At 53.5% G+C, this 57,671-nt stretch carries 52 protein-coding genes and 1 pseudogene (2 of these 53 only partly in view); 24 read left to right on the top strand and 29 right to left on the bottom strand.

The window, feature by feature from the left end; genetic code table 11:
* The 5 genes and pseudogenes from HV340_RS20785 to HV340_RS20765 form a co-directional block, all read right to left on the bottom strand.
* Positions 1-827 carry the 5' portion of an amino acid ABC transporter permease gene (locus HV340_RS20785; protein ID WP_014171878.1) on the bottom strand. Its footprint begins 355 nt before the window's first position, so the window shows 827 of its 1,182 coding nt (coding positions 1-827); the start codon lies at positions 825-827; its stop codon lies beyond the left edge, outside the window.
* A 67-nt stretch (positions 828-894) separates the two neighbouring features.
* Positions 895-1,920 carry an amino acid ABC transporter substrate-binding protein gene (locus HV340_RS20780; RefSeq protein WP_014171877.1) on the bottom strand — a complete coding sequence of 342 codons (1,026 nt, stop codon included), beginning with the start codon at positions 1,918-1,920 and terminating at the stop codon, positions 895-897.
* Positions 1,921-2,407: 487 nt separating this feature from the next.
* The gene (locus tag HV340_RS20775; protein ID WP_008502867.1) at positions 2,408-2,629 is read right to left on the bottom strand and encodes a lipoprotein; all 222 of its coding nucleotides are present in this window, start codon (positions 2,627-2,629) and stop codon (positions 2,408-2,410) included.
* A 303-nt stretch (positions 2,630-2,932) separates the two neighbouring features.
* Positions 2,933-6,046: pseudogene (locus HV340_RS20770) on the bottom strand (efflux RND transporter permease subunit).
* A gap of 11 nt (positions 6,047-6,057) precedes the next feature.
* Entirely contained in the window at positions 6,058-7,197 is a 1,140-nt protein-coding gene (locus tag HV340_RS20765; protein ID WP_047355525.1) for an efflux RND transporter periplasmic adaptor subunit, read from the bottom strand.
* 383 nt (positions 7,198-7,580) lie between these two features.
* Between HV340_RS20765 and envR the strand changes: the two genes are divergently transcribed.
* Positions 7,581-8,300, top strand: coding sequence for an acrEF/envCD operon transcriptional regulator (envR, locus tag HV340_RS20760; RefSeq protein WP_074176919.1), 720 nt, complete (start codon positions 7,581-7,583; stop codon positions 8,298-8,300).
* Here envR and HV340_RS20755 read toward each other — a convergent pair.
* The 14 genes from HV340_RS20755 to HV340_RS20690 all read right to left on the bottom strand — a co-directional run bounded on the left by HV340_RS20755 (position 8,204) and on the right by HV340_RS20690 (position 21,146).
* Positions 8,204-10,297 (bottom strand): bifunctional diguanylate cyclase/phosphodiesterase, encoded by a 2,094-nt coding sequence (locus HV340_RS20755; RefSeq protein WP_181216203.1) that lies wholly within the window; start codon positions 10,295-10,297, stop codon positions 8,204-8,206. The genes envR and HV340_RS20755 overlap by 97 nt on opposite strands.
* Before the next feature lie 139 nt (positions 10,298-10,436).
* Positions 10,437-10,601 carry a DUF2556 family protein gene (locus HV340_RS20750; protein ID WP_020883498.1) on the bottom strand — a complete coding sequence of 55 codons (165 nt, stop codon included), beginning with the start codon at positions 10,599-10,601 and terminating at the stop codon, positions 10,437-10,439.
* Between the two features lie 180 nt (positions 10,602-10,781).
* Positions 10,782-11,078 carry a DNA-binding transcriptional regulator Fis gene (gene fis, locus HV340_RS20745; protein WP_000462905.1) on the bottom strand — a complete coding sequence of 99 codons (297 nt, stop codon included), beginning with the start codon at positions 11,076-11,078 and terminating at the stop codon, positions 10,782-10,784.
* A 23-nt stretch (positions 11,079-11,101) separates the two neighbouring features.
* Positions 11,102-12,067, bottom strand: a complete 966-nt coding sequence (dusB, locus tag HV340_RS20740; protein WP_014171871.1) for a tRNA dihydrouridine synthase DusB — start codon at positions 12,065-12,067, stop codon at positions 11,102-11,104.
* Between the two features lie 330 nt (positions 12,068-12,397).
* Positions 12,398-13,138, bottom strand: coding sequence for a carbonic anhydrase family protein (locus HV340_RS20735; protein WP_063925629.1), 741 nt, complete (start codon positions 13,136-13,138; stop codon positions 12,398-12,400).
* Positions 13,139-13,275: 137 nt separating this feature from the next.
* On the bottom strand, positions 13,276-14,157 hold the full coding sequence (gene prmA / locus HV340_RS20730; RefSeq protein ID WP_014171869.1) for a 50S ribosomal protein L11 methyltransferase: 882 nt from the start codon (positions 14,155-14,157) through the stop codon (positions 13,276-13,278).
* Between the two features lie 11 nt (positions 14,158-14,168).
* Entirely contained in the window at positions 14,169-15,620 is a 1,452-nt protein-coding gene (panF, locus tag HV340_RS20725) for a sodium/pantothenate symporter (RefSeq protein WP_020883501.1), read from the bottom strand.
* Positions 15,610-15,852, bottom strand: a complete 243-nt coding sequence (locus HV340_RS20720; RefSeq protein ID WP_006178860.1) for a YhdT family protein — start codon at positions 15,850-15,852, stop codon at positions 15,610-15,612. Before HV340_RS20720 ends, panF begins: the two co-directional genes overlap by 11 nt.
* Before the next feature lie 110 nt (positions 15,853-15,962).
* Positions 15,963-17,312 (bottom strand): acetyl-CoA carboxylase biotin carboxylase subunit, encoded by a 1,350-nt coding sequence (gene accC / locus HV340_RS20715; protein WP_020883502.1) that lies wholly within the window; start codon positions 17,310-17,312, stop codon positions 15,963-15,965.
* 10 nt (positions 17,313-17,322) lie between these two features.
* On the bottom strand, positions 17,323-17,784 hold the full coding sequence (gene accB, locus HV340_RS20710; RefSeq protein ID WP_014171866.1) for an acetyl-CoA carboxylase biotin carboxyl carrier protein: 462 nt from the start codon (positions 17,782-17,784) through the stop codon (positions 17,323-17,325).
* A gap of 21 nt (positions 17,785-17,805) precedes the next feature.
* Positions 17,806-18,258 (bottom strand): type II 3-dehydroquinate dehydratase, encoded by a 453-nt coding sequence (gene aroQ, locus HV340_RS20705; RefSeq protein WP_014171865.1) that lies wholly within the window; start codon positions 18,256-18,258, stop codon positions 17,806-17,808.
* Between the two features lie 234 nt (positions 18,259-18,492).
* Positions 18,493-19,092 carry a protein-methionine-sulfoxide reductase heme-binding subunit MsrQ gene (gene msrQ, locus HV340_RS20700; protein WP_014171864.1) on the bottom strand — a complete coding sequence of 200 codons (600 nt, stop codon included), beginning with the start codon at positions 19,090-19,092 and terminating at the stop codon, positions 18,493-18,495.
* Positions 19,093-20,094: a protein-methionine-sulfoxide reductase catalytic subunit MsrP gene (gene msrP, locus HV340_RS20695; protein ID WP_020883504.1), complete on the bottom strand. Its 1,002-nt coding sequence runs from the start codon at positions 20,092-20,094 to the stop codon at positions 19,093-19,095. It abuts the gene before it with no gap.
* 77 nt (positions 20,095-20,171) lie between these two features.
* Positions 20,172-21,146, bottom strand: coding sequence for an MDR family oxidoreductase (locus tag HV340_RS20690; protein WP_020883505.1), 975 nt, complete (start codon positions 21,144-21,146; stop codon positions 20,172-20,174).
* A 182-nt stretch (positions 21,147-21,328) separates the two neighbouring features.
* Between HV340_RS20690 and csrD the strand changes: the two genes are divergently transcribed.
* From csrD to tldD, 8 genes are all read left to right on the top strand, one after another.
* Positions 21,329-23,269, top strand: coding sequence for an RNase E specificity factor CsrD (gene csrD / locus HV340_RS20685; protein WP_014171861.1), 1,941 nt, complete (start codon positions 21,329-21,331; stop codon positions 23,267-23,269).
* Between the two features lie 281 nt (positions 23,270-23,550).
* Positions 23,551-24,594, top strand: a complete 1,044-nt coding sequence (gene mreB, locus HV340_RS20680) for a rod shape-determining protein MreB (protein ID WP_000913396.1) — start codon at positions 23,551-23,553, stop codon at positions 24,592-24,594.
* 61 nt (positions 24,595-24,655) lie between these two features.
* A complete protein-coding gene (gene mreC / locus HV340_RS20675) occupies positions 24,656-25,672 on the top strand; it encodes a rod shape-determining protein MreC (RefSeq protein WP_014171860.1) in 1,017 nt (338 codons plus the stop codon).
* Complete coding sequence (gene mreD / locus HV340_RS20670) at positions 25,672-26,160, top strand: rod shape-determining protein MreD (RefSeq protein ID WP_014071997.1); 489 nt, start codon at positions 25,672-25,674, stop codon at positions 26,158-26,160. Before mreC ends, mreD begins: the two co-directional genes overlap by 1 nt.
* Positions 26,161-26,169: 9 nt before the next feature.
* Entirely contained in the window at positions 26,170-26,763 is a 594-nt protein-coding gene (locus HV340_RS20665) for a nucleoside triphosphate pyrophosphatase (protein ID WP_014171859.1), read from the top strand.
* Positions 26,753-28,222, top strand: coding sequence for a ribonuclease G (rng, locus tag HV340_RS20660; protein ID WP_014885432.1), 1,470 nt, complete (start codon positions 26,753-26,755; stop codon positions 28,220-28,222). Before HV340_RS20665 ends, rng begins: the two co-directional genes overlap by 11 nt.
* A gap of 42 nt (positions 28,223-28,264) precedes the next feature.
* The gene (gene yhdP / locus HV340_RS20655; RefSeq protein ID WP_059305674.1) at positions 28,265-32,065 is read left to right on the top strand and encodes an AsmA2 domain-containing protein YhdP; all 3,801 of its coding nucleotides are present in this window, start codon (positions 28,265-28,267) and stop codon (positions 32,063-32,065) included.
* A gap of 84 nt (positions 32,066-32,149) precedes the next feature.
* Positions 32,150-33,595 carry a metalloprotease TldD gene (gene tldD, locus HV340_RS20650; RefSeq protein ID WP_014171856.1) on the top strand — a complete coding sequence of 482 codons (1,446 nt, stop codon included), beginning with the start codon at positions 32,150-32,152 and terminating at the stop codon, positions 33,593-33,595.
* 51 nt (positions 33,596-33,646) lie between these two features.
* Here tldD and HV340_RS20645 read toward each other — a convergent pair whose 3' ends face one another.
* Together HV340_RS20645 and aaeR are read right to left on the bottom strand one after the other, a co-directional pair.
* Complete coding sequence (locus HV340_RS20645; protein WP_020883508.1) at positions 33,647-34,261, bottom strand: YagU family protein; 615 nt, start codon at positions 34,259-34,261, stop codon at positions 33,647-33,649.
* A 218-nt stretch (positions 34,262-34,479) separates the two neighbouring features.
* Positions 34,480-35,406, bottom strand: a complete 927-nt coding sequence (gene aaeR, locus HV340_RS20640; RefSeq protein WP_014171854.1) for an HTH-type transcriptional activator AaeR — start codon at positions 35,404-35,406, stop codon at positions 34,480-34,482.
* 179 nt (positions 35,407-35,585) lie between these two features.
* Here aaeR and aaeX point away from each other — a divergent pair, with 179 nt between their 5' ends.
* The 5 genes from aaeX (at position 35,586) to HV340_RS20615 (ending at position 40,564) form a co-directional block, all read left to right on the top strand.
* Positions 35,586-35,789, top strand: a complete 204-nt coding sequence (gene aaeX / locus HV340_RS20635; RefSeq protein WP_003860416.1) for a p-hydroxybenzoic acid efflux pump operon protein AaeX — start codon at positions 35,586-35,588, stop codon at positions 35,787-35,789.
* A gap of 7 nt (positions 35,790-35,796) precedes the next feature.
* Positions 35,797-36,729, top strand: a complete 933-nt coding sequence (aaeA, locus tag HV340_RS20630; protein ID WP_059305675.1) for a p-hydroxybenzoic acid efflux pump subunit AaeA — start codon at positions 35,797-35,799, stop codon at positions 36,727-36,729.
* 5 nt (positions 36,730-36,734) lie between these two features.
* Positions 36,735-38,702 (top strand): p-hydroxybenzoic acid efflux pump subunit AaeB, encoded by a 1,968-nt coding sequence (gene aaeB, locus HV340_RS20625; protein WP_014171852.1) that lies wholly within the window; start codon positions 36,735-36,737, stop codon positions 38,700-38,702.
* Between the two features lie 89 nt (positions 38,703-38,791).
* Positions 38,792-40,246 carry an NAD-dependent succinate-semialdehyde dehydrogenase gene (locus HV340_RS20620; protein WP_025202906.1) on the top strand — a complete coding sequence of 485 codons (1,455 nt, stop codon included), beginning with the start codon at positions 38,792-38,794 and terminating at the stop codon, positions 40,244-40,246.
* Positions 40,247-40,291: 45 nt separating this feature from the next.
* Positions 40,292-40,564, top strand: coding sequence for a barstar family protein (locus HV340_RS20615; RefSeq protein WP_014171850.1), 273 nt, complete (start codon positions 40,292-40,294; stop codon positions 40,562-40,564).
* 67 nt (positions 40,565-40,631) lie between these two features.
* Here the strand turns inward: HV340_RS20615 and yhcN (HV340_RS20610) are convergent, their stop codons facing one another.
* The 3 genes from yhcN (HV340_RS20610) to argR form a co-directional block, all read right to left on the bottom strand.
* Entirely contained in the window at positions 40,632-40,898 is a 267-nt protein-coding gene (yhcN, locus tag HV340_RS20610) for a peroxide/acid stress response protein YhcN (RefSeq protein ID WP_014171849.1), read from the bottom strand.
* A 110-nt stretch (positions 40,899-41,008) separates the two neighbouring features.
* The gene (gene yhcN / locus HV340_RS20605) at positions 41,009-41,272 is read right to left on the bottom strand and encodes a peroxide/acid stress response protein YhcN (protein ID WP_014171848.1); all 264 of its coding nucleotides are present in this window, start codon (positions 41,270-41,272) and stop codon (positions 41,009-41,011) included.
* Between the two features lie 377 nt (positions 41,273-41,649).
* A complete protein-coding gene (gene argR / locus HV340_RS20600; RefSeq protein ID WP_014171847.1) occupies positions 41,650-42,120 on the bottom strand; it encodes a transcriptional regulator ArgR in 471 nt (156 codons plus the stop codon).
* 397 nt (positions 42,121-42,517) lie between these two features.
* Between argR and mdh the strand changes: the two genes are divergently transcribed.
* The gene (gene mdh / locus HV340_RS20595; protein WP_014171846.1) at positions 42,518-43,456 is read left to right on the top strand and encodes a malate dehydrogenase; all 939 of its coding nucleotides are present in this window, start codon (positions 42,518-42,520) and stop codon (positions 43,454-43,456) included.
* A 79-nt stretch (positions 43,457-43,535) separates the two neighbouring features.
* Here the strand turns inward: mdh and degS are convergent, their stop codons facing one another.
* The 3 genes from degS to zapG all read right to left on the bottom strand — a co-directional run bounded on the left by degS (position 43,536) and on the right by zapG (position 46,631).
* Positions 43,536-44,603, bottom strand: coding sequence for an outer membrane-stress sensor serine endopeptidase DegS (degS, locus tag HV340_RS20590; protein WP_014171845.1), 1,068 nt, complete (start codon positions 44,601-44,603; stop codon positions 43,536-43,538).
* A 92-nt stretch (positions 44,604-44,695) separates the two neighbouring features.
* Positions 44,696-46,063 (bottom strand): serine endoprotease DegQ, encoded by a 1,368-nt coding sequence (gene degQ / locus HV340_RS20585; protein WP_014171844.1) that lies wholly within the window; start codon positions 46,061-46,063, stop codon positions 44,696-44,698.
* Positions 46,064-46,232: 169 nt separating this feature from the next.
* Positions 46,233-46,631: a Z-ring associated protein ZapG gene (gene zapG, locus HV340_RS20580; protein ID WP_014171843.1), complete on the bottom strand. Its 399-nt coding sequence runs from the start codon at positions 46,629-46,631 to the stop codon at positions 46,233-46,235.
* A 189-nt stretch (positions 46,632-46,820) separates the two neighbouring features.
* On the opposite strand from zapG, the gene zapE reads away from it, so the two are divergent.
* From zapE to HV340_RS20535, 9 genes are all read left to right on the top strand, one after another.
* Positions 46,821-47,945, top strand: a complete 1,125-nt coding sequence (zapE, locus tag HV340_RS20575) for a cell division protein ZapE (RefSeq protein WP_040018734.1) — start codon at positions 46,821-46,823, stop codon at positions 47,943-47,945.
* 289 nt (positions 47,946-48,234) lie between these two features.
* A complete protein-coding gene (gene rplM / locus HV340_RS20570; RefSeq protein ID WP_003860434.1) occupies positions 48,235-48,663 on the top strand; it encodes a 50S ribosomal protein L13 in 429 nt (142 codons plus the stop codon).
* A 15-nt stretch (positions 48,664-48,678) separates the two neighbouring features.
* On the top strand, positions 48,679-49,071 hold the full coding sequence (gene rpsI, locus HV340_RS20565; RefSeq protein ID WP_003860436.1) for a 30S ribosomal protein S9: 393 nt from the start codon (positions 48,679-48,681) through the stop codon (positions 49,069-49,071).
* Positions 49,072-49,382: 311 nt separating this feature from the next.
* Entirely contained in the window at positions 49,383-50,021 is a 639-nt protein-coding gene (gene sspA, locus HV340_RS20560) for a stringent starvation protein SspA (RefSeq protein ID WP_014071978.1), read from the top strand.
* Positions 50,022-50,026: 5 nt separating this feature from the next.
* On the top strand, positions 50,027-50,518 hold the full coding sequence (gene sspB / locus HV340_RS20555; protein ID WP_025202910.1) for a ClpXP protease specificity-enhancing factor: 492 nt from the start codon (positions 50,027-50,029) through the stop codon (positions 50,516-50,518).
* 379 nt (positions 50,519-50,897) lie between these two features.
* Complete coding sequence (locus HV340_RS20550) at positions 50,898-51,581, top strand: DUF1120 domain-containing protein (RefSeq protein WP_020883513.1); 684 nt, start codon at positions 50,898-50,900, stop codon at positions 51,579-51,581.
* 120 nt (positions 51,582-51,701) lie between these two features.
* Complete coding sequence (locus tag HV340_RS20545; RefSeq protein WP_059305676.1) at positions 51,702-52,406, top strand: fimbria/pilus chaperone family protein; 705 nt, start codon at positions 51,702-51,704, stop codon at positions 52,404-52,406.
* A 9-nt stretch (positions 52,407-52,415) separates the two neighbouring features.
* Positions 52,416-54,836, top strand: a complete 2,421-nt coding sequence (locus HV340_RS20540; protein WP_063925628.1) for a fimbrial biogenesis outer membrane usher protein — start codon at positions 52,416-52,418, stop codon at positions 54,834-54,836.
* The gene (locus HV340_RS20535) at positions 54,833-55,393 is read left to right on the top strand and encodes a hypothetical protein (RefSeq protein WP_032680188.1); all 561 of its coding nucleotides are present in this window, start codon (positions 54,833-54,835) and stop codon (positions 55,391-55,393) included. Before HV340_RS20540 ends, HV340_RS20535 begins: the two co-directional genes overlap by 4 nt.
* Positions 55,394-55,498: 105 nt before the next feature.
* Here HV340_RS20535 and HV340_RS20530 read toward each other — a convergent pair whose 3' ends face one another.
* Together HV340_RS20530 and gltB are read right to left on the bottom strand one after the other, a co-directional pair.
* Positions 55,499-56,917, bottom strand: coding sequence for a glutamate synthase small subunit (locus tag HV340_RS20530; protein ID WP_014171835.1), 1,419 nt, complete (start codon positions 56,915-56,917; stop codon positions 55,499-55,501).
* Between the two features lie 9 nt (positions 56,918-56,926).
* Positions 56,927-57,671 carry the 3' portion of a glutamate synthase large subunit gene (gene gltB, locus HV340_RS20525; protein WP_032679060.1) on the bottom strand. 3,716 nt of this gene lie beyond the right edge of the window, so the window shows 745 of its 4,461 coding nt (coding positions 3,717-4,461); its start codon lies off the right edge, out of view — the gene reads right to left on this strand; it ends in the stop codon at positions 56,927-56,929.

Here is a 57,671-nt window from a genome sequence, read left to right as displayed (position 1 = left end):
ATAAATGCAGAGGTATAAATCGAAAGCGCCAGCGTCAGGGCTGCCAGCTCAGGAATTAAAACCATTCCGCCCTGGAAGTTAAAGCCACGCAGCTGCGGAATATCCCAGTGAAGGGCGGCCCCAAACAGCCAGTGTGTCAGGAGTGGAAGACCAATGATAAGGATGGCGGCGGTTGGCCAGGTTTTACGAAGCTGCCCGGTTTTGAACTGATGCTTGCGGTTATAGCGGAACATGGCGGCTGAGAGAGCAAGCGCTATTACAAGGGCGGCAATGAAGGCATACAACCCTTCACCCGGCTGCGGAGAAGGAATATACAACCCGCGATTACTCAGGAAAAACAGATCAAGAGCATCAATAGCCTGACGTGGCCCCGGCAGGTTGCGCAGCACGGCAAAATACCAGAAAAAGATCTGCAGCAGCGGCGGGATATTACGGAACGTCTCAATATAAAAAGTAGACAGTTTGCGCAGCAGCCAGTTTTCGGACAAACGTGCCAGACCAATAAAGAAGCCCAGTATGGAGGCAAAAACAATACAAAGTGCAGAGACCAGCAGCGTATTCAGTAAACCGACCACGAACACGCGTCCATACGTGTCGCCTTCCTGATAATCAATAAGGTGTTGAACAATGCCAAACCCCGCGCTGCGATCCAGAAAAGCAAAGCCGGAGGTAATACCGCGATTATTCAGGTTGGTTATAGTGTTATGGATGAGATACACGGCGATAAGAACAACCGCAATAATCGCAATAACCTGGAATAGCCAGGCGCGGACCGCGGGATGAGAAAAGGATAGCGATCCTTTTACGGCTGAGCGGCGATGGGACATAAAGAAACCTCGGTAACCATGACTCTGGGGCGGGCACTGCCTTAACAGTGCCCGTTACAGCAATGACTTAACGTACTGGTGGCGCGTACTGAATACCGCCGTTGTTCCAGAGATTGTTCTGGCCGCGTTTAATCTTCAGAGGGCTTTCCGATCCCACGTTGCGCTCAAAGATCTCAGCGTAGTTACCCACCTGTTTGATGATGTTGTAAGCCCACTTGTTATCCAGCTTCAGATCCTTCCCGAAATCGCCCTCTGTTCCCAGCAGATGAGCCATATCCGGCGTGGACGGTTTAGCGGCTTTCTCGTCGACGTTTTTCGAGTTGATGCCCATCTCTTCGGCATTCAGCATGGCAAACAGCGTCCAGCGAACAATGGAGAACCAGTCTTCATCGCCACGACGCACAACCGGTCCAAGAGGCTCCTTGGAGATCACTTCGGGCAGGACAATCCACTCCGCCGGGTTGCTCAGCTTAATACGCAAGGCGTACAGCTGTGACTGGTCAGAAGCCAGCGTGTCGCAACGACCGGATTCCAGCGCTTTGGCCGATTCATCGGAGCGATCGAATGTCACAGGGGTATATTTCATGTTATTTGCTTTGAAATAATCCGCGACGTTCAGCTCGGTATCGGTACCGGCCTGGATACAAACGGTCGCGCCATCCAGCTCTTTGGCGCTTTTCAGCCCCGCTTTATTGTGGGTCAGGAAACCGATACCGTCATAATAGGTCACGCCAGTAAATGCCATTCCCATGCCTGCATCACGTGAGGAGGTCCAGGTGGTATTACGGGAAAGCATGTCAACTTCGCCAGACTGTAATGCAGTAAAACGTTCTTTCGCCGTCAGCGGGGTATATTTTACTTTACTGTCGTCACCGAAAACGGCGGCGGCGACACCGCGGCAGACATCAACATCAATACCGGTAAATTTGCCGTTTGCATCGGCATAAGAGAAGCCAGGTAAACCGTCACTGATCCCACATTGAACAAACCCTTTCTTTTTAACGGCATCCAGTGTCGTACCCGCATGGGCCTGACCGGCTACAGCAAACAACATGCCCGCGGCGGCCAGGCTGGCTATCATCGTCTTTTTCATAATGCATCCTGTGTGGCGAAATTTATCGTTATAGAGGCGTTTTAAACGCTTTACCTGTCTGTGGCTTTGGCCAACGTTTATAAAGCAAACGTAATGCCAGGTTTTGCGCTCAACAAAATAGGTGACCAATGAACGCATAATGCTGAGTGTAGACAGGGTTAAATAAAGAGAGCGCCCCGAAACGGTGCGAAATTACAACCTGTGCCACAAATCGGAGCAAAACTTTCAGCGGCTATACCTTAAAAAGAAGAGATAGTTTCTGGGGTGAATATTGGCAGGGTATTAAATATAATTAATATGTGAAAATCATCACGATAGAATATGTAATTTAACGCTGTGCATTAAAAATATGTGACTGTCCGCAGGATGAAATAAACAAGGTGGGTAAAGACAGGGCTATTTTTTTACTTATCTGAAAACGCTGCACTCTTTAAAAGCAAAAGCGCGGACAGAGCCGCGCTTTCTACACACATGATACGTTCTGATGTTACTTCGTCAGAGCAACGATACCCAGCGTCAAACCTGCCACTGCGGCAGCACCACCGGCGATAGCACCTGCTGTTTCCCAGTTGTCCTGAGTGGTGCCTTTCATACAGGTATTGGTATGAACCAGTCGGCCTTGATCGTCGTATACCGGTACACATGGAGAGTCGTGCGCGCATCCAGCAAGCAGCGCAGCGAGTAGTGCAACGGAAATGAATCTTTTCATGATGTTACCTCAGTATTAATTCTCATTCGCTATACAGCTAGGAGGGCTATTAACGAACTGGAGACTATTTTACCACCGGGATAAGGCAACGTTGCACGGGGAATAATCTCAAATTATGTTGTTTGTAAAAATCGTGGAGAAAAGTCGCTGTCAGGATGAATTAATGGAGAAAATATGAAGACGTAACGCGGCGTTTTTACTTAATGCAAATGGTTAACTATTAATGCTGTGAGTATGACATATCTAATTCATTGTTTATGCTAAAAATAAAAAAGGCACCTGAGGTGCCTTTTTTGAGAAACATTACTCTTTATGTTTCGTAAACCGGCGCCGGACAACCACAAAGAAGACGGGCACGAAGAAAATGGCCAGAAGCGTTGCGGAAAGCATCCCTCCCATAACACCTGTCCCGACAGCATTTTGCGCGCCGCTCCCGGCTCCTCTGCTGATGACCAGTGGCATCACGCCAAGGATAAAGGCCAGCGACGTCATCAGGATCGGTCGAAGGCGCATTCTGGATGCTTCCAGTGTGGCTTCAATGATCCCTTTACCTTCTTTATCCATCAGATCCTTAGCAAACTCGACGATCAGAATGGCGTTTTTCGCTGACAGACCAATCGTTGTCAGCAGGCCGACCTGGAAATAGACATCATTATTTAACCCGCGAATCGATGCGGCGAGAAGCGCGCCCGTGACACCCAGCGGCACAACCAGCATGACCGAGAAGGGAATAGACCAGCTTTCATAAAGCGCAGCCAGTCACAGGAACACCACAATCAGTGAAATGGCGTACAGGGCAGGTGCCTGGTTACCAGACAGTCGTTCCTGATAAGACATTCCCGTCCAGTCATGGCCGATACCGGAAGGCAGTTTTGCGGCGAGGTTCTCCATCAAGGCCATCGCCTCACCGGTACTTTTACCCGGCGCGGACTCACCGAGGATCTCCATCGAAGGCATCCCGTTGTAGCGCTCCAGGCGAGGCGAGCCATACACCCAGTGCGAGCTGCTAAAGGAGGAGAACGGCACCATTTCACCATTCGCGCTGCGCACGTAGAGGTTGTTGATGTCCCCTGGCAACATACGGAAGTGCGCGTCGGCCTGGACGTACACTTTTTTCACGCGTCCATGATCGATAAAGTCGTTCACATAGGTTCCCCCCAATGCCGTCGAGATCGTCTGGTTGACGTCAGAGAGGCTGACGCCCAGCGCCTGTGCCTTCTCCTGGTCGACATCCAGTTTGAACTGTGGGGTATCTTCCAGACCGTTAGGACGAACGCGAACCAGCAGATCGGGGTGCGCTTTCACCATACCGAGCAGCTGATTACGCGCCTGAGTCAGTTGGGTATGCCCCAGGTTAGCTTGATCAATCAACTCAAAGTCAAAGCCCGTTGCGGTACCCAGCTCGATAATCGCTGGCAGGTTAAACGGGAACACGAGGCCATCTTTAATCTGACTGAAGGCCTTCGTCGCACGCCTTACGATCGCCTCAACGCTATTTTCTGCTCCGGGACGCGCTTCCCAGGGCTTCAGGCTAACGAACGCAATACCGGAGTTCTGACCCTGACCACTAAAGCTAAAGCCGTTCACGGTAAACACCGATTGAACGTTAGCCTTCTCGTTGTTGAGATAATAGTTTTGAACCTGGTCAAGCACCTGCTGGGTACGCATCTGGGTGGCTCCGGCGGGGAGCTGGACCATGGTCATAAATACCCCCTGATCCTCTTCGGGCAGGAAGGAGGTGGGTAAGCGCAGGAACAGTACGGCCATGCCACCGACGATGATGACGTATACCACCAGATAGCGCCCGGTCTTACGCAAAATGCCGCTTACGCTGTTGCTGTAATGCTCCACGCTCCGGTCAAAGAGCGCATTAAACCAGCCGAAGAAGCCACCTTTCTTTTCGTGGTGATCGCTGGAAACGGGCTTAAGCAAGGTGGCGCACAGTGCCGGTGTCAGAATCAGAGCGACCAGCACCGACAGCGCCATAGCCGAGACAATGGTCAGCGAGAACTGACGATAGATGGCTCCCGTTGAACCGCCAAAAAAGGCCATGGGGATAAAGACCGCTGAAAGCACCATGGCGATACCCACCAGTGCGCCCTGTATCTGCCCCATCGACTTCTGCGTCGCCTCTTTTGGCGGCAGCTTGTCCTCAACCATGACGCGTTCGACGTTCTCAACCACCACGATGGCGTCATCAACCAGCAGGCCAATCGCCAGCACCATACCGAACATGGTCAGGGTGTTGATGGAGAAACCGAACGCCGCCAGGATCGCAAACGTACCCAACAGCACGACCGGCACCGCAATTGTCGGGATAAGCGTCGCCCGCAGGTTTTGCAGGAAAAGATACATCACCAGGAAGACGAGAATGATCGCTTCGAACAGCGTTTTCACCACTTCGTGGATAGAGATCTTCACAAAAGGCGTGGTGTCGTAGGGGTAGACTACCTTCAGCCCCTGCGGGAAGAACTGCTGGAGCTGGGCCAGTTTGCTCTTGATGGCGGCGGCCGTGTCCAGTGCGTTTGCACCGGTAGCCAGCTTAATCCCCAGGCCGGTTGCCGCTTGCCCGTTGATTTTGGTGACCATATTGTAGTTTTCGCCACCCAGCTCAATGCGGGCCACATCTTTCAGATGAACCATGGAGCCGTCCTGGTTCACCTTGAGCGTCACGCGGCCAAACTCTTCCGGAGATTTCAGACGCGTTTGTGCAATGATCGAGGCGTTCAACTGCTGCCCCGGTACTGACGGCGTTCCGCCTAACTGGCCGGCCGCTATCTGGTCGTTCTGCGTTTTCAGCTGATTAATCACATCCAGCGGCGTCAGCTGGTATTTGTTCATCGCGTTGCTGTCGAGCCAGATGCGCATCGCATACTGGGCACCAAACAGCTGCACATCACCCACTCCCGTGGTGCGGCTAATGGCATCTTTCACGTTAGACGCGACATAGTCAGAGATGTCATCCTGCGTGAGGTCTTTGTTATCGGAGACAAAGCCTGCGACCAGCAGGAAGCTGCTGCTGGACTTCTCAACACCGATCCCTTGCTGCTGGACCTCTTGGGGGAGCAGCGGCATGGCGAGCTGCAGTTTGTTCTGCACCTGTACCTGCGCAATGTCCGGGTCTGTTCCGGACTGGAAGGTCAGCGTGATGGTGACATTACCTGCGGAATCGCTGGTGGATGACATATACATCAGGTTATCGATACCGTTCATGTTCTGTTCGATAACCTGCGTTACGGTATCCTGCACCGTTTGCGCATCAGCACCCGGATACGTTGCGGTGATAGCCACGGCGGGAGGGGCAATGGTCGGATACTGCGCGATGGGCAGTTTGAGAATGGCCAGCCCGCCTGCAATCATCAAAATGATGGCAAGCACCCAGGCGAAAACCGGCCGTTGGATAAAGAAATTAGCCATGTCGTCGTCCCTTAACCGGCTGGAGTCGTGGTGGTATCAGGCGTCGCGACGACGGTAGCGCCCGGTCTGACTTTTTGTAAGCCGCTGACAATGACGCGGTCGCCATTTTTCAGCCCTTCCGTCACCAGCCAGCGATCGCCAATCGCCTGAGGGGCAACGACGGTACGTGACTCAACCTGGTTTTTATCGTTAACCACCAGAACGGATGCATCACCGCGCGGCGTGCGGGTCACGCCTTGTTGTGGGACCAGAATCGCATCAGGCTGTGTGCCTTCATCAATGCGGGCCCGGACAAACATGCCAGGCAACAGCAGGTGCTGTGGGTTTGGGAAAATCGCGCGCAAGGTGATAGAGCCGGTACTTTCGTCGACCGTGACATCCGAGAACTGTAGCGTACCTTTCAACGGGTAGGGCTGACCATTCTCCATCACCAGCTCAACGGTGCTGGTGGCCTCTCCTTTTTGCAGGCTCGTCTGCTTCAGACGCATAAAATCACTGCTGGACTGGGTAACGTCGACATACATCGGATCAAGCTGCTGAACCGTTGCCAGGGCTGCGGCTTGCCCGTTGGTCACCAGCGCGCCTTCGGTGACGCTGGATTTACCGATGCGACCCTCGACGGGAGACGTCACTTTGGTATAGGCAAGATTAATGCGCGCGCTTTCAACGCCTGCCTGTGCGGCAACGACGCTGGCATCTGCTTGCTGCGCTGTCGCCACGGCCTGGTCGTATTCCTGCTTGCTGACATACTGCGTGCCAACCAGCGTGAGATAACGTTTTACCGTCAGGTGCGCAATGTTAGCCGCCGCCTGGGCCTTCGCGAGTTCACCTTTCGCGTTGTCATACGCGGCCTGATAGGTGGCAGGATCGATCTGATAAAGTGACTCGCCGGCTTTTACATCACTTCCCTCTGTGAAGTTACGACGCAAGATGATGCCGCTCACCTGAGGACGAACCTCCGCAACGCGAAAGGCATCTGTTCTGCCCGGGAGTTCGGTGGTGACAGCCAGAGGGGCGCTTTTCACTATATGCACGCTGACCTGAGGCGCCTGCGGATGTGGTGGTTGGTTTTCCTGACCATCGCATCCAGCGAGCAGTACCGCGCAGACAATAAAACCGGATAAGGGCAAACGTCTGAAATAATTCGTCATTACTGTTCCTTTAAATACCCATGAACCGATATTTGCCGTGAATCGGTAGCAGGGCAGAGGGATAAAAATAAAATGTAGGGCGTATAATAATGAGGGTAATTAATGTTTTTTAATTTATAAGTGCGAATGAACAGGCCTTAAGGCAAAAATCAGAATCAAACCTGGTGTTAGCGGGGATATACTTCTGGCTGGTTAATCAGATAAATGGCATTTAACGTGGTTGAATTATTCATCTCATGAATTTAATTATATCTATGCATTTGTCTAAATTATTAATTAAGCGATTTGACTTTTTTTGTGCAAAATTAAAACGCAAAGTAGTGAATACTTTCGTGTATCTGACCCGTGTAAATATAAACCTTGTGAGTAACGAGTAGTCGTCTATGGCGCGTAAAAAGAAAGAAGAGGCTCAACAAACCCGTCAGCAGCTGATTGAAGCGGCTATCGGGCAGTTTGCGACGCGGGGCGTGGCGAACACGACGCTGACGGATATCGCGGATGCAGCAAATGTTACACGGGGTGCCATCTACTGGCATTTTACCAGTAAATCAGAAATATTTAATGCCATCTGGGAACAGCAATTACCGTTTCGTGACATCATTCGTGACAGACTTTCTCTTTCTGCGGGCAGCGATCCCTTGTTAATGCTTCGTGAGCAATTTATTGCTGCGTTGCAATATATTGCACATGAGCCTCGGCAATGCGCTCTTTTGCAAATTTTGTATCATAAGTGTGAATTTAATAGCGATATGATTTCAGAGTGTGAAATCAGAAAACGTATTGGTTTTAATTATGATTCTTTACGTACCACGTTGCAGGACTGTATTTCGCGGAACCTCATTTCGTCACAGGTAAATGTTGATCTAACCCTGATTGTTTTCCACGGTTTTTTCAGCGGAATCATTAAAAACTGGTTAATGAATAACAGCAGCTTTAATCTTTATCAGCAGGCTCCTGCGCTGGTCGATAGCATTCTGGCGACACTCCCTGTCGTGCGGGTGTCGCCTCATGAGGATGATTTTAGCTCAGCGCCAGGTAACATTTCCCCTTGCGCGCAGAGCGTTTCGATGGTCTGTGCACTGACCGGTTTGCCCAACAGATAGCCCTGAAGCGTGTTGCAGCCCAGCGCCGTCAAAAAGGTTTGCTGTGCTTCGGTTTCCACCCCTTCCGCCACGACTTTCAGATTTAGCGTTTTTGCCAGGGCCACGATCGCTGAGACAATGGTGGCGTCTTCGCTTTCACCGCTTAACTCTTTCACGAACGCTCTGTCGATTTTCAATTCACAGGCCGGCAGGCGCTTGAGATAAAGCAGGCTGGAGTAGCCGGTACCAAAATCATCAATGGACGCTTTCACGCCCGCGTCCGTCAGCTCTGTCAGCACGCGCACACTCTCATCCGGGTTGCTCATCGCCGTGGTTTCCGTCACTTCAAGGATCAGCATCTCCGGTGGTACGTTGTGACGCGTCAGGCAGTCGAGCACCGTTTTAACCAGTGAAGGTTGCTCAAACTGCAGTGTCGACAGGTTCACCGCCATCGACCAGTTTTGATGACCCTGAAGGTGCCACTCCCGCAACTGACGGCAGGCCTCATTAAGTACCCAGTTGCCAATCGGGATGATCAGCCCCGTTTTTTCCGCCAGCGGCAGGAACAGGTCTGGCGTCAGCAATCCCTGTTTCGGATGTTGCCAGCGCAATAGCGCCTCGAACCCAAGGACAGGACCCGCCGGTGCGTGGAATTTTGGCTGATAAAGCAGGCGCAGTTCATTACGATCGATAGCCAGCCACAGATCGTTCATCAACTGGAGATGGGTCTGCGCCAGGGTGTTCATGGAGGGCTGGAAAAAGTGATAACCGTTTCGGCCCATGTGCTTCGTGTGGTACATCGCCGCATCGGCGTTAAACATCAGCTCGCGCTCGGTTTTACCGTCGTGGGGATAGAGCGCGATACCAATGCTAAGGGTTACCACCAGTTCATAGGGATCCAGATTGAATGGGCTATCGATAGCGCGAACCAGCGAGTTGGCCAGCGAGGCCGCATCATCCGGACCTTCTCCTTCTGCCAGCAGAACAAACTCATCACCACCGATACGGGCAAGGGTGAACTGACCCTTCAGGGGCGTGAGCAGGCGCTGCGTCACGGCGACAAGCAGTCTGTCACCGACATCATGGCCGTACGCATCGTTGATGGTTTTAAACCCGTCGAGATCCATGAACATCAGTGCAAAATGGGTGCCTTCACGGTCAGCTTTGCTGATGGCCTGATCGAGTCGGTCCTCCAGCAAAACACGGTTCGGCAGACGCGTCAGCGTATCCTGCAAAGCCAGTTGAGCGAGTTCGCGGTTCGCTTCTGCAAGTGATGAGGCCAGAAGGGAGGTTCGTGCCTGAAGGCGGGCATCCAGCATCGAGACCAGCAGCGTGATCCCCAGTATGGCGAGTGCGACGACGCTGACCAGTACTGCCAGCCAGCTGCCGTTAATACCTTCATGATGTGTCATGGTCGACATGGGGAACTGAGCGGCTTTCATCCCGGCATAGTGCATACCGGCAATGGCGATCCCCATCGTAACGGCGGCGGCAAAACGCATCAGCGACACCTGAGACGCTTCATGCCGCAAGCTGAACGTCACCCATAATGCGGCGAGCGAAGCCGCAAGCGCAATGACAACCGAAATGACCACCCATGTTTTGTCCCAGATAATACCGGGAGAGACTTCCAGCGCCGCCATGCCGGTGTAATGCATCGCCACAATGCCGCAGCCCATCACTAACGCACCGGGCAGCAGACGGCGCAAACGTAACTGCTCACAGCTAACGAGCCACAGCGCAAACAGTGACGAGCCCACGGCGATAACCATGGATAGCACCGTCAGGGTCGCGTTGTAGCGCATGCTCATGGAGAGGTCCATCGCCAGCATGCCGATAAAATGCATGGCCCACACGCCAATCCCCATGGCAATACCGCCACCGGCCAGCCAGACGCGCGCAGCCACGCCCTGACTCCCGGCAACACGAGCAGCCATATTCAGCGCGGTATAGGCAGCAAGGATAGCAACAACAAAGGAGAGGACGACGAGGATATGGTTGTATTGGCTAACCAGCATGATCGGTTCTACTCGAGTGTGAAGTTACGCAGGCGCGGTTGAGAAGGGCGAGACATTATCATCGTAAGGTAACGGCTCAAAGGGATTTAAATCCCCGTTTTTAGTGGGTCTTAACAGTGAGTTTAGCGACGTCAGGCGGTTAGTCGAGTTCTGAGCAGTTCACTAATTTTAGCGGATTTACGGAATTCATATTGCGACACTTATCGGCTTCAGTGCTCATCAGTTCAATCCACTGCATCAGGAGCGCGTCGAAGAGGAAAACCGAGACAGCAAATACAACCAGCCACCAGTATTTACGAATCATGCGTGTCATTCCGGGTAAAGAGGTTCAGTGAGGTGGTGGAAATATACACGAAAAGTTGCGGTTTAAAAGGGGGATAAACGAAGGTTTACACAGCCTTGACGGTGACAGGCGCGGGCAATAAAAAAGGCGCATCCCCATGCCAGGTAGCGCCTTTTTAAACAAGCATTTCGCTAACCGAAATTAGTTCATGCCGTATTTTTTCAGTTTCTTACGCAGTGTACCACGGTTGATACCCATCATCAGGGCAGCGCGGGTTTGGTTACCGCGGGTGTATTGCATCACCATGTCCAACAGTGGCTGTTCAACTTCAGCCAGTACCAGCTCATACAGGTCATTAACATCCTGACCGTTCAGTTGAGCAAAATAGTTCTTCAGTGCCTGTTTAACCGAGTCACGCAGGGGCTTTTGAGTTACCTGATCCTGAGAGTTAACGGTAGAAACGGTCAGTACGTCAGAATTTACGCGTTGTTCGAACATAGTTCTGTCAGCTCTTTATTTCATTACGCAAGATTTTCGAAGTATGCCTCCAACGCCTCCAGCTGTACGCTGGCATCCTCTATGGCGTTGAATGTGCGCCGAAACTGGTCATTTGGAGCGTGCTCCTGGAGATACCAGGATACGTGTTTACGCGCAATTCGGTACCCTTTTGCCTGACCATAAAAGTCATGCAATTCCCGAACATGCGAACAAAGCAAGCGCTTTACCTCTGCCAGTGGCAGTGGGGCAAGCAACTCCCCAGTGTCCAGATAATGCTGGATTTCCCGAAAGATCCAGGGTCTTCCCTGAGCGGCACGTCCTATCATCAGAGCATCAGCTCCCGTATAGTCGAGCACAGCTCTGGCTTTAAGCGGGTCAGTAATGTCACCATTCGCGATAACCGGAATGGAAACTTTCTGCTTAACTGCCCGAATGCTGTCGTATTCAGCTTCACCATTGAACAAACAGGCGCGAGTGCGTCCATGGATGGTCAGGGCCTGAATGCCACAGTCTTCGGCCAGTTGGGCAATCTCTACACAGTTACGGTGTTCCGGCGACCAACCCGTGCGAATCTTCAACGTAACAGGAACGTCCACTGCGCTGACAACCGCGGTCAGGATAGACTTCACCTGGTCGGGGTATTGCAGAAGGGCTGAACCTGCAAGCTTGCGATTCACTTTCTTGGCCGGGCAACCCATATTGATATCAATAATCTGGGCGCCACTTTCCACGTTAATCCGCGCGGCATCTGCCATCTCTTCAGGCACGCTTCCGGCAATTTGCACGGTGCGAATACCTGGTTCATCAACGTGCACCATCCGAAGGCGGGACTTATCGCTTTCCCACACTTGTGGGTTAGACGACATCATCTCGGAAACGGTTAAACCTGCCCCCATCTCATAACACAGCGTCCTGAACGGCCGGTCGGTAATACCTGCCATTGGGGCTGCGATCAGGCGATTTCTGAGCTGGTAGTGTCCGATGCGCATGAGTTAAGAAATGACCATACTGTGACTGCAAGGCGGCGTATATTACGCATTTTTTGCACGAGATGAAAGGCCAAACTTTGAACAATCCACTGTTGTAGATCAAGGAATCGCCGCTCTGTCCTTCAGGTGAAAATTATAAACCTGTTAAATCATAAAGTTATGAGGGAATGATTATTTTATAGCCGCTTACAATTTCCCGTAACTTCTCATCATTTCTGAATAAATGCATCACTTGAGCGGGATAATCTGCTGTTTTTAGCAGCAGATTATCCCGCTTGTTTGCGATCTGAGTCGCATTTTAGAACATGATCTGCATGCGAAAAATGCGCATTATTCGACGACTACGCGACCATGAAGGGGTTGTACCGGGCGGTTATTTTCGTGGTGCATCGTGTGGGAGAATTTCTCAAGCTGCTCTGCAGAGACGGTCAGCGGGTGCTTCAGTACAATCCAGGTTACCCCCTCTGAGCACGGCGGCGTGGTCAGCGAGCCGCTAAAGCGCCAGTATGTTTTATCTTTTGGAATCAGCTTGTTCAGATTGAGATCCTGCTTAATGGAGACGTTCTGTTCGGCCTGCTCAGGCATGACGCTCCACAGCTTATTCAGTTCCGGGTTCGCGGCCCCTTTATCGAACATGACCGCCACCACCGCCAGCTCACCGGCCGCGTTTTTGTGCACCAGATGCATTTCCATCGCAAATTTCTTGCCATGCACGGTGTTTTCGCTCGGCGCGTGGAAATGGAACTGTTGCAGGGTCCAGGTTTGCTTATCGAGGGTAAGGGTATCGCGGGTTTCCGGCTTTTCACTTGCCTGAATGGTATGGCCGTTGTTCGTCAGCGTCACAGGGCCATCAATGTAATGCGTTTGCAGCGGGGAGAGGTGCGCGTTAGCAGTGGATTCAATGTTGATGGGGGACTGATTCATCCCGCGTTGACAGGTTTTGTAAGCCTCGTCCAGTTCGCCCCAGTGTTCCGGTGCGCCTTCGCCTTCGTAGCTCCAGTGTGATGCGCAGGCTGAAGCCGAGATAATGCTCAGCGCAAAGAGCGCTGCCTTGCCAGTAAAGTGGGTCATAGTATTCTTCCGGTGAATTATTGTGGTTCAAACCATTTTTATCAATATGATTTGTGTGGGTATTTTACCGGAGAAGGGCATAGGAGGAGAGGATTATCGGAGGAAGAGAGGCGTGGTCAGATGACCACGCCAATGGCTTACTTTTTACGGCCCGTAATACGACACCACTCTTCTTTTTCGACCACCGGATCGAGGGCGAAAAGATCGGCGTAGGCTTCGCAAACGCTGTCAGCCTGGCTTGCCAGGATCCCGGAAAGTCCCAGCAGACCGCCGTCAACGGGCAGTACGCTGATTAACGGGGCCAGTTCGCGTAATGGGCCGGCCAGAATGTTCGCCACCACCACATCGGCTTTCATGGCTTCTGGCTGCGCATCCGGCAGATACAGTTCAAGACGGTCAGAAACGCCGTTGCGTTCAGCGTTATCACGGCTGGCCTGAATAGCCTGTGGATCGATATCGATCCCAATGGCTTTGGCCGCGCCCAGTTTCAGCGCCGCGATAGCGAGGATCCCGGATCCGCATCCGAAGTCGATCACCGTCTTGCCGTCCAGATCCAGACTGTCCAGCCACTGCAGGCACAGAGAAGTCGTCGGGTGAGTACCGGTCCCAAATGCCAGGCCCGGATCCAGCATCACGTTTACCGCGTTTTCATCCGGAACGTCACGCCAGCTCGGGCAGATCCACAGACGTTTACCGAACTGCATTGGGTGGAAGTTATCCATCCACTCGCGTTCCCAGTCTTTGTCTTCCAGCTGTTCAATTTTGTGTGCAAAACCCGCACCCAGCAGCGGATGATTTTCCAGGATCGCGACAACCTCTTTCATGTCAGTTTCTGCATCAAACAGGCCAATAACGTCGGTATCACCCCACAGGCGGGTTTCGCCCGGCAGTGGCTCAAACACCGGCGTGTCATGCGTGTCCTGGAAGGTGATGGAGACCGAACCGGCTTCCATCAGCGCATCGCTTAGCTCTTCGGCGTTAGCGCCGGTTGTATTCAGTTTTAGTTGGATCCACGGCATGGCAAAACTCTTTATTTATCAGTAGAAATCGTAGCGGGCTGTGGGACAGGCTGACCGAAACGGTTCCCGACCACAAACGCCAGTAAACTTAACAGTAACGAAGGCACAATAGGATGGAAGCCCAGGTACTGAATTTTAAATGTAGCTAGCACGGCATACAGCACACCGCCGACAATCATGCCGCTCAGGGCGCCGGCAGCGTTGGCGCGCTCCCAGTAGAGGCCCAATACCAGCGGCCACAGGAAGACGGCTTCAAGGCCGCCAAACGCCAGCAGGTTCAGCCAGATGATCATCTCCGGCGGACGCCATGCGGCTAACAGCAGCAGCGCGCCTAAAACGAGCGTAATCACCGCCGACATACGCTTCAGGCGTCGTTCATTTTGAACCTGCTCAGGACGCAGGTTCAGATAGAGATCTTTAATGATCGTAGCGGAACTCTGCAGTAGCTGGGCGTTAATGGTCGACATTATGGCGGCCATTGGCGCGGCGAGGAATATCCCCGCGGCAAAAGGCGGAAGCACTTTGACCATCAGGGTCGGGATCACCAAATCGGGAACCGTAAGGTCGGGGATCACCGCACGTCCTAACGCACCCGCCAGATGCATGCCGAACATCAGGATTGCAACAACGACCGTCCCGATAATAATACCCCGGTGAACGGCTTTGCTGTCTTTATACGAGATACAACGCACGGCGGTATGCGGCAGGCCAATAACACCAAAGCACACCAGCACCCAGAACGACGTCATAAATGTTGGCGAAAGGATATCATCCGCACCCTGCGGGGAAATCAGTTTCGGGTCAATCGCTTCCAGAGTTTCAACGGCATGGCTCAGACCACCTGCGGCGTGAACAATTCCCACCAGCAGAACGATTGTGCCAACGAGCATCACCATCCCCTGCAGCGTATCGTTCAGCACGCTGGCGCGAAATCCGCCAAACGCGGTATACAGCGCAATGCTCACCCCAAAGATGATAAGGCCCGTCTCATAGGGGATCCCTGCAGCGGTTTCCAGCAGACGTGCCCCGCCGATGAACTGCACCGTCATTGCACCAATAAACGCGACCAGCAGGCTTAAGCTTGCCAGCCACACCAGCAGACGGCTCTGGTAGCGCGCAAACAGCATATCGTTGAGCGTCACGGCGTTATAACGGCGTGCCAGAATGGCAAACTTTTTACCCAGTATACCCAGTGAGAGCCAGACGGCAGGCAGCTGAATCATTGCCAGCAGCACCCAGCCTAACCCGTATTTATAGGCTGCACCGGGGCCACCTATAAACGAGCTGGCGCTGATATAGGTGGCGGTAAGCGTCATGGCCAGCACGACACCGCCCATCGAGCGACTGCCGAGGAAATACTCATTCAGGAAAGTGCCGGTGGTTCTCTTACGCATTGCATAAACGGACAAACCAAACACGACCACCAGATACGCGACCAGCGGCAGAATGACTTCAAGCTGCATCATCATCCTCCAGCGGGATATCCCGGTAGATAAATTTCACCATTGCCCAGCACAGCAGGATAAAGACCAGCGGCACCAGCAGGCAGGCCATTTCGAACCAGTGAGGCAGGCCGGTAATGCCAATAGCCGAGTCAGGTAAGTAAGCGGTCACCAACCATGCGGCAAGATAGAGAAGGGTCAGCCACAGCGCCCATCGCGCTTCTTTATGGGCCTGAACAAAACGCTTGTCCATTTTTTGTCCCTTGTGGATGAATAAAGCGGGGATTGTACATGATGGGGCTTTCCGATCCCCAGAAATAAAAAAAGGCCGGATTATCCGGCCTTTTTGGCGTGACTGCGCGCTTACTTCTCTTGCAGACCGAGTTTTTTCTCCAGATAGTGGATGTTAGTCCCACCATTCTGGAAGTGCTCGTCGCTCATGATACGCATCTGCAGTTCAACGTTGGTTTTGATACCGTCGATGATCAGCTCCTGCAGGGCGTTCTTCATGCGGGCAATTGCCACGTCACGGTTTTCGCCGTAGCAGATAAGCTTACCGATCATGGAGTCATAGTACGGGGGTACGGTGTAACCCGCGTAGATATGAGACTCCCAACGCACACCAAAGCCACCCGGCGCGTGGAAACGCGTGATTTTACCCGGGCTTGGCAGGAAGGTATTCGGGTCTTCGGCGTTGATACGGCATTCCACCGCATGGCCTTTGACCACAACTTCTTCCTGTTTGATGGACAGAGGCTGACCCGCAGCGATACGCAGCTGTTCTTTGATCAGGTCAACGCCGGTAATCATTTCGGTAACCGGGTGTTCTACCTGAATACGGGTGTTCATCTCAATGAAGTAGAACTCGCCGTTTTCGAACAGGAACTCGAAAGTACCCGCACCGCGATAGCCGATATCGACACAGGCTTTAGCACAACGCTCGCCGATGTAGCGACGCAGTTCCGGCGTAATGCCCGGTGCTGGCGCTTCTTCAACCACTTTCTGGTGACGACGCTGCATGGAGCAGTCACGTTCTGCCAGATAGATAGCGTTACCCTGACCGTCAGCCAGCACCTGAATTTCGATGTGGCGTGGGTTTTCCAGGTATTTTTCCATGTACACCATGTCATTGCTGAAAGCTGCTTTCGCTTCCGCTTTGGTCATGGAGATGGACTGAGCCAGTTCAGCATCGCTACGCACAACGCGCATACCGCGACCGCCGCCGCCGCCGGACGCCTTGATGATAACCGGATAGCCAATGCGTTTCGCATGAGCACGGTTAGCATCCATGTCGTCGGTCAGAGGACCGTCAGAGCCCGGTACGGTTGGAACACCGGCTTTTTTCATCGCGGTGATTGCGGACACTTTGTCGCCCATCAGGCGGATAGTGTCAGCTTTCGGGCCGATGAAGATAAAGCCAGAGCGCTCAACCTGCTCAGCAAAGTTGGCGTTCTCAGAGAGGAAGCCATAACCCGGATGAATTGCCACCGCGCCGGTGATTTCAGCGGCGCTGATGATAGCCGGGATGTTCAGATAGCTTTTTACGGACGGAGCCGGGCCAATACAGACCGTCTCATCCGCCAGCAATACGTGTTTTAAATCGCGATCCGCGCTTGAGTGCACAGCGACGGTCTTGATGCCCAGTTCTTTACAGGCACGAAGAATACGCAGTGCAATCTCGCCGCGGTTGGCGATAACAATTTTATCCAGCATGTTCGCCTCGTTACTCGATGACGACCAGCGGCTCGTCAAATTCAACCGGCTGACCACTTTCGACCAGAATCGCTTTCACAGTGCCTGATTTGTCTGCTTCGATCTGGTTCATCATTTTCATCGCTTCAACGATGCACAGGGTATCGCCTGCGTTGACTTTCTGACCCACTTCGATGAACGCTTTCGCGTCCGGGCTCGGGGTGCGGTAGAAAGTACCAACCATTGGGGAACGTACGATGTGACCACTGATTTCTGCTGCAGCGGCAGGTGCGGCTTCAGCTGCTGGTGCAACGGCTGCGGAAAGCGCAGGCTGCTGCACTGGCGCAGCATAAGCCTGCTGCATTACCGGGAAGCTAGCGGCTGGGGCTGCACGGCTGATGCGTACAGACTCTTCGCCTTCAGAAATTTCCAGTTCGGAGATGCCTGATTCTTCAACCAGCTCGATCAGTTTTTTAATCTTACGAATATCCATGAGTGGGTTCCGTACTCTTGTTTAGTGTGATTGTGACAAGCGTTTTACCGCTGTCTGTAAAGCGTATGAATAGCCGTCAGCGCCCAGTCCGCAAATAACGCCAGCGGCGATATCTGATAGATAGGAATGGTGGCGGAACGGCTCTCGGGCGTGCACGTTGCTCAGGTGGATCTCGATAAACGGGATACTCACTGCGAGCAGTGCGTCGCGAATAGCAACACTGGTGTGCGTAAACGCGGCCGGATTGATCAGGATATAGTCCACAGTGTCTTTAGCCTGATGAATACGGTCGATGATTGCGTACTCCGCGTTCGACTGAAAATGATCCAAATCCACATTCAGCGACGTTGCTTCCGTGCTCAGACGGTTAACAATTTCACTCAATGTTAGCGAGCCGTACTTCTCTGGCTCGCGGGTGCCGAGCATGTTCAGGTTCGGTCCGTTTAAAACTAAGATATGGAACTTATCAGCCATTGTGCCGCTATCTCCTGCGATTCTCCGGTAAAAAACAAAATATACCTTCGAAGCACGATTGTCACCTTTTCAGAGGCCTAAAACCGCTGTCGGGTAAACCAAAGTCGCACATTATAACGATTTCGTAGCATTTGGCAGCTAAATACTGGTCTTATCAGGGAAGATTATCAACCGCTATCCGAAAAAGATTCGCGGTTGACAGGGATTCTGCGGGAAAACGCACAGTTTCGCGAATTATCGCAACCACTGACGGAACTTCTTGTAACGCCATGCTAAAAGCGCCACAGCCAGCAGCGCGTAGAGTATGGGCTGCGGGGAGAGGATCTTCACCGACCACAGATAATGGATGGGTGCGAGGATCGCGACAAGATAGACGAAGTTGTGCAGCAGTTGCCAGCGCCTGCCCAATGTACGTTGTGCATATTGCGTTGATGTCAGTGCTAATGCCAGTAACACCAGCCAGCTCACGATACCTAACGTCAGGTACGGACGGGTAACCAGTTCGCGGCCCAACAGTGCCAGGTTGTTAATGCCCAGTTCCAGCAAGGCGTAGCTGGTCAAATGGAGCGTCGCCCAGGCAAAACACCATAGCCCCAAAAGCCGGCGGGTGCGTATCAATAATGGCTGTTTAGCGTAGCGCGCTAACGGTGACACCAGCAAGGTCGCCAGTAAAAATTTCAGAGCCATCCGACCGGTAAAGTGCTGGATATCCTTTGCCGGATCAGCGCTAAAAAGCCCCTGGCTGGCGGCCCAGAATAACCAGATAAAAGGAAGCAACCCGGCTAAGTGCAACAGCACTTTCAGCCAGGTTATCTGTTTTGCCGTTAAACGCACTCAGAAGTTCTCCCGTAAATTAAGGCCACGGTAAAGCGACGCCACTTCATCAGCGTAGCCGTTAAACAGCAGTGTTGGCTGACGCTTCACATCCAGCGCGCCGCCGGAACCGATAAATCGCTCGGTGGCCTGTGACCAGCGGGGATGATCGACGTGCGGGTTCACATTGGCAAAAAAGCCATATTCGTCAGGCGCCGCCAGGTTCCAGGTCGTGGGGGGACGTTCGCGGGTGAGCTTAATGCTGACGATAGATTTAATCCCTTTAAAACCGTACTTCCACGGCACCGTTAAGCGAACAGGCGCGCCGTTCTGCGGCGGGAGTGCTTTGCCGTAAACACCGACGGTCAGCAGCGTAAGAGGATGCATCGCTTCGTCGAGCCGTAACCCTTCGACATACGGATACGCAAGCCCACCGCCGATAAACCGATCTTTCTGGCCCGGCATCTCGTCCGGGGCGTAGCGCGTTTGGAAAGAGACATATTTTGCGTTGCTGGTGGGTTCAACCATCGCCAGCAGTTTATGCAGCGGGAAGCCTACCCAGGGCACGACCATCGACCAGGCTTCCACGCAGCGCATGCGGTAGATACGCTCTTCCAGTGGGAAACGGGTGGTGAGATCGTGATGGTCCAGCGTCAGCGGTTTTGCCACTTCACCGTCGATTTTCAGCGTCCACGGATCGGTTTTCATACTTCCCGCGTTGGCCGCAGGATCGGCCTTATCGAGACCAAATTCGTAGAAATTGTTATAGCCGGTCACTTTGTCTTCCGGCGTGAGCGTCAGTGTGTTTTGCCACTGAGCGGGTTTCGTAAAGGTGAGCGGGGCGCCAGAAGGGGCTTTCGGGCGATCGTTACCTTTAAACCAGTCGAGCAGGTCGGCATGAGCCGCAGGGGAAAGCGTCAGTGCGGTGGCGCTGATGCCAAGCATTTTCAGGATCTGGCGGCGCTGTAACATAAAGACAGATTCCGACGTTACGTCGGCTTCCGTCAGTTTTCGGGTTTTCATGGCATCCTCCGTCATGCGTTTTTCTAAGCATGACGGAGGAGAGGGATTAGCGCGAATATGTCACGAAAATTTGAAGATTAGGCAATTTTCACCAGCGCGCGGCCGTGGAACTGGTTGTCCATGATCTTGCTGGCATATTCAGGCGCCTGGCTAAGCGTGATTTCGGTTGCGCTCTGAGTAAAGAACGTGTCCGGCAAATCGCGCTGCAGACGTTCCCAGGCCGCAATGCGGCGCGCCGCCGGGGTCATCACGGAATCAACACCCTGCAGGCGAACGTTACGCAGAATAAAGGGCATCACGGTGGTGGGCAGGGCAAAACCGCCCGCCAGACCACAGGCTGCCACGCAGCCGCCGTAGTTCATCTGCGCCAGCACTTTTGCCAGCACTTTGTCACCGACGGTATCTACCGCACCTGCCCAGAGCTGTTTTTCCAGTGGACGGGTTTCGGCAAACTCGTCGCGGCTCAGGATGCGATTAGCGCCGAGCTGACGCAGGTACGCGTGGGTGCTCTCGCGCCCGGAAACTGCCGCAACCTGGTAACCCAGTTTGTGCAGCAATGTTACCGCCGTGCTGCCCACACCACCGCTGGCACCGGTCACGACGATCTCACCCGATTCAGGGCGAATACCGGCATCTTCCAGCGCCATCACGCACAGCATGGCGGTAAAGCCTGCGGTACCGATGATCATCGCTTTACGACCATCCAGGCCTTGTGGCATCGGCACCAGCCAGTCGCCTTTCACGCGCGCCTGTGTCGCCAGCCCGCCCCAGTGATTTTCGCCCACGCCCCAGCCCGTGAGCAGCACCTGCTGGCCGGCATGGAAGCGCGGATCTTCGCTCGCATGAACCCGGCCCGCAAAATCGATACCTGGCACCATAGGGAAATTTCGGATGATTTTACCCTTCCCGGTAATAGCCAGCGCATCTTTATAATTTAAACTGGACCAGTCGATGTCGACGGTCACTTCGCCTGCCGGCAGTCGGCTCTCTTCAACGGCCTGCACCGAGGCAAGCGTTTTGCCGTCCTGCTGTTCTAAAATCAAAGCCTGCATACAGGGTCCTCACGACTCAGATGATTGGAAAATAGCTCCTGAAGACTATACTCCCTCAGGGAAAAGCAATGCCGATTTAACGCAATAAATTGCCAGATACGCCAGGTTTGATAGTATGCCGCATTTGAAATGCAAGTTAGCGCTTACTCGCTACCCCCACAACCCACGGAGTTATCTCAAGGATGCGATTAACGACGAAGTTCTCGGCTTTTATCACCTTACTGACGGGGCTGACCATTTTTGTCACGCTCCTTGGCTGTTCTCTGAGCTTTTATAACGCCATTCAGGACAAGCTGGTTAATCGGGTGCAGTCTGTCGCGTCGGTGATTGATAATCGTCTCCTCACCACCCCGCTGCCGGCGCTGTCCCGCGAGCTGGATGAGTTGATGGTGCCTGTCGATATTGTCCAAATCGACATTCTGCAGGGAAAGCATAACGTTTTAAGCCATGCCCGGCAGGACAGCTATCGGCCTGCGGGCGTGGTAAGCCAGTACCGGGAAGTGACGGTGCACTCCCTTAAAAACCCCGGCATGACCATAAACATGGTCTACCTCGATCCAATGGCCAGCTACTTCCGCTCAATGATGACCACCGCGCCGCTCACCGTCGCCGTCGCGTTTATTGTCCTGCTGATTTTTCTCGCGGTTCGCTGGCTGCGCCGTCAGCTCTCTGGTCAGGAACTGCTGGAGATGCGTTCCGTGCGAATACTGAACGGTGAACGCGGCCCGCAGGTGCGTGGCTCGATCCATGAATGGCCTGCACGTGCCAGCAGTGCGCTGGATACGCTGCTCTCAGAAATTCAGTTCGCCAGCGACCAGCGCAGCCGTATGGACACGCTGATCCGCTCTTACGCTGCGCAGGATAATAAAACCGGGCTGAACAACCGTCTTTTCTTTGATAATCAACTGGCCACGTTGCTGGACGATCCGGAAAAAGTCGGGACGCACGGTGTTGTCATGATGATTCGCCTGCCCGATTTCGATCTGCTGCGCGACACCTGGGGACAGCGCGTGGCGGAAGAGAATCTCTTTACGCTGATCAACCTGCTCTCCACCTTTATTATGCGTTATCCGGGTGCGCTGCTGGCCCGTTATCACCGCAGCGATTTTGCCGTGCTGCTGCCTCACCGTACGCTGAAAGAGTCAGAAAGCATCGCCAGCCAGCTGCTGAAAGCGGTGGATGCGCTGCCGCAGAGCAAAATGCTCGACAGGGACGATATGGTTCATATGGGCATCTGTGCCTGGCGCGGCGGCCAGTCGACGGAACAGGTGATGGAACATGCTGAAGCGGCAACCCGCAACGCCGTGTTGCAGGGCGCTAACGGCTGGGCAGTGTACGACGATTCGTTACCGGAAAAAGGGCGCGGCAATGTGCGTTGGCGAACGTTGATAGAGCAAATGCTCAGCCGCGGCGGGCCGCGCATTTATCAAAAACCGGCGGTGATGAAAAACGGGAACGTTCATCACCGTGAGCTGATGTGCCGTATTTTTGACGGTACGGAAGAGGTCATCTCCGCGGAATATTTACCGATGGTGCTGCAGTTTGGGCTTTCTGAAGAGTATGACCGCCAGCAGATCACACGACTCATGCCGTTTTTGTCCTTCTGGCCCGAAGAAAACCTGGCGCTACAGGTTACCGTGGAGTCGTTAATTCGCCCGCGTTTTCAGCGCTGGTTGCGTGATACATTAATGCAATGCGAAAAATCGCAACGCAAACACATTATTTTTGAACTTGCTGAGGCGGATGTGGGTCAACACATCAGCCGGTTACGTCCGGTAGTACGGTTGATTAATGCGCTAGGTGCCCGTGTCGCGGTCACGCAGGCGGGTTTAACGCTGGTCAGTACTAACTGGATTAAGGAACTGGATGTGGAGTTATTAAAGTTGCATCCAGGGCTGGTAAGGAACATTGAAAAGCGCACGGAAAACCAGCTGCTGGTACAGAGTCTGGTGGAAGCGTGCAAGGGAACGCGAACACAAGTCTTTGCCACGGGCGTGCGCTCCAGAAGCGAATGGCAGATGTTGACAGAGCGCGGTGTGACGGGCGGTCAGGGGGATTTTTTTGCCTCCTCTCAGCCGCTTGACACCAATGTGAAAAAATATTTGCAAAGATACTCTGTTTGACCTGCCGTTTAATCCGTTTTCACGTAGAATATCGCGCCTGTAGCTTTGAGTATGACGAGCAAAAAGCCAGTGAACGACCTTTAGCGGGTTACAAATGTCAGTGAGGGACGCTACTGTGTACTCAGCCCTGAGGGAATCAGGGAAAGATTTGTAACATCAGGATACGTACTGCACAAATTTTCACCGCTGCAGATGATTTTTGCGCCTTGTCGCTGCTGCGTGTGGTTGGTAAAGTAAGCGGATTTTGTTTTCCGCCCCAGCTTTCAGGATTATCCCTTAGTATGTTGAAAAAATTTCGTGGCATGTTTTCCAATGACCTGTCCATTGACCTGGGTACCGCGAATACCCTTATTTACGTTAAAGGACAAGGCATCGTATTGAATGAGCCTTCCGTTGTGGCCATTCGTCAGGATCGTGCCGGCTCGCCGAAAAGCGTAGCCGCTGTGGGTCATGACGCGAAGCAGATGCTGGGACGTACCCCTGGCAACATTGCCGCAATCCGCCCAATGAAAGACGGCGTTATCGCTGACTTCTTCGTGACTGAAAAAATGCTTCAGCACTTCATCAAGCAGGTTCACAGCAACAGCTTCATGCGCCCAAGCCCGCGTGTACTGGTGTGTGTGCCGGTTGGCGCCACCCAGGTTGAACGTCGCGCAATCCGTGAATCAGCCCAGGGTGCAGGCGCGCGTGAAGTGTTTCTGATTGAAGAGCCAATGGCGGCGGCAATCGGTGCGGGTCTGCCTGTTTCTGAAGCGACCGGTTCTATGGTGGTGGATATCGGTGGTGGTACCACTGAAGTGGCCGTTATCTCCCTGAACGGCGTGGTGTACTCCTCTTCCGTACGTATCGGTGGCGATCGTTTCGACGAAGCCATCATTAATTATGTGCGTCGTAACTACGGTTCCCTGATCGGCGAAGCGACCGCAGAGCGTATCAAGCATGAAATCGGTTCCGCTTACCCGGGCGATGAAGTGCGTGAAATCGAAGTTCGCGGCCGTAACCTGGCTGAAGGTGTTCCACGCGGCTTTACCCTGAACTCCAACGAAATTCTGGAAGCGCTGCAGGAACCTCTGACCGGTATCGTGAGCGCAGTGATGGTTGCTCTGGAACAGTGCCCACCAGAACTGGCGTCTGACATCTCCGAGCGCGGTATGGTTCTGACCGGTGGTGGTGCGCTGCTGCGTAACCTCGACCGCCTGTTAATGGAAGAGACAGGTATTCCTGTCGTAGTTGCAGAAGATCCACTGACTTGCGTCGCCCGTGGTGGTGGCAAGGCGCTGGAAATGATCGACATGCACGGCGGCGACTTGTTCAGCGAAGAGTAGTCATTGTGAAAGGGTAGCGTATCGCTACCCTTTCTCTCTGACACGAGAATACGCATAGCCTATGAAGCCAATTTTTAGCCGTGGCCCATCGCTACAGTTTCGCCTCATTCTGGCGGTCCTGGTTGCGCTTGGGGTCATTATTGCCGATAGCCGCCTCGGTACGTTCAGTCAGATCAGAACGTACATGGATACCGCCGTCAGTCCTTTCTACTTTATTTCAAATGGTCCCCGTGAGTTGCTCGACTCCGTTTCTCAAACGTTGTCTTCACGTGACCAACTCGAACTCGAAAACCGGGCATTACGTCAGGAACTGCTGTTGAAAAACAGCGAGCTGCTGATGCTGGGACAATATAAGCAGGAAAACGCGCGTCTGCGCGAGCTGCTTGGCTCGCCGCTGCGTCAGGATGAGCAGAAGATGGTGACGCAGGTGATCTCCACCGTCAACGATCCTTACAGCGATCAGGTAGTGATCGACAAAGGAAGCGTGAACGGTGTGTATGAAGGTCAGCCTGTTATCAGTGATAAAGGCGTTGTAGGCCAGGTTGTTGCTGTGGCCAAACTGACCAGCCGCGTTCTGCTGATCTGCGATGCCACGCATGCGCTGCCGATTCAGGTACTGCGTAATGACATTCGCGTCATCGCGGCCGGTAACGGGTGTACCGACGATCTCCAGCTGGAACATCTGCCGGCTAACACGGACATTCGTGTGGGCGACGTTCTGGTGACGTCGGGTCTGGGTGGACGTTTCCCTGAAGGGTATCCGGTTGCGGTTGTCTCTTCGGTGAAGCTTGATACGCAGCGTGCCTATACCGTGATTCAGGCGCGTCCAACCGCGGGGTTACAGCGTCTTCGCTACCTGCTGCTGCTGTGGGGCGCCGACCGCAATGGTGCTAACCCCATGACGCCTGAAGATGTTCATCGCGTCGCGAATGAACGCCTGATGCAAATGATGCCGCAGGTTCTGCCGGCACCGGATGCCATGGGACCCCCTGCGCCAGTACCGGCCCCTGCTACGGGGCTAACGCAGCCGCTGCCGGATGCACCGCCACCGCCTAAACTCTCCTCGGGAGGGCAGTAGTGGCAAGTTACCGTAGCCAGGGACGCTGGGTTATCTGGCTCTCATTTCTCATTGCGCTGTTACTGCAAATCATGCCCTGGCCGGACGACATTCTCGTTTTCCGGCCAAACTGGGTATTGCTCATTTTGCTCTACTGGATCCTTGCCCTGCCGCACCGCGTAAATGTCGGCACAGGTTTTGTGATGGGTGCCATACTGGATCTCATTAGTGGCTCTACGCTTGGCGTGCGCGCCTTGTCCATGAGTATTATTGCGTACCTCGTCGCACTTAAATTCCAGCTCTTTCGTAACCTCGCGCTCTGGCAACAGGCGCTGGTGGTGATGTTGTTGTCGCTTGCTGCGGATATCGTTGTTTTCTGGGCAGAGTTTTTAGTGATCAACGTCTCTTTCCGACCGGAAGTGTTCTGGAGTAGTGTAGTAAACGGTGTGCTCTGGCCGTGGCTGTTCCTGCTGATGCGTAAGGTTCGCCAGCAGTTTGCTGTGCAATAAAAGGTTTCTATGACGTCTCTATATCTTGCTTCTGGTTCTCCGCGTCGTCAGGAGTTGCTCACTCAGCTGGGCGTCTCCTTTGAACGCATTGTTACGGGCATCGAAGAGAAACGCGCTGAAGGCGAAAGTGCCCAGCAGTACGTTTCTCGACTGGCGCGTGAGAAAGCGCAGGCAGGCGTGGCGCAAACGCCGCGTGACTTGCCGGTGCTGGGGGCAGATACCATCGTTATTCTTAACGGTGAAGTGCTTGAGAAACCGCACGACGCTGAACATGCGGCGCGCATGCTGCGCAAAATGTCCGGACAAACACATCAGGTAATGACCGCCGTCGCGCTGGCGGACAGCCAGCACGTGCTGGATTGCCTGGTGGTGACGGACGTGACATTCAGAGTGCTTACCGACGACGAGATCGCCGCTTATATCACCAGCGGTGAACCGATGGATAAGGCAGGTGCATACGGTATTCAGGGGCTGGGTGGCTGTTTTGTCAGGAAGATTAATGGCAGCTATCACGCCGTAGTCGGCTTACCGCTGGTGGAAACGTATGAGTTGCTGAGCAATTTTAACTCACTGCGTGAGGGAAGGGATAATTATGACGGCTGAATTGTTGGTAAACGTAACGCCATCGGAAACCCGTGTGGCCTATATTGATGGTGGCATTCTTCAGGAAATTCATATTGAGCGTGAAGCGCGGCGCGGAATAGTAGGCAATATCTACAAAGGTCGTGTCAGTCGTGTACTACCGGGTATGCAGGCGGCTTTTGTAGATATTGGACTGGATAAGGCGGCATTTTTACATGCCTCCGACATTATGCCGCATACCGAGTGCGTCGCGGGCGAAGAGCAAAAGCAGTTTGCCGTGCGCGATATCTCCGAACTGGTGCGTCAGGGCCAGGATCTGATGGTGCAGGTCGTCAAAGATCCGCTGGGCACGAAAGGCGCCCGTCTGACGACCGACATTACCTTGCCTTCCCGTTATCTGGTCTTTATGCCTGGCGCGTCGCACGTGGGCGTTTCGCAGCGCATTGAGAGCGAAAGCGAGCGCGAGCGTCTTAAAAAAGTGGTCAGCGCTTACTGCGATGAACAGGGCGGGTTTATCATCCGTACCGCCGCAGAAGGGATCAGTGAAGACGATCTGGCGTCTGATGCGGCTTATCTCAAGCGCGTCTGGACCAAAGTCATGGAGCGTAAAAAACGCAACCAGACCCGCTACCAGCTTTACGGCGAACTGGCGCTTGCTCAGCGCGTCCTGCGTGATTTTGCCGATGCACAGCTCGACAGAATTCGCGTGGATTCCCGCCTGACCTATGAAGCACTGCTGGAATTTACCGCCGAATACATTCCCGAAATGCCTGGCCTGCTGGAGCATTACACGGGGCGTCAGCCTATCTTCGATCTCTATGACGTCGAAAATGAGATCCAGCGAGCGCTGGAACGCAAGGTTGAACTGAAGTCCGGCGGCTATCTGATCATCGATCAGACCGAAGCGATGACGACGGTGGATATCAACACCGGCGCGTTTGTCGGCCATCGCAACCTGGATGACACCATCTTTAATACCAACATCGAAGCCACGCAGGCCATCGCCCGCCAGCTTCGCCTGCGCAATCTGGGTGGCATTATCATCATCGACTTTATCGATATGAGTAATGAAGACCATCGCCGTCGTGTGCTGCACTCGCTGGAGCAGGCACTGAGTAAAGATCGCGTGAAAACCAGCATCAACGGCTTCTCACAGCTGGGGCTGGTGGAAATGACGCGTAAGCGTACCCGCGAAAGCGTGGAGCACGTGCTGTGCAATGAATGCCCAACCTGCCACGGACGTGGCACAGTAAAGACGGTTGAGACCGTCTGCTACGAGATCATGCGTGAAATCGTTCGCGTTCATCATGCCTACGACTCCGATCGTTTTCTGGTCTATGCTTCCCCTGCGGTGGCTGAAGCGCTGAAAGGCGAAGAGTCGCACGCGCTGGCGGAAGTGGAAATCTTTGTCGGCAAACAGGTAAAAGTTCAAATCGAACCGCTCTATAACCAGGAGCAGTTTGACGTCGTGATGATGTAAGACGCGGTACGCCGCGTGACCAAAGCTGACAAGGAGAGATGAGTGAGGCGATTGCCGGGGATTTTATTGCTTACAGGGGCAACGCTGGTCGTGATTGTCGCGTTGCTCGTGAGCGGGCTGCGCCTCGTTTTACCGCATCTGGACAGCTGGCGTCCGCAGCTGCTGGCAAAAATCGAATCCACCACCGGTGTCCCGGTGGACGTGAGCCAGATAAGCGCCAGCTGGCAGAATTTTGGCCCGACGCTTGATGTCCGGGATATCAATGCCAGCCTGAAAGATGGCGGCTATCTGAAAATCAAACGCGTTACCCTGGCGCTGGATGTCTGGCAAAGCCTGCTCCATTTTCGCTGGCAGTTCCGCGATCTCACCTTTTATCAGCTTCAGTTTCTGACCAATACCCCGCTGTCCGGTGGCGATAGCAATCAGAGCCTTGCAACCAACCGCTTCAGCGATCTCTTCCTGCGTCAGTTCGATCATTTCGATCTGCGCGACAGCGAAGTGAGCTTTATTACCCTCTCCGGGCAGCGCGCTGAACTGGCGATCCCACAGCTGACCTGGCTCAACGGCAAAGAACGCCATCGCGCGGAAGGACAGGTGAATCTCTCCAGCCTGAACGGCCAGCACGGCGTGATGCAGGTTCGTATGGATCTGCGCGACGACGACGGTTTGTTAAATAACGGCAAGGTATGGCTGCAGGCCGACGACGTGGATGTTAAGCCGTGGCTCGGCGACTGGTTACAGCAAAATATGCAGCTGGAAACCGCCCGTTTTAGCCTTGAAGGCTGGATGACCCTGACGAAAGGGGTATTTGCCAGCGGCGATATCTGGCTTAAGCAGGGGGGCGCAAGCTGGAAGGGCGAAAAACAGCAGCATCAACTTTCGGTCGATAACCTCACCGCGCACGTGACGAAAGAGAAAGAGGGCTGGCAGTTTGCCATTCCGGACACACGCATCACCATGGATAACAAACCCTGGCCGCGCGGTGCTCTGACGCTGGCCTGGATGCCGGAGCAGGATGTCGGTGGGGCGACCAGCAAACGCAGTGACGAGCTGCGTATTCGCGCCAGCAACCTTGATCTGGCCGCAATAGAAGGTCTGCGCTCGATGGCCGCCAAGCTCTCTCCGGACCTGGGGGAGATCTGGCTGGCAACGCAGCCAAGCGGAAAGATAGATTCGCTGGCGCTGGATATCCCGCTTCAGGCCACGGAAAAGACCCGTTTTCAGGCCGCATGGAAAGGTCTGGCCTGGAAGCAGTGGAAGATGTTACCGGGCGCGGAAAACTTCAGCGGTAAGCTGGAAGGGAGCGTTGAGAACGGCAGGCTAACGGTCGATATGCATGACGCCAGAATGCCTTACGAAACGGTCTTCCGTGCGCCGCTGGAAATTGAACAAGGCAATGCGGTGCTCAACTGGCTGCGTAACGATAAAGGCTTCCAGCTGGATGGGCGCCATATCGATGTGAAAGCCAAAGCGGTGCATGCGCGTGGCGATTTCCGCTATCTGCAGCCTGAAGGTGAAGAGCCGTGGCTGGGTATTCTGGCCGGGATCAGCACTAACGACGGTTCTCAGGCCTGGCGCTACTTCCCCGAGAACCTGATGGGCAAAGCGCTGGTAGACTATCTGAGCGGCGCGATCCAGGGCGGTCAGGCGGATAATGCCACCCTGGTCTACGGCGGTAATCCGCATCTTTTCCCGTACAAGCACAATGAAGGTCAATTCCAGGTGCTGGTGCCGCTGCACAATGCCACCTTTGCCTTCCAGCCGGGCTGGCCTGCGCTGAAAAATCTCGACATTGAACTTAATTTTATCAATGACGGATTATGGATGAAGGCAGACAACGTGGCGCTGGGCGGCGTAACGGCCAGTAACCTGACGGCAAACATTCCGGATTACTCAAAAGAGAAGCTTTTGATTGATGCCGACATTAACGGCCCCGGGAAAGCGGTCGGCCCCTATTTTGAAGACACGCCGCTGAAAGAGTCACTGGCAGCCACCCTTCAGCAGCTGCAGCTGGATGGCGATGTGAGTGCTCGCTTACATCTTGATATCCCGCTCGACGGTGAAATGACCACCGCCAAAGGCGACGTCCGTCTCAATAACAACAGCCTGTATATTAAGCCGCTTGAAAGCACCCTGAAGAATCTCAGCGGGCAATTTAGCTTTGAGAACGGTAATCTGAAGAGCGAGCCGCTCACGGCCAGCTGGTTTAATCAGCCTGTGAATATTGATTTCTCGACCACCGAGGGCGAGAAAGCTTATCAGGTAGCCGTCAACCTGGACGGCAACTGGCAGCCATCGCGCATGGATGTTCTGCCGAAGCCGATTGAGGAGTCCGTTAACGGTACAGTCTCCTGGAATGGCAAGGTGGCAATTGAACTGCCTTATCACGCCGGTGCGCGCTATAAAGTTGATATCACCGGCGATCTGAAAAACATTCAGAGCCAGTTGCCTGCACCGCTGGATAAATCGTCCGGTCAACCCCTGCCAATAAAGGTTAACGTCGATGGCAATCTTAACAGCTTCGCGCTGACCGGCAGTGCGGGTGAGAAAAACCATTTCAACAGCCGCTGGCTGCTTAACCGTAAGCTCACGCTCGACAGAGCCATCTGGACGACGGACAGCCGTACCACGCCGCCGCTGCCCGATCACACCGGCATTGAGCTTAATCTGCCACCAATGGACGGGGCCGAGTGGCTGGCTCTGTTCCAGAAGGGCGTAGGCCAAAACGTTGATGAGGCTGCCCAGTTCCCGCAGAGCATTACTGTTCGTACGCCGTCGCTGATGCTGGGTGGACAGCAGTGGAATAACCTGAGCATTGTTTCGCAGCCAACGGCGAACGGGTCAAAAGTCGAAGCCCAGGGCCGGGAGATCAATGGCACGTTGACCATGCGCGACAACGCGCCGTGGCAGGCGGCGATTCGCTATCTTTACTACAACCCGGCCACCGCGAGCGGAAAAGATCGTCCGTCAAATACGGCGCCGTTGAATAACCCAACCCGTATCGACTTCAGCGGCTGGCCCGATCTCCAGCTACGCTGTGCTGAGTGCTGGCTTTGGGGTCAAAAGTATGGCCGTATTGACGGCGATTTCGCCATTAAGGGGAATACGCTGAGCCTTGCGGGCGGACTTATCGACACCGGCTTTGGCCGTCTGAGGGCCGCCGGGGAGTGGGTTAATAACCCGGGCGAGCAGCGAACCTCTTTGAAGGGCGACATCAAGGGCAATAAACTGGATTCCGTGGCTAACTTCTTTGGCATCAGCACGCCGCTGCGGGGTTCATCATTTGACGTGAATTACGATCTCCACTGGCGTGCGGCACCGTGGACGCCGGATGAAGCCTCGCTGAACGGCATTCTGAAAACCCGCTTTGGCAAGGGTGAGATTGCCGATGTGAGTACCGGGCATGCGGGCCAGATACTGCGTCTGTTGAGCTTTGATGCCCTGCTGCGTAAGCTGCGTTTCGACTTTAGCGATACCTTCAGCGAAGGTTTCTATTACGACTCCATCCGCAGTACGGCATGGATCAAAGACGGGGTGCTGCATACCGACGATACGCTGGTGGACGGCCTGGAAGCGGATATTGCGATGAAAGGCTCGGTCAACCTCGTGCGCCGCGAACTGGATATGGAAGCGGTGGTAGCACCTGAAATTTCTGCCACCGTCGGCGTCGCGGCGGCTTTTGTGGTGAACCCTATTGTCGGTGCGGCGGTGTTTGCCGCCAGTAAAGTGCTGGGGCCGCTGTGGAGCAAAGTCTCTATTCTGCGCTATCGCATCACCGGGCCGGTGGATAAACCGCAGATTAATGAAGTGCTGCGCCAGCCGCGCAAAGATGCACAGCAATGATTTGACGTGGGCAGGTAATTGCCTCACTCTCAATAAATACGATTTATATACCGCCACGGGCGGCAACGAACGAGTAGCAATACGATGAGTCTGAACCTGGTAAGTGAACATTTGCTCGCAGCGAACGGCCTGAGCCATCAGGACCTGTTCTCCATTCTTGGTCAACTGACCGAACGCCGTCTCGACTACGGCGATCTCTATTTCCAGTCGAGCTATCACGAATCCTGGGTTTTAGAAGACAGCATCATTAAAGATGGCTCTTATAACATTGACCAGGGTGTCGGTGTACGTGCCGTCAGCGGCGAGAAAACCGGTTTTGCTTATGCCGACCAGATTAGCCTGGCCGCACTGGAGCAGAGCGCGCTGGCCGCGCGGACTATCGTGCGCGAAACCGGTGACGGTCGCGTGAAGACGCTGGGTGAAGTGCAGCACTCTGCACTCTATACCAGTATCGATCCCCTGCAGAGCATGAGCCGTGAAGAGAAACTGGATATCCTGCGCCGCGTGGATAAAGTCGCACGCGCTGCGGATAAACGCGTGCAGGAAGTCTCTGCCAGCCTGAGCGGTGTCTATGAACTGATCCTGGTCGCGGCGACAGACGGCACGCTGGCAGCGGATGTGCGTCCGCTGGTACGTCTTTCTGTCAGCGTGCAGGTTGAAGACGATGGTAAGCGTGAGCGCGGTTCAAGCGGTGGCGGCGGTCGTTTTGGTTATGACTGGTTCCTGGGCGATGTTGACGGTGAAGCACGCGCTGACGCGTGGGCAAAAGAAGCCGTGCGCATGGCGCTGGTGAACCTGTCTGCCGTGGCGGCACCCGCCGGTACATTACCGGTGGTACTCGGCGCAGGCTGGCCTGGCGTGCTGCTGCACGAAGCGGTGGGCCACGGCCTGGAAGGCGATTTTAACCGTCGCGGCACCTCCGTATTCAGCGGCCAGATGGGACAACGCGTCTCTTCTGAACTCTGTACCGTGGTTGATGACGGCACGATGCAGGATCGCCGTGGCTCGATTTCAATCGACGATGAAGGTACGCCCGGGCAGTACAACGTGCTGATCGAAAATGGCGTACTGAAAGGCTACATGCAGGACAAACTCAACGCGCGTCTGATGGGCGTTGCGCCAACGGGCAACGGCCGTCGTGAATCCTACGCGCACCTGCCGATGCCGCGTATGACGAACACCTACATGTTGCCGGGTAAATCCACACCGCAGGAGATCATCGAGTCCGTTGATTACGGCATCTTCGCGCCAAACTTTGGTGGCGGTCAGGTAGATATCACCTCTGGTAAGTTCGTCTTCTCCACTTCAGAAGCGTATCTGATTGAGAAAGGCAAAGTGACCAAAGCGGTGAAAGGGGCGACCCTGATTGGCTCCGGTATTGAAGCCATGCAGCAAATCTCCATGGTCGGTAACGATCTGAAACTGGATAACGGCGTTGGTGTTTGCGGTAAAGAGGGCCAGAGCCTGCCGGTTGGCGTCGGTCAGCCAACGCTGAAAGTGGATAACCTGACGGTGGGCGGCACCGCCTGATCTGAACCAATCTGAAAAAATGGCGCGACTGTAAAAGTCGCGCCATTTTTTTTAACGTGCGTTACCCAGCGGGATCTCCGGGTCTGGCTCGTGCGTGATGCGGTTGCGTAGGTCACGACGAATGATTTCAATCGACCAGAACCAGATCAAATGCCCCACGATCTCTGAGACGTGTTCGTACCAGGGCAGTTCGAACAGCGGGGGTGTCAGCCCCATCAGCGGGAAGGAGATCATGTGAACAAAAAGCTGTGCTAACGCACCCGCCAGTAAACCTTGCCAGAGTTTAATTTTTGGGAAGACTTCAGCAACTACACAATACCCTACAGCAAAGACGATAGAGAAAATAATATGTGTTACGCCGACCGCGTTAAATATATGTCCGGCAAAGGTATAAACCGCGGCGTTAGGGTCAGCAATGCCCAGCCAGTCGCGTAAAAATACATAAGGAGGATTTAAAAAATTGCGGGAACAATCAATCTGACCTGCGGCTCTTATTAATTGCTCCGGTCCGCATGCGCTGGTGAATAAATCGGTAGGGCTTCGCGGCGGAAGCGGCACCTCTGCTCCCCATTTTACGAAGGCGGAGACAATCCCTGCAATCAAACCAATGAACGCGGCGAGTCCATAGCGCCTGCGTGAAGGCGGTGTTTGTTCAAATATATTCATTTCTTTTCCTTGTTTAACGTCATCCTGAGAAATACATTTTATTATTCATATCAGTAACAAATTAATAACAGCCTGACTGTCAGACTGTTTATAAGGTAAGGCGCAGATGGCGGCAGTGTCAATTCGCTATTCCTGGCAGGGGCGAAGGAATATTCCTGAATGACGGTCTGTATCATCCTGGAATATTCATCACAAATATACTTTTGGGAAATTAAAGGTTATTCCTTTCGTCTTTCGCGCATTCCCTGAAACAACTCCGCCACGTCCACAAAATACTCGGTCAGATAGTTTATGCACACCTGAACCTTGAGTGGCAGTTTGTCTTTCTCGGTATACAACGCGTACACCGGACGCGGATCGGACTGATAGCGCGGGAAGAGGATCTCCAGTACACCGCTGTTGATCTCGTTGATCACCCACATTAACGGCACATACGCGATCCCGGCACCGGCCACCAGCCAGCGCGAGATGGTCATCGGATCGTTGGTGACGAACCGTCCTTCCGGCAGCAGTCTGGTGGAAATCCCTTCGGGGGCAATCAGCTCAAATTCATTGTCGGGGCGAACGCTGTACTCCAGCCAGGAGTGGTTGGTGAGATCGGCGGGTTTCTCCGGCACCCCGTACTGAGCCAGATAGCTTTTCGAGGCGCAGACCACCATTGGCATACTGCCCAGCCGCCGGGAGAAGAGGCTGGAGTCCTGCAATGCCCCCACGCGGATCACCACGTCCAACCCGTCGGCAATCAGGTCCGGGGCGGGAATGCCCGTGACCAGATTGACGGTTAATCCCGGGTACTCTTTCAGCATGTCAGCGGTCATGGCGGCGAGAACATTTTGTGCCATAGTTGAAGAACAACCGATGCGCAGCGTACCGATAGGCGTGTTGTTGAAGGCGTAAAGTTGTTCGTGCACATCCTGCACTTCAAGCAGCATGCGGCGACAACCCTGATAGTAAATCTTACCCGCTTCCGTCAGCCCAATGCTGCGGGTGCTGCGGTTGAGTAGCTTGACCTGCAGCTCATCTTCCAGTTTGGACACGGTCTGGCTGATGGAAGAGACGCTCATCTGAAGCTGACGTGCAGCGGCGGTAAAAGAGCCAAGTTCAACCACTTTGGCAAAGACCGACATCCGTTTTAGACGTTCCATTGTTAACTCTGACTTAAAAGTGATTTAGATCACATATTATAGATAACAGCATAACAGTTACGTTAATATATTATTAATTACATAACGGCTGCGCCATTCTCGCCCGGCGTTTCTTGCTCTCCTGCGGTGGCGTGCGCTAAAAAAGTCTGAAGCCTGCACTCTCTCTAATCAAGGTCAACATGAGTCTGTTTCCCGTTATCGTGGTGTTCGGTTTGTCGTTCCCACCGATATTTTTCGAGCTTCTTTTATCACTGGCAATTTTCTGGCTGGTGCGCAAGGTGCTGGTCCCCACCGGGATCTACGATTTTGTCTGGCATCCTGCATTGTTCAATACCGCGCTGTATTGCTGCCTGTTTTACCTGATATCGCGCATGTTTGTCTGAGGTTGATGTGAAAACGCTAACAAGAAAAATCTCCCGCACTGCCATCACCATGGCGCTCGTTATCCTCGCGTTCATCGCTATTTTCCGCGCCTGGGTCTATTACACTGAATCACCGTGGACGCGTGATGCACGCTTTAGCGCTGATGTCGTGGCAATCGCCCCCGACGTGGCGGGTCTCATCACTGCGGTCAATGTCCACGATAACCAGCTGGTGAAAAAAGATCAGGTACTCTTCACCATCGACCAGCCGCGTTATCAGAAAGCGTTAGAAGAAGCTGAAGCGGATGTGGCCTATTATCAGGCGCTGGCTTCCGAGAAACGCCGTGAGGCAGGTCGCCGTAACCAACTGGGTGTTCAGGCGATGTCCCGCGAAGAGATTGACCAGTCCAATAACGTCCTGCAAACCGTGCTGCATCAGCTGGCCAAAGCGCAAGCGACGCGCGATCTTGCCCGGCTCGATCTTGAGCGCACCGTGATCCGCGCACCTGCCGATGGCTGGATCACCAACCTGAATGTTTATACCGGGGAGTTTATCACCCGCGGCTCAACCGCCGTGGCGCTGGTTAAACAGAACTCCTTCTACGTGCTCGCCTATATGGAAGAAACCAAACTGGAAGGCGTGCGTCCGGGGTTCCGGGCTGAAATTACGCCGCTTGGCAGCAACCGTGTGCTGAAAGGCACCGTCGACAGCGTAGCCGCGGGGGTCACTAACTCCAGCAGCTCTAACGATACTAAAGGGATGGCGACGGTGGATTCCAACCTGGAATGGGTACGTCTGGCCCAGCGTGTGCCGGTGCGTATCCATCTGGATGAACAGCAGGGCAATCTGTGGCCTGCCGGGACCACGGCGACGGTGGTGATCACCGGTGAAAAAGACCGTGACGCCAGCCAGGACTCCATCTTCCGTAAAATTGCCCATCGCCTGCGCGAGTTTGGTTAATCGTTATGGGGATCTTTTCCATCGCCAGCCAGCACATTCGCTTCGCCGTTAAGCTGGCGTGTGCCATTGTGCTGGCGCTGTTTGTCGGCTTCCACTTTCAGCTGGAAACCCCCCGCTGGGCCGTACTGACGGCGGCGATTGTGGCGGCAGGGCCTGCCTTTGCTGCGGGCGGGGAACCTTACTCCGGGGCGATCCGCTACCGTGGGATGCTGCGCATCATTGGGACATTTATTGGCTGTTTCGCCGCACTGACCATCATCATATTGATGATCCGCACGCCGCTGCTGATGCTGATGGTGTGCTGTATCTGGGCGGGCTTTTGTACCTGGCTCTCGTCGCTGGTGAAAGTGGAGAACTCCTACGCCTGGGGTCTGGCCGGTTATACCGCGCTGATTATTATCATCACCATTCAAAGCGAACCGCTGCTTGCCCCGCAGTTTGCCGTAGAGCGCTGCAGTGAGATTGTCATCGGTATTGTCAGTGCCATTGTCGCTGACCTGCTTTTCTCTCCTCGCTCCATTAAGCAGGAAGTGGATCGTGAACTGGATGCGCTGATTGTTGCCCAGTATCAGTTGATGCAGCTCTGTATTAAGCATGGTGACAGCGAAGAGGTGGATAAAGCCTGGAGCGCTCTGGTGCGCCGCACCACGGCGCTGGAAGGAATGCGCAGCAATCTGAACATGGAGTCTTCGCGCTGGGCCCGTGCCAACCGCCGCCTTAAAGCCATCAACACCGTCTCCTTAACGCTGATTACCCAGGCGTGTGAAACCTATCTGATCCAAAACACCCGCCCGGACGCGGTAACCGATACCTTCCGCGAGCTGTTTGCTGAGCCGGTGGAAACCGTGCAGGACGTACACAAACAGCTTAAACGCATGCGCCGGGTCATTGCCTGGACCGGGGATCGTGATACGCCAGTGACGATCTATACCTGGGTCGGGGCCGCGACGCGCTACCTGTTGCTGAAACGCGGTGTGATCAGTAACACCAAAATCAGCGCGGTGGAGGAAGAGGTGCTGCAGGGTGAAGTGGTGATCAAGGCAGAATCCGCCGAACGCCATCACGCGATGGTTAACTTCTGGCGAACAACGCTTGCCTGTATGCTCGGCACGCTGTTCTGGCTGTGGACCGGCTGGACCTCCGGCAGCGGCGCGATGGTGATGATCGCCGTCGTTACCGCGTTGGCGATGCGTCTTCCGAATCCGCGCATGGTGGCCATTGATTTCCTGTTCGGCACAATTGCTGCACTGCCGATTGGCGCGTTCTATTTTCTGGTGATCATTCCCTCGACCCAGCAGAGCATGTTACTGCTCTGTATTAGCCTCGCGGTGATGGCGTTCTTTATCGGAATCGAAGTGCAAAAACGTCGGCTGGGTTCATTGGGTGCCCTGGCCAGTACGATTAACATCATTGTGCTGGATAACCCGATGACCTTCCATTTCAGCCAGTTCTTAGACAGCGCCTTAGGTCAGCTGGTGGGTTGTTTCCTGGCGATGATGGTCATTCTGCTGGTGCGGGATAACTCTCAGGCACGGACGGGCCGCGTGCTGTTGAATCAGTTTGTCTCGGCTGCTGTGTCGTCCATGACCACCAATACCGCGCGTCGCAAAGAGAACCACCTGCCGGCGCTCTATCAGCAGCTGTTTTTACTGCTGAACAAGTTCCCGGGTGACATCGCCAAGTTCCGTCTGGCCTTGACCATGATTATCGCGCACCAGCGTTTGCGTAATGCCCCCGTGCCCATCAATGACGATCTGTCGGCTTTCCACCGCCAGCTGCGTCGGACGGCCGACCACGTGCTTTCCGCCTCCAGCGATGACAAACGACGTCGTTACTTTAAGCAACTGCTTGAAGAGCTGGATATCTACCAGGAGAAGCTGAAAGTCTGGGAAGCGCCACCTCAGGTGACAGAGCCGGTAGGACGGCTGGTGTTTATGCTGCATCGCTATCAGAACGCCCTTACGGATAACTGACTGAAGTAAAAAAGCCGACGCCAAAAGCGTCGGTTTTTTTGTGGCTATACTTATTCCAGCATGCTCTTACATTCAGGAAGGGAGGACACATGACAACCCAGGCGCTTCAGGATAATCACCTTTTTCAGACCGGTTATCTGGTCAACGGCATATGGAAAACGCTGGACACGACGTTTGATGTGCTGAACCCGGCTACCGGTGAGGTCATCGCCAGAGTAGCCAAAGCCGGCAAAGCAGAAACCGAAGACGCCATTGCCGCGGCGGCCAAAGCTTTCCCGGCATGGCGCGCCAAAACCGCGAAAGCGCGTTCGGCAATTCTCTACCGCTGGTACGAACTGATCATTGAGAACAAAAGCTGGCTCGGGCGTTTAATGACCACCGAACAGGGCAAGCCCCTGAAAGAAGCGGAAGGCGAGGTGGAATACGCCGCGAGTTTTATCCAGTGGTTCGCCGAAGAGGCCAAGCGCGCGAACGGCGAAATTATTCCACCGATCAAACCGGGCTCCCGCATCCTGGCGACCCGCGAGCCCATCGGCGTGGTCGCGGCGATTACGCCGTGGAACTTCCCGATGGCCATGCTCACCCGTAAATTAGGTCCGGCGCTGGCGGCAGGGTGTACCGGGGTAATCAAACCGGCAAATAACACACCTCTCAGCGCCTTCGCGCTGCTTACGCTGGCAAAACAGGCCGGTGTACCGGATGGGGTACTCAACGCCGTAGCCGGGAATACGCATGAGATCAGTGACGCGATTATGGCGAGCCATGAGGTGCGGAAAATCTCCTTTACCGGCTCGACTTCCGTCGGCAAAACGCTGGTGCGTAACGCCGCAGAAACCATGAAGAAAGTGTCGATGGAGCTGGGGGGCAATGCGCCGTATATCGTCTTTGAAGATGCGGATATCGAGGCTGCCGTTAAAGGGGCTATCGCCAATAAATTCCGCAATGCCGGCCAGGTCTGCGTCAGCGTTAACCGTTTCTATATCCAGGAAACCGTCTACGACAAATTTGTGAATAAGCTTGCCGATGCGGTGAAGGCCCTGAAGGTTGGGAATGGTCTGGAAGAGGGCGTCATCGTGGGGCCGCTGATCGAATCCTCCGCCGTCGATAAGGTACGTGAACACGTTGAAGATGCCGTGGCCCGGGGTGCGACCGTTCTGGCGGGCGGTAAACCCCATTCGCTTGGCGGCAATTTCTGGATGCCAACTGTCCTGGGCGATTGCCATGAAGGCATGAAACTGGCTGAAGAAGAGACGTTTGGCCCGGTTGCGGCCTGCTTCCGTTTTACCTCGGAAGATGAAGTTATCCAGCGTGCCAACAACACGCCATATGGCCTGGCGGCTTACTTCTATACCCAAAATCTGGCACGTGTCTTCCGCGTGTCGCAGGCCATCGAAAGCGGGATGATAGGAATTAACGAATGTGCCGTCTCCACAGAGCTGGGGCCGTTTGGTGGGGTAAAAGAGTCTGGCCTTGGGCGTGAAGGGTCCGTGCTCGGGCTGGAAGAGTATCTGGAAGTCAAAACCCTGCATATTGGGGGATTATAATAATCAGGGCGGCGCAGGCCGCTCGCCTGGACTGGGTGACTGGCAATGAAAACCTATACCTTTGATTTTGACGAGATCGACAGTCAGGATGACTTCTATCGTGAATTTATCCGGGTGTTTGATCTTGAACGGGAAAGCGTCACCAATCTGGACACGCTGTGGGACGTGGTGACCGGCAGCCTGCTGCCGTTACCGCTGGAAATTGAGTTTATCCATCTGCCTGAAAAGTTGCGCAGACGGTTTGGCGCACTCATTTTGCTGTTTGATGAAGCGGAAGAAGAGCTGGAAGGGCAGCTACGCTTCAACGCGCGCCATTGATCAAGCCATAAAAAAGCCCCTGACCAGAAGGCCAGGGGCAAGTCGTATGATGAGATACGACGAGGGTTTATTTATACAGTTGAGCCGTTGCATGCCAGTGGTCACCCTGGTTCAGCTCGGTGACGCGATAGCTGCTGGCGCCTGCTTTTTCAGCTTTAGCGGCCAGTGCCTGACGGATATCCATTGGAGAGCCGGTAACGGACGTCACAGACACACTCCCCATAGACTGCAGATTCTGCGCCTGATCAGCGTTCACTTGCTGTACGGCTGCACTTGCGCCGAAAGAGAGAACGGATGCCAGACCGAGGGTTGCGATGATGAATTTGGTTTTCATAGTTTTTGCTCCTGAATAGGGTTTTTGCTCAACGGCGAGAAGGGTTGAACTGCTATTTTTATGCCTGGTGCCGTTGAGTAGAGATTTTGGTCTTCAGTTATTACTAAAACTTATTTGTACAGCTCAGCGGTGGCGTGCCAGTGGTCACCTGAACGCGCTTCAATGATGCGATAAGATGACGCACCTTGTTCTTCCGCTTTTTTGTTCAGCATCTCATGCATGTCCATTGGAGACGTGCCGATTGCGCCGACGGAAACCGTACCGATTGCCTGGCGGGATTGTGCCTGCTCGGCATTGATAGCGTCAGCGGCGAAAGCACCGAATGACAGGACAGACAGGACGCTGAGCGCCGCTACAGTAGTTTTGATTTTCATGATTCTTTACCTCGTCGAATTTTTAGTGGGGTCTTTGTTTCGTGACCCTCATCACAAAATCAAGTATACACTAATAACGGTAAAAATTAATACCAGGCTAATTGTTTCTGTTGTTATTACGTATTAACTAACCTGTTTTTTATAACCTAATGGCATAAAATTGTGCGTTCATTGTTCAATCTGTGGCTGTATATCTAAGAAAATCATATGGATATTAGCTTTTGATTTTTTGTGCGATTTTTTGATTTATCATTCACCAAGTGAATGTTAATGGGCGGTAAAAAGCACTATTTGTTAAAGTAAAGGGCGGGATAAAACAGGGGGAAACGCGGCAGAAGCAGAATGATCCCCGCAGCAGGACGCCACGGGGAGGGTAATCAGAGTTCCTGCTCGAACAGGTCCAGAATCGCTTCGTAGAGATCTTTCACTGAGAAGCCATTGGCGGGGGTAGTGAAGATGGTATCGTCACCCGCAATCGTCCCAAGGATGCCTTTGGGCTTACCCAGCGAGTCCAGCATACGTGCAATCAACTGTGCAGCACCCGGGCTGGTATGGATCACGACAACGGCATCGTTGTAATCGATATCGAGAACCAGATTCTTCAACGGGCTGGAGGTGGTTGGCACGCCAAGTTCTGCAGGCAGGCAGTAGACCATCTCCATTTTGGCGTTACGCGTACGTACCGCACCAAATTTGGTTAACATGCGGGAGACTTTCGACTGGTTGATGTTATCGAAGCCTTGTTCCTGTAAAGCCTGAACAATTTCTCCCTGAGAACTGAATATCTCTTCTTTGAGTAGCGCTTTAAACGCCTTCACTAAATCTTCTTGCTTAGACGAGCTTCGCATAAGTCACCCGGAATATGACGAAAGAAACAACATTATTATGCATGTGGATGAATTTTTATGCAAATTATCTGCCAGCGGTTAGGCTGAAATAATGTTATGAAAGGGAGTGATTTTATCAGATTTCGTTATCAGAAAACATGCCTGGGTCACGGCAAGCAAATAAGCTTAAAAGTAAATTAAATGTTATCAAAATGATGTTGTTTTGGTGGCGTGGCAGGGTGTATTGTAACCCCCTCTTAATTCGTTGTCGTCTGTCGTCAGATAGCCTTCTGGTGAGAGATAAAGTCGCGCGACCTCAAATTATTTAGTGACGAAAATTGTAATTAATTACCTGCTGAATTATGGTCGCCGCAACGGAGTTACAGATACTTAAGTTAACCATAATAAGGAGTTTAGGATGAAAGTCGCAGTCCTCGGCGCTGCTGGTGGTATCGGCCAGGCGCTTGCCCTACTACTGAAAACCCAACTGCCTTCAGGCTCAGAACTCTCCCTGTACGATATTGCTCCGGTAACCCCAGGTGTGGCGGTTGACCTGAGCCACATCCCGACAGCTGTGAAAATCAAAGGCTTCTCCGGTGAAGATGCTCGTCCTGCCCTGCAGGGCGCGGACGTGGTGCTGATCTCCGCTGGCGTGGCGCGTAAGCCAGGCATGGATCGTTCAGACCTGTTCAACGTCAACGCGGGTATTGTGAAAAACCTGGTGCAGCAGATTGCTGAAACCTGCCCGAAAGCGTGCATTGGTATCATCACTAACCCGGTGAACACCACGGTCGCTATCGCGGCAGAAGTGCTGAAAAAAGCCGGTGTTTACGATAAGAACAAACTGTTCGGCGTAACCACGCTGGACATCATCCGTTCCAACACCTTTGTGGCTGAACTGAAAGGCAAACAGCCTTCAGAAGTTGAAGTGCCGGTTATCGGCGGTCACTCTGGTGTCACCATTCTGCCTCTGCTGTCGCAGATCCCTGGTGTTAGCTTCACCGAGCAGGAAGTGGCTGACCTGACCAAACGCATCCAGAACGCGGGCACCGAAGTGGTGGAAGCGAAGGCGGGTGGCGGTTCTGCAACCCTGTCTATGGGTCAGGCGGCGGCACGTTTTGGTCTGTCACTGGTTCGTGCACTGCAGGGCGAGAAAGGCGTTGTTGAATGCGCGTATGTTGAAGGCGACGGAGAACACGCTCGTTTCTTCTCTCAGCCGCTGCTGCTGGGTAAAAACGGTATCGAAGAACATCAGCCGATTGGCAAGCTGAGCGCGTTTGAACAGAACGCGATGGAAGGCATGCTGGATACGCTGAAGAAAGATATCACTCTGGGCGAAGAGTTCGTTAACAAGTAAAACGGATGTCCCCATAGGCCGGGCCGTCATGCCGCCCGGCAAAAAAAACGGAGCAATGCGCTCCGTTTTTTTATGCCTGTCAGTTGGTGGCCGGGTATTCCTGAATCGTCACCTGCAGCGTCAGCTTCTTATCGTTACGCATGACTTCAACCGGGATGATAGAGCCAGGACGGATCTCCGCAACCTGATCCATGGTCTCCAGCGCCGATACCGCTGGTATGCCGTTGACCGACACGATGACATCATTAACCTGAATTCCCGCGTTAGCCGCCGGGCCGCCAGGCGACACTTCGTTGACCACGATGCCCTGAATCTGATCGATACCGCCGCCCTGCGAATGCATAGGCGCAATTTCACGACCGCCAATACCAATATAACCGCGGATCACACGGCCATCGCGGATCAGCTTATCCATGATCTTGGTCGCCAGCTGGAAGGGAATGGCGAACCCAATCCCTTCCGGCGTCTCACCGTCATTGCTCTTATCGAACGAGAGGGTATTGATACCCATCAGTTCGCCCAGCGAGTTGACCAGCGCACCGCCGGAGTTACCGTGGTTGATGGACGCATCGGTTTGCAGGAAGTTCTGCCGTCCCGACGGGTTGAGGCCAATGCGACCGGTGGCGCTGATAATCCCCTGCGTGATCGTCTGGCCCAGGTTATAAGGGTTACCGATAGCCAGCACGACGTCGCCAATATGAGGGGTTCGTTTACGGTTGATAGGAATAACCGGTAAACCGCCCGTGGCGTTGATCTTCAAAACAGCCAGGTCAGTCAGGCTATCCGAGCCCACCAGCAGGGCCTCAAACACGCGGCCATCCTGCAGGGCAACGATGATCTGGTCGGCATCGTTAATCACGTGTTTGTTGGTAATGATGTAGCCGCGCTCGTCCATAATTACCCCGGAACCGAGAGTGCGGATCTCCAGCTGGTTATGGGCTGAGCTATTGAGGCCACGGTTATAAACGTTAACCACGGCAGGCGCGGCACGGCGAACGGCCTGGTTGTAGGTCGCAGGCGTTTCATCCGCACTGTCGAACTGAGGCGCCGACAGCTTATTGAACTGGCGTAAAGACGGCATGACGACCAGCAGCAGGCCGGCAACAATCAAACCGATGACAATTGAACGAAAGAGCTTTAAAAGCATGATGCGCGTGTCGTTAATAAAGGAACGATTTGCAGCATAACATGAGTTATCCGGACATCACACGCAGCGGTGATGTCCGGAATCGCAAATGCTTAGCGCAACAGAATATAGATAGACTCGTTGCCGCGCATAACCTGCAGGGCAATGACCGCCGGTTTGCTTTCCAGCACCTTGCGCAGTTCTGCGATGGATTGCACGCGATTGCGGTTCACGCCGATGATCACATCATCCTGATGCAATCCGGCCTGCGCGGCAGGGCTGCTCTTCTCGACGGTATCGACGCTAATCCCTTTCGTCCCGTCTTTCAGCTGCCCATCGCTCAGCGTTGCCCCTTGCAGCGCCGGGGCGATAAGCTCCGCGCTGGCAGAGGATGAGGTGCTCTTATCAAGCGTCACTTCGACATCCAGCGGCTTACCATCACGAATCAGGCCTAACTTCACTTTGGCACCCGGTTCGGTGGTGGCAATACGCGAGCGCAGTTCCGCAAAGCTGCTCAGCGGTTTATCGTTCAGGCTGACAATCACATCGCCCGACTTCACGCCAGCTTTTGCCGAGCCGGAGTTTGGCAGCACTTCACTGACAAACGCACCGCGCTGCACATTGATGTTGAACGCTTTCGCGATGTCAGCGCTCATCTCCATCCCTTTGATGCCCAACAGCCCGCGTTTGACCTCACCGAACTGAATGAGCTGCTGCGCCAGCGTTTTGGCCATATTGCTGGGGATAGCAAAACCGATGCCGATACTGCCGCCGCCCGGCGCCAGGATAGCGGTGTTAATCCCAATCAGCTCGCCGTTGAGATTGAGCAATGCCCCGCCGGAGTTCCCGCGGTTAATTGAGGCGTCGGTCTGGATAAAGTTTTCCAGGCCTTCCAGATTCAGACCGCTGCGACCCAGCGCCGAGATTATCCCGGAGGTGGCGGTTTGCCCTAAACCAAACGGATTCCCCACGGCGACAGCAAAATCACCAACACGCAGTTTATCGGAGTCCGCAATGGCAATCTGAGTCAAATTGCTCGGGTTTTGCACCTGCAGCAGCGCGATGTCGCTCTGGTCATCGCCGCCAATCAGTTTGGCCTCAAACTCACGCCCATCGTTCAGCTGTACGCTGATTTTATCGGCCTGACTGATAACATGATTGTTGGTCAGAATATAACCTTTGGCCGCATCAATAATGACGCCAGAACCCAGACCTTCAAAAGGCTGCGCCTGCTGGTCGGGCGACTCATCGCCAAAATATTTTTTCAGTTCTTCAGGTACGCGTTGATTTTGTAATGCCGTGCCTTCTACCTGCACGCTCACTACCGCAGGCAGAACTTTTTCCAGCATTGGCGCAAGGCTTGGAATTGCCGCCTGGCCGGGTACCTGGGAAGGCAGGGCGGCAGATGCAGGGAAGGACGCCGAGAGAGATAACCCGACACTTAACGCTATAGCGCTCAACAGCTGGTTTTTTTTCTTCATCGATGCTGACTCTCGTAACCTGGAATAAAGGAAAAACGGCCCTAAAACACGTTGATGTTATTGAATTTTAAACCGCTGAACAATGAAGTGCTTACTCAATAATAGCTGGGGTCATGAAGAAAGGACGGGCGCAATAGCAGCGCCCGTAAAATAAATTCAGGTTGTGCGATTAATCGCGTTTTGCACCGCCGCGCAGCAGGCCAGACGCGCCATCTGAATAGTCGCGTGGCATCTGAACAGGGGCCTGATCGTTACCGGCTTCAGAGTCGGCCAGACGGTTACGGAATGGATTGGATTCCGCGGTCATTTCTGGCAGCAGGCTGCTGGAGCTTTTTGCCATATGTTGATAGAGCTGACGATAGTCGGTCGCCATGTTGTCCAGCAGCTCGGCGCTACGGGCAAAGTGGCTGACCAGCTCTTCACGATACTCTTCCAGTTCGGCTTTGTTCTTTTCCAGTTCGTACTGCAGTGACTGCTGCTGACGCAATTTGCGATTACCGAAACGCATGGCCACAGCACCAATGACGATGCCGACGACTAAACCGATTAGCGCATATTCCCAGGTCATGAACTTCTCCCGTTGTCTTGTTGTTCCGTAGGGTGTTGGCTCGGCTCCTGCCTGTGCCTGATATTGCCACTATAACCGCTATTTCCGCAGAAGTGGAATCCTGACGTATCATCGCGTAGTGTAGAACGGCCTTTTTTTCATCAGTCACGTCTGCTGGTGAGTATTATTTGAAGGAATAACAATACGTTTATGCAAAACCTGTCCCCTGCATCGCGATACCAACTTGCCCTAAATGAGGGTACACATCAGCCGGATGACGTTCAGCGTGAAGCGGTGAATCGTCTGGATACGATTTATCAGGAGCTCACGGCAAAACCTGCAGAGGGTGAACAGAGCGGTGGGCTGAAGGCGGCTCTGGGGCGGTTGCTCGGAAAAAAAGAGCCACAGACTCATGCGCCGGTGCGCGGTTTGTATATGTGGGGCGGCGTCGGGCGCGGGAAAACCTGGCTGATGGACCTCTTTTATCTGAGCCTGCCGGGTACCCGTAAGCAGCGTCTGCATTTCCACCGCTTTATGCTGCGGGTTCACGAAGAGCTGACGGCACTGCAGGGCAAAAGCGATCCGCTGGAGATTGTGGCCGACAGGTTCAAGGCGGAAACGGACGTACTCTGTTTTGACGAGTTTTTTGTCTCCGATATTACCGACGCCATGCTGCTGGGTGGCCTGATGAAAGCGCTGTTCGCGCGCGGGATAACGCTGGTGGCGACCTCGAATATCCCGCCGGATGAGCTTTACCGCAATGGCCTGCAGCGCGCGCGTTTCCTGCCCGCTATTGATGCCATCAAACAGCACTGCGACATCATGAATGTTGATGCCGGGGTGGATTACCGCCTGCGTACCTTAACTCAGGCGCATCTGTGGCTCTCTCCCTTAAACGATGAGACCACGCAGCAGATGGATAAACTGTGGCTGGCGCTGGCGGGGGCAAAACGGGCTCATGCCCCTGAGCTCGAGATTAACCATCGCCCGCTGCAAACCCTGGGTGTCGAAAATCAAACCCTGGCCGTCTCCTTTGCAACGCTCTGTGTGGATGCCCGCAGCCAGCATGACTACATCGCGCTCTCGCGCCTGTTCCATACCGTGATGCTGCTCAACGTGCCGGTCATGACGCCGCTGATGGAAAGCGAAGCGCGCCGCTTCATTGCGCTGGTCGATGAGTTCTATGAACGTCACGTGAAGCTTGTGGTCAGCGCCGAGGTACCTTTATATGAGGTGTATAAAGGCGAGCGGCTGAAGTTTGAGTTCCAGCGCTGTCTGTCGCGCCTGCAGGAGATGCAAAGCGAGGAGTATCTTAAGCTTCAGCATATGCCATAAATGCGACCTTCTCCCTGTGGGAGAGGGGCTGGGGGTGAGGGCGGCAGACCGCAAAAACCTTACCCCCGAAAAACCCGCCTCGAATCACATTTAAGGGTCGATCTTTGACCTCAACTTCTCTATAATCTTGCGACCCCACGTTACGAGAAGGTTTTTTTCCCGAAACTTTCTATGTGTCGGCATTAGCTATTCGAAGGGGTAGGTTTGCCGGACTTTGTCGTGTGAACCTCAACTGACTAAACGTTTGGGTGTTCACCAACGTGTAACTTATTATTTGGGTAAGCTTTTAATGAAAACTTTTACAGCTAAACCAGAAACCGTACAGCGCGACTGGTATGTTGTTGACGCGACCGGTAAAACTCTGGGCCGTCTGGCTACTGAACTGGCTCGTCGCCTGCGCGGTAAGCATAAAGCGGAATACACTCCGCACGTTGATACGGGTGATTACATCATCGTTCTGAACGCAGATAAAGTTGCTGTAACCGGCAACAAGCGTACAGACAAAATGTACTACCATCACACTGGCCACATCGGTGGTATCAAAGAAGCGACCTTTGAAGAGATGATTGCTCGCCGTCCTGAGCGTGTGATTGAAATCGCGGTTAAAGGCATGCTGCCAAAAGGCCCGCTGGGTCGTGCTATGTTCCGTAAACTGAAAGTTTACGCAGGTAACGAGCACAACCACGCGGCACAGCAACCGCAAGTTCTTGACATCTAATCGGGATTATAGGCAATGGCTGAAAATCAATACTACGGCACTGGTCGCCGCAAAAGTTCCGCAGCTCGCGTGTTCATCAAACCGGGCAGTGGTAAAATCGTAATCAACCAACGTTCTCTGGAACAGTACTTCGGTCGTGAAACTGCCCGCATGGTAGTTCGCCAGCCGCTGGAACTGGTTGATATGGTAGAAAAACTGGATCTGTACATCACCGTTAAAGGTGGTGGTATCTCCGGTCAGGCAGGTGCGATCCGTCACGGTATCACCCGCGCTCTGATGGAGTACGACGAATCCCTGCGTTCTGAACTGCGTAAAGCTGGCTTCGTTACTCGTGACGCTCGTCAGGTTGAACGTAAGAAAGTGGGTCTGCGTAAAGCACGTCGTCGTCCACAGTTCTCCAAACGTTAATCCTTTTCTGCTTACGCAGAAACGATTGGCGAAAAACCCGCTTCGGCGGGTTTTTTTTATGGATAATGTGCAGGTTATCCACAGCATCACTGCATATATCTTCTCTTTTTCCACATTTCCAGAATCCCCTCACCACAAAGCCATCAAAATCTGGTAAACTATCATCCAATTTTCTGCCCAAATATCGGTGAATACTCGTTTTTTGTTCGATTCTTGAACAATGTGTTTTCTCTGGGATGGGCGATACAACATCTGGCTGGCCCTGTTTGGGCTGGTAGCAGTAAAAATTCTGAATATACCTGGAGGTTTTCATGGCTGTCGCTGCCAACAAACGTTCGGTAATGACGCTGTTTTCTGGTCCTACTGACATTTATAGCCATCAGGTTCGTATCGTGCTGGCCGAGAAGGGTGTCAGTTTTGAGATCGAGCATGTGGAAAAGGATAACCCGCCTCAGGATCTGATCGATCTCAACCCGAGCCAAAGCGTACCGACGCTGGTGGATCGCGAGCTGACCCTGTGGGAATCCCGTATCATTATGGAATATCTGGATGAGCGTTTCCCGCATCCACCACTGATGCCTGTTTACCCTGTTGCACGTGGTGAAAGCCGCCTGTACATGCAGCGTATCGAAAAAGACTGGTACACGCTGATGAACGTTATCGTCAACGGTTCCTCTTCTGAAGCAGACGCTGCACGCAAGCAACTGCGTGAAGAGCTGCTGGCGATTGCCCCTGTGTTTGGTCAGAAACCATTCTTCCTGAGCGATGAGTTCAGCCTGGTAGATTGCTACCTGGCGCCGTTGCTGTGGCGTCTGCCAACCCTGGGCGTAGAGTTCAGCGGTCCGGGCGCGAAAGAGCTGAAGGGCTACATGACTCGCGTATTTGAACGCGATTCTTTCCTGGCATCTTTAACTGAACCGGAACGTGAAATGCGTCTCGGCCGAGGCTAATGACTGTGGAAATGTCACAACTTACCCCACGCCGTCCGTATCTGCTGCGCGCCTTCTATGAATGGCTGCTGGATAACCAGCTCACGCCGCACCTGGTTGTGGATGTGACGTTGCCGGGCGTGCAGGTTCCTATGGAATATGCACGTGACGGGCAGATCGTACTGAACATCGCGCCGCGCGCGGTGGGTAACCTTGAACTGGCCAACGACGAAGTGCGCTTTAACGCGCGTTTCGGCGGTGTGCCGCGTCAGGTTTCTGTACCGCTGGCTGCGGTGCTGGCGATTTATGCGCGTGAAAACGGTGCAGGCACTATGTTTGAGCCGGAAGCGGCTTATGACGAGGATGTTGTCGGCCTGAATGACGAAAACGGCGCTTCGGAAAACGAAAGCGAAACGCTGATGTCGGTCATTGAGGGTGACAAGCCCGATCACAATGACGATCCTGATGACGATCCGCCGCCGCGCGGAGGCCGTCCGGCACTGCGCGTTGTGAAGTAGTAAAAGCATTTTTATCGACTATCCAGTTAGTTATTCAGACTAGCTGGATTTTTTTATGTCTTTTTATGTCAAAACGTTTAATAAAGTAAATTATATACATCCCTTCTTTTTTGCTTGCCCCCACCGTTCGGATAATTTCAAGCTATATCTCCGCTGAATATAATATGTCGTTTTAAAGCTATATACACTCTTATAAATAAATATCACTTATTGATAACGTTATTCTAAATCCATAAATTAATTTTTCTAAATTGCTTGTATTTATAAAGATTATATTATCTACGCATGCTCTCAAGCATGACGATAAACAGTATGGGGTAAATTTATTTATCCCTGCTGTATTTAATATTGCAATTACTCATATGTTAAGGAATAACAAGTGAAAAAGGTTTTACTCGCTACTGCGCTCTCTCTGTGTGTGACATCCGCTTTTGCGGCTAACCCGACTGCCGTTCTGAAAGTCAAAGGTACGCTGACTAATTCAGCCTGTACGCCTCAGTTAAGCAACGGCGGAACGGTTGACTACGGCACAGTTAGTTTGGGTGGTTTAAGCTCAACGGCAGTTAACCAGCTGGGCCAGAAAGACATCGATCTGACTATTACCTGCACCGCAGCAACAAAAGTGTCCTGGAATATGATTGACGATCGCGCTGATTCTAACGCGAAACTCACCGTTGAGAATGGCATGTTTGGTGGTGGTTCTAATTCGTCTGAAAGCCAGACTTACGGTGTAGGTAAAACAACAGGTACAACACCAGTGAACATCGGAACATACTCGCTGTTCGTTAAAACTGACAGCGTAATGGCTGACGGCGCTAAAGTTGACCCAATTTACCAGCAGAATGCTACGGGTAACTGGTCGAAGAGCACCAACGGTACAACTCAGGGCGATAACTATCGTGATTTCACCGTTGCGACTGTTGGCACCCTGGCTCCACTGGCGTTCCAGACCGCAACCTTCCCACTGGTGACCTCTCTGGCGATCCAGGATACCACCACGCTGGCGATCACTGATGACACCCAGCTTGATGGTCAGGTGACTATCAGCCTGCGTTATCTGTAAGACTTTTAATCGAGTAAACGTAATTTAATTAACCGGAGAGTAAATGCGCTGCATTTACTCTCTTTTTAACGGCGCGATAAACATGGACTGTTCTGTTGTTGCTTTCAAGGAGATATTATTATGCATTGTTTAAAATCCACTTTATTTAACACGCTTATTACTGCCGCGTTATTATCTGCCAGTGTTGCTGTACATGCAGAAGGCATGGTGCCTGAAACCAGTCTGTTAATCATTGATGAAGCAACGCACAGTGGAACCATTAACGTCAAGAATACCGATTCGCATCCTTCACTTTTATATACAAATGTCGTTGACCTGCCGGACGATACCGGTCTTAAGCTTATTGCAACGCAGCCGGTGGTACGTCTTGAGCCAGGTCAGACGCAGCAGCTGCGCTTTATTCTTCAGAACAAACAGCCATTGGATGTAGAGCATTATAAACGCGTCACATTCGACGGTATTCCGCCTAAAAACGATGATAAAAAAATAAAGATTGGCATTAACATTCGCCAGGATATCCCCGTGCTTATTCGTCCGACATCCCTGGGAGTGGTCACTGATGCCTGGAAGTTCCTGAAGTGGTCCTCAAACGGCACATCCGTCACCGTGAACAATCCCAGCAAATATGTGGTCCGTCTTGGGCAGAACGTAATGCTGCTGCCTTCAGGTGTGAGTGCCTCTCTGTCCAAAACCTACATTCTTCCTGGCGAAACGCTAACGGCTGATATGAGTAAGAAAGTCAGCGGTGACAGCAGCGTTAAGTTTTTCCCGGCCAGTCGCTATGGCGTTGAGGTACCGAGCTTTACGTCGGAATTAAATAAATAAAATAGGGATATGACGGTGAGTAAACAAAGCCGCCTTGCACTTTGTGTCCGCGCCATTCTTTGCGGCACATTACCTCTGGTGTTACTTGATTCAACATCCGTACTGGCGAGGGAGGTCACCTTCGACACGGGGATAATGCAAACGCTGGGGTTGAATAAAGATCTCAACCATTACTTCGCAGAAGCACCACGCTTTTTACCCGGAACCCACTCCGTTTCGGTGAAGGTAAACGGGAAAGAGCGAGGAATGGCTGCAGTTCGTTTCAACAAAGACGGCATGCTTTGCTTTGATAACGATCTCATGGAGTTTGCTGGGCTGATGCCTGTGTCAATAAAGTCCGGTGAGGAGTGTCATGATATTCGGGATAACTATCCTAAAGCCGTCATCAACGCCTTGCCTAACCAGGAGGCCGTTGAACTCTATCTGCCAGCTGAAGCGCTGAACAGTCTGTCGTCGGATATCAAAAACTTCCAGCATGGCGGAACGGCGGCGCTGCTGAACTATTCATTGTTCAGCACCCATAACGACTATGGTGACGATGACAGCAGCCGCTACTCTCAGGCCAGCCTGGAAGCCGGATTCAACACGATGGACTGGGCGCTGCGCAGCCGTTATATCCTGACGGATGACGACGGTAGCCGAAATGCCGAAAGCATTTACACCTATGCAGAGCATGTCTTTACCGCGCAAAAAATGACGATGCAGGTGGGTGAAATCAACGCCATGTCCAACGTATTGAGCGGGGTGCCGATTACCGGCGTTCAGTTTATGCCGACCAGCGGTCTGGCGAGAGCAAGCTCTGGCGTGAGCGTTTCCGGTATTGCCCAGTCTTCCCAGGCACGTGTCGAAATCCGCCAGAACGGTCAACTGGTCTTCAGTACCCTTGTGCCAGCCGGCCCCTTCACGCTGGATGACGTGCCCGTGGTTCGCAACAATGTAGATCTGGACGTCTCGGTGGTGGAATCCGACGGCGCGACTAACCGTTTCATCGTCCCGGCGTCTCAGGTAAGGGCGCGCAACCTTTCACGCCCGCAGGGTCTAACCCTTTCTGTAGGTCAGGTGCGCAGCATCGACAGCGACTATAACGATCCGCTGGTGATGAACATCTCTGACGGCTGGCGTGTCTCTCCGTGGATGAATCTCCTGGCTTCAGGTGCCGCTGCGGAAAACTATCAGGCGGCAGGCGGCAGGACAGAGTTCCTGATAAGCGATGTCTGGACCCTTTCAACGGGTGCGGCAGTCAGCAATGCGAGCTTTGGTGACAGCAGCAGCGGGGTAAAAACCGAGCTGCAAAGTGATTACATCCTGAACGAGTACGTCGGTTTTTCAGGCAGTGCGACGCATTACAGCGGAGAGTATCGCGAACTGGCTGATGCGATGGACGATGATTATCAGGGATATGACAACACCTATTCCGGCAACGTTCGCTTCTCCTCCCCTCTGGCGGGGGTGTTTAGCGCAGGGTTCAACTACAACCAGACCAGCGGTGACGGTGAAGATTCACGTTACCTCTTGCTGTCATGGGGCAAGACCTTTACGTACGCGTCAGTATCCATGAACTGGCAAAGTGCGGTCGGTAATGTCGATGACGATCAGGACAATGAGATGTTCTACGTCAACGTGAGCATCCCGCTCGGCGGCAGTCAGTCCATCAGTACCTATATGCGTAAACAGGGTGATAGCACCTCCTATGGCGCGTCTAACAGCGGCTCGCTGGGAGACAATACGAACTATTACATCTCAGCCGATCGCGATCAGGATTCGAAAGACAACAGCTTCAACGGCAACATCAACACTAACCTGCGCTATACGCAACTGAGCGTGGGGGGCGGAACCAGTGGGGATAATCAGCGGAACTACAATGCGACATTGTCGGGTGGCGTGGCCATGCATAAAGAGGGTGTGACTTTCTCGCCGTATACGATTCAGGACACCTTCGCGATTGCCAGACTGAGCGAGAAGAAGAGCGGCGTTGAAATCTCCACTCCGCAAGGTACCGTCTGGACCGATCCATGGGGCCAGGCCGTGGTACCTTCACTCAACGAATGGCATAACTCCCGCATAGAAATTGATGCTAATAAGCTGCCGCAGAGTATGACGCTGGCTAACGGCACGAAATATATTGCCGCAGGCCATGCCTCGGTCAGCGAGATTGATTTCAAAGTACTCAACAGCCGCCGCGTCATGCTAAGCGTTAAGCAGGCTGACGGTCAGCCCCTGAGTAAAGGGATCTCGATTGTTGATGAGAAAGGTAACTATATCGTGACCACGGTTGATGATGGCCACGTCTTTATTAACGATGCCGATCAGCTGAGTGCGCTCTACGCGCTAGACGGTGACAATAACCGACTGTGTAAGATTGATTACACCCTGGCTGATAAGCGTGACGAAAATGCCTTCTATGAAGAAGTGAACGGAGTCTGCCGATGAACAGTCGACACTTATCGGGCTTAGTGGCCTTGCTGATGCTCGGTGTGACAGGAATAACCCATGCTGAAGAGTGCCAGCTCAGTCTCTCACAGCCGGTGGTGGATTATCATGAGATGCGCCGGGATACGATCGAAACGACGCAGCAGGACTGGCATAAAATGGCCGATCGCGACATCACGGTAAATGTTTTTTGCCCTCAGTCTCAGCAGATGGCGGTGATACTGCGCGGTACAGCGGGAGATAAGGGGCGGTTTCTTTTTGGGCAGTCCGGCGGTGTCGCAGTCAAAATTGACAACATGACCGTCGATGGCAAAAGTTACACCGTGGGTAAAACGGTCGATCAGCTGAATTTTACGCCGGAAAACGGTACACCGACGCCGTTCTATCTACGTAATAACGAGGCGGTGATTGCGCTTGAGAATAACCAGGTCCCTTCCGGCCAGCAGATGAGTTTCAACGTAACGCTCTCACCGGTTCTCAACGAAAGCGCGTTCAGCCATCTGACAGATCAAACTACGCTGGAAAGTGATTTGACCTGGAGCTTATTGACGAAGTAACCCTTCTTTTCGCGGCACCACAGAAAAGCGGAGCTGCAGGGGGAAAATCAACGGCGGTTAACCGCATAAAAAAAGCCGGATGGTATTTGCCATCCGGCTTATTTTTTACACTTCCAGGTAGTTCAGAATACCGTCAGCGGCTTTACGGCCTTCGGCAATCGCGGTAACGACCAGGTCGGAACCGCGAACGATATCACCGCCAGCAAAGATTTTCGGGTTGCTGGTCTGGAACGCGTTTTCGTTGCCTTCCGGCGCAATAACACGACCCTGAGAGTCCAGCTCTACGCTGTGCTTCGCCAGCCACTCCATGCTGTGAGGACGGAAACCGAACGCCATTACTACGGCATCGGCCGGGATAACATGCTCGGAGCCTGCCACGATCTCTGCGCGACGACGACCTTTCGCATCCGGCGCACCCATCTCAGTGCGCGCCATTTTCACGCCGCTCACTTTGCCGTTGGCATTCACTTCAATACCCAGAGGCTGGATGTTGAACTGGAATTCCACGCCCTCTTCACGCGCGTTTTTCACTTCGCGTTTAGAGCCCGGCATGTTCTCTTCGTCACGACGATAGGCGCAGATCACGTGTGCCGCATTCTGGCGAATGGAGGTACGCACGCAGTCCATCGCGGTATCACCCCCGCCCAGCACCACCACGCGTTTGCCTTCCATGCTGACATACGGCTCATCGGCGGTTTCGCCATAGCCCATGATCTGTTTGGTATTGGCAATCAGGAACGGCAGTGCGTCGAATACGCCCGGCGCATCTTCGTTCTCCAGACCACCGCGCATGGACTGATAGGTTCCCACGCCCAGGAAGACGGCGTCGTAATCCTTCAGCAGGTCGTCGAGCTGCACGTCGCGACCGACTTCCACGTTCAGTTTGAACTCAATGCCCATACCGGTGAAGATTTCACGGCGGCGGGTCATGACCTCTTTTTCCAGCTTAAAGGCCGGAATACCGAAGGTCAGCAGACCGCCGATTTCCGGATGGCGGTCAAAGACCACCGCCTTCACGCCGTTACGGGTCAGTACGTCCGCACAGGCCAGGCCCGCCGGGCCCGCACCGATGATCGCCACACGCTTGTCGGTTTGCTTCACGCCGGTCATATCCGGACGCCAGCCCATTTCGAAGGCTTTATCGTTGATATAGCGTTCGATATTACCGATGGTCACCGCGCCAAATTCGTCGTTCAGCGTACAGGAACCTTCACACAGACGATCCTGAGGACACACGCGGCCGCACACTTCCGGCAGGGTGTTTGTCTGGTGAGACAGCTCGGCAGCTTCAAAAATACGTCCTTCGTTGGCCAGTTTCAGCCAGTTCGGGATGTAGTTATGGACCGGACATTTCCATTCGCAGTAAGGGTTACCGCAGGACAGGCAGCGGTCTGCCTGCGCTTTGGCCTGGCCTTCTGAAAACGGCTCATAGATTTCTACAAATTCAATTTTACGGATCTTCAGCGGTTTCTTTGGCGGATCAACACGCTGCAGGTCGATAAACTGGTATACGTTCTGGCTCATCTGAATTCCTTACTGCGCCTGCACACGCAGCTCTGCTGCGCTACGACTACGGTGACCCAACAGGGCTTTAACATCGCTGGACTTCGGTTTAACCAGCGCGAATTTCGCAGAGAACGCCGGCCAGTTGGCCAGGATCTCTTCGCCGCGCGAAGAACCGGTATGCTGCACGTGTTCGGTAATCAGACCGCGCAGGTGTTCTTCGTGGATAGCCAGCGTTTCAACATCCAGCACTTCCACCAGTTCAGGGTTCACGCGTTTGCGGAACTCACCGTCTTCATCCAGGACATAAGCAAAACCGCCCGTCATGCCTGCGCCAAAGTTCACGCCGGTTTTACCCAGGACGCACACAATCCCGCCCGTCATGTATTCACAACCGTTATCACCGATACCTTCAACCACGGTGATGGCACCGGAGTTACGTACGGCAAAACGTTCACCTGCACGACCCGCTGCAAACAGACGACCACCGGTCGCGCCGTACAGACAGGTGTTACCGATGATGCTGGCATCGCAGCTACGGAAGGCTGAACCGACCGGCGGACGCACCGCCAGCAGACCACCCGCCATGCCTTTACCGACATAGTCGTTGGCATCACCGGTCAGATACAGTTCAACGCCGCCGGCGTTCCACACGCCGAAGCTCTGACCCGCGGTACCGCTGAAGTGCGCGGTAATCGGGTCGGCCGCCAGGCCCTGGTCACCGTGCGTTTGCGCGATGTAACCGGAAAGCGATGCACCGACAGAACGATCAGTG

The sequence above is a fragment of the Enterobacter sp. RHBSTW-00975 genome, assembly GCF_013615235.1.
Taxonomy (GTDB): domain Bacteria; phylum Pseudomonadota; class Gammaproteobacteria; order Enterobacterales; family Enterobacteriaceae; genus Enterobacter; species Enterobacter ludwigii.
This window is presented reverse-complemented; position numbering and strand designations above follow the sequence as displayed.

Bases quoted from the DNA above. Each gene is read 5' to 3' on its own strand.
- HV340_RS20780 (WP_014171877.1), bottom strand. From the start codon at position 1,920: ATGAAAAAGACGATGATAGCCAGCCTGGCCGCCGCGGGCATGTTGTTT.
- HV340_RS20775 (WP_008502867.1), bottom strand. From the start codon at position 2,629: ATGAAAAGATTCATTTCCGTTGCACTACTCGCTGCGCTGCTTGCTGGA.
- HV340_RS20765 (WP_047355525.1), bottom strand. From the start codon at position 7,197: ATGACGAATTATTTCAGACGTTTGCCCTTATCCGGTTTTATTGTCTGC.
- envR (WP_074176919.1), top strand. From the start codon at position 7,581: ATGGCGCGTAAAAAGAAAGAAGAGGCTCAACAAACCCGTCAGCAGCTG.
- HV340_RS20755 (WP_181216203.1), bottom strand. From the start codon at position 10,297: ATGCTGGTTAGCCAATACAACCATATCCTCGTCGTCCTCTCCTTTGTT.
- HV340_RS20750 (WP_020883498.1), bottom strand. From the start codon at position 10,601: ATGATTCGTAAATACTGGTGGCTGGTTGTATTTGCTGTCTCGGTTTTC.
- fis (WP_000462905.1), bottom strand. From the start codon at position 11,078: ATGTTCGAACAACGCGTAAATTCTGACGTACTGACCGTTTCTACCGTT.
- dusB (WP_014171871.1), bottom strand. From the start codon at position 12,067: ATGCGCATCGGACACTACCAGCTCAGAAATCGCCTGATCGCAGCCCCA.
- HV340_RS20735 (WP_063925629.1), bottom strand. From the start codon at position 13,138: ATGACCCACTTTACTGGCAAGGCAGCGCTCTTTGCGCTGAGCATTATC.
- prmA (WP_014171869.1), bottom strand. From the start codon at position 14,157: ATGCCGTGGATCCAACTAAAACTGAATACAACCGGCGCTAACGCCGAA.
- panF (WP_020883501.1), bottom strand. From the start codon at position 15,620: ATGCAGCTTGAAGTCATTCTGCCGCTGGTCGCGTATCTGGTGGTCGTG.
- HV340_RS20720 (WP_006178860.1), bottom strand. From the start codon at position 15,852: ATGGACAAGCGTTTTGTTCAGGCCCATAAAGAAGCGCGATGGGCGCTG.
- accC (WP_020883502.1), bottom strand. From the start codon at position 17,312: ATGCTGGATAAAATTGTTATCGCCAACCGCGGCGAGATTGCACTGCGT.
- accB (WP_014171866.1), bottom strand. From the start codon at position 17,784: ATGGATATTCGTAAGATTAAAAAACTGATCGAGCTGGTTGAAGAATCA.
- aroQ (WP_014171865.1), bottom strand. From the start codon at position 18,258: ATGGCTGATAAGTTCCATATCTTAGTTTTAAACGGACCGAACCTGAAC.
- msrP (WP_020883504.1), bottom strand. From the start codon at position 20,094: ATGAAAACCCGAAAACTGACGGAAGCCGACGTAACGTCGGAATCTGTC.
- HV340_RS20690 (WP_020883505.1), bottom strand. From the start codon at position 21,146: ATGCAGGCTTTGATTTTAGAACAGCAGGACGGCAAAACGCTTGCCTCG.
- csrD (WP_014171861.1), top strand. From the start codon at position 21,329: ATGCGATTAACGACGAAGTTCTCGGCTTTTATCACCTTACTGACGGGG.
- mreB (WP_000913396.1), top strand. From the start codon at position 23,551: ATGTTGAAAAAATTTCGTGGCATGTTTTCCAATGACCTGTCCATTGAC.
- mreC (WP_014171860.1), top strand. From the start codon at position 24,656: ATGAAGCCAATTTTTAGCCGTGGCCCATCGCTACAGTTTCGCCTCATT.
- HV340_RS20665 (WP_014171859.1), top strand. From the start codon at position 26,170: ATGACGTCTCTATATCTTGCTTCTGGTTCTCCGCGTCGTCAGGAGTTG.
- rng (WP_014885432.1), top strand. From the start codon at position 26,753: ATGACGGCTGAATTGTTGGTAAACGTAACGCCATCGGAAACCCGTGTG.
- tldD (WP_014171856.1), top strand. From the start codon at position 32,150: ATGAGTCTGAACCTGGTAAGTGAACATTTGCTCGCAGCGAACGGCCTG.
- HV340_RS20645 (WP_020883508.1), bottom strand. From the start codon at position 34,261: ATGAATATATTTGAACAAACACCGCCTTCACGCAGGCGCTATGGACTC.
- aaeR (WP_014171854.1), bottom strand. From the start codon at position 35,406: ATGGAACGTCTAAAACGGATGTCGGTCTTTGCCAAAGTGGTTGAACTT.
- aaeX (WP_003860416.1), top strand. From the start codon at position 35,586: ATGAGTCTGTTTCCCGTTATCGTGGTGTTCGGTTTGTCGTTCCCACCG.
- aaeB (WP_014171852.1), top strand. From the start codon at position 36,735: ATGGGGATCTTTTCCATCGCCAGCCAGCACATTCGCTTCGCCGTTAAG.
- HV340_RS20620 (WP_025202906.1), top strand. From the start codon at position 38,792: ATGACAACCCAGGCGCTTCAGGATAATCACCTTTTTCAGACCGGTTAT.
- HV340_RS20615 (WP_014171850.1), top strand. From the start codon at position 40,292: ATGAAAACCTATACCTTTGATTTTGACGAGATCGACAGTCAGGATGAC.
- yhcN (WP_014171849.1), bottom strand. From the start codon at position 40,898: ATGAAAACCAAATTCATCATCGCAACCCTCGGTCTGGCATCCGTTCTC.
- yhcN (WP_014171848.1), bottom strand. From the start codon at position 41,272: ATGAAAATCAAAACTACTGTAGCGGCGCTCAGCGTCCTGTCTGTCCTG.
- argR (WP_014171847.1), bottom strand. From the start codon at position 42,120: ATGCGAAGCTCGTCTAAGCAAGAAGATTTAGTGAAGGCGTTTAAAGCG.
- mdh (WP_014171846.1), top strand. From the start codon at position 42,518: ATGAAAGTCGCAGTCCTCGGCGCTGCTGGTGGTATCGGCCAGGCGCTT.
- degS (WP_014171845.1), bottom strand. From the start codon at position 44,603: ATGCTTTTAAAGCTCTTTCGTTCAATTGTCATCGGTTTGATTGTTGCC.
- degQ (WP_014171844.1), bottom strand. From the start codon at position 46,063: ATGAAGAAAAAAAACCAGCTGTTGAGCGCTATAGCGTTAAGTGTCGGG.
- zapG (WP_014171843.1), bottom strand. From the start codon at position 46,631: ATGACCTGGGAATATGCGCTAATCGGTTTAGTCGTCGGCATCGTCATT.
- zapE (WP_040018734.1), top strand. From the start codon at position 46,821: ATGCAAAACCTGTCCCCTGCATCGCGATACCAACTTGCCCTAAATGAG.
- rplM (WP_003860434.1), top strand. From the start codon at position 48,235: ATGAAAACTTTTACAGCTAAACCAGAAACCGTACAGCGCGACTGGTAT.
- rpsI (WP_003860436.1), top strand. From the start codon at position 48,679: ATGGCTGAAAATCAATACTACGGCACTGGTCGCCGCAAAAGTTCCGCA.
- sspA (WP_014071978.1), top strand. From the start codon at position 49,383: ATGGCTGTCGCTGCCAACAAACGTTCGGTAATGACGCTGTTTTCTGGT.
- HV340_RS20545 (WP_059305676.1), top strand. From the start codon at position 51,702: ATGCATTGTTTAAAATCCACTTTATTTAACACGCTTATTACTGCCGCG.
- HV340_RS20540 (WP_063925628.1), top strand. From the start codon at position 52,416: ATGACGGTGAGTAAACAAAGCCGCCTTGCACTTTGTGTCCGCGCCATT.
- HV340_RS20535 (WP_032680188.1), top strand. From the start codon at position 54,833: ATGAACAGTCGACACTTATCGGGCTTAGTGGCCTTGCTGATGCTCGGT.
- HV340_RS20530 (WP_014171835.1), bottom strand. From the start codon at position 56,917: ATGAGCCAGAACGTATACCAGTTTATCGACCTGCAGCGTGTTGATCCG.